General features: G+C 61.8%; 50 protein-coding genes and 1 pseudogene (2 of these 51 cut by a window edge). 22 read left to right on the forward strand and 29 right to left on the reverse strand.

What is annotated here, in order from left to right:
• A protein-coding gene (mrdA, locus tag RHM60_RS00265; RefSeq protein ID WP_209980828.1) for a penicillin-binding protein 2 crosses the window boundary here: on the forward strand, positions 1-1,592 show its 3' portion. It extends 301 nt beyond the left edge of the window; the window shows 1,592 of its 1,893 coding nt (coding positions 302-1,893); its start codon lies beyond the left edge, outside the window; its stop codon occupies positions 1,590-1,592.
• 150 nt (positions 1,593-1,742) lie between these two features.
• Positions 1,743-2,210 (forward strand): SRPBCC family protein, encoded by a 468-nt coding sequence (locus tag RHM60_RS00270; protein WP_209980830.1) that lies wholly within the window; start codon positions 1,743-1,745, stop codon positions 2,208-2,210.
• Positions 2,211-2,251: 41 nt separating this feature from the next.
• On the opposite strand, the gene RHM60_RS00275 is transcribed toward RHM60_RS00270, so the two are convergent.
• Entirely contained in the window at positions 2,252-4,477 is a 2,226-nt protein-coding gene (locus tag RHM60_RS00275; RefSeq protein WP_231421636.1) for a TonB-dependent receptor, read from the reverse strand.
• 217 nt (positions 4,478-4,694) lie between these two features.
• Between RHM60_RS00275 and RHM60_RS00280 the strand changes: the two genes are divergently transcribed.
• The 3 genes and pseudogenes from RHM60_RS00280 (at position 4,695) to RHM60_RS00290 (ending at position 8,439) form a co-directional block, all read left to right on the forward strand.
• On the forward strand, positions 4,695-7,052 hold the full coding sequence (locus RHM60_RS00280; RefSeq protein WP_209980833.1) for a DNA polymerase II: 2,358 nt from the start codon (positions 4,695-4,697) through the stop codon (positions 7,050-7,052).
• A gap of 13 nt (positions 7,053-7,065) precedes the next feature.
• Positions 7,066-7,705: pseudogene (locus RHM60_RS00285) on the forward strand (glutathione S-transferase N-terminal domain-containing protein).
• Between the two features lie 164 nt (positions 7,706-7,869).
• Positions 7,870-8,439 carry a DUF4174 domain-containing protein gene (locus RHM60_RS00290; protein WP_209980837.1) on the forward strand — a complete coding sequence of 190 codons (570 nt, stop codon included), beginning with the start codon at positions 7,870-7,872 and terminating at the stop codon, positions 8,437-8,439.
• Between the two features lie 46 nt (positions 8,440-8,485).
• Here RHM60_RS00290 and RHM60_RS00295 read toward each other — a convergent pair whose 3' ends face one another.
• The 13 genes from RHM60_RS00295 to inhA form a co-directional block, all read right to left on the reverse strand.
• The gene (locus RHM60_RS00295) at positions 8,486-9,523 is read right to left on the reverse strand and encodes an acyltransferase family protein (RefSeq protein WP_209980839.1); all 1,038 of its coding nucleotides are present in this window, start codon (positions 9,521-9,523) and stop codon (positions 8,486-8,488) included.
• Between the two features lie 22 nt (positions 9,524-9,545).
• Positions 9,546-10,955 carry a lipid II flippase MurJ gene (locus RHM60_RS00300; protein ID WP_231421638.1) on the reverse strand — a complete coding sequence of 470 codons (1,410 nt, stop codon included), beginning with the start codon at positions 10,953-10,955 and terminating at the stop codon, positions 9,546-9,548.
• Positions 10,955-12,391, reverse strand: coding sequence for an O-antigen ligase family protein (locus RHM60_RS00305; RefSeq protein WP_209980844.1), 1,437 nt, complete (start codon positions 12,389-12,391; stop codon positions 10,955-10,957). Before RHM60_RS00305 ends, RHM60_RS00300 begins: the two co-directional genes overlap by 1 nt.
• Positions 12,388-13,491, reverse strand: coding sequence for a glycosyltransferase family 4 protein (locus RHM60_RS00310; protein WP_231421640.1), 1,104 nt, complete (start codon positions 13,489-13,491; stop codon positions 12,388-12,390). Before RHM60_RS00310 ends, RHM60_RS00305 begins: the two co-directional genes overlap by 4 nt.
• Entirely contained in the window at positions 13,482-14,699 is a 1,218-nt protein-coding gene (locus RHM60_RS00315) for a glycosyltransferase family 4 protein (protein ID WP_322213232.1), read from the reverse strand. The genes RHM60_RS00310 and RHM60_RS00315 overlap by 10 nt, the downstream gene beginning before the upstream one ends.
• A gap of 8 nt (positions 14,700-14,707) precedes the next feature.
• On the reverse strand, positions 14,708-16,036 hold the full coding sequence (locus RHM60_RS00320; RefSeq protein WP_322213233.1) for a beta-galactosidase: 1,329 nt from the start codon (positions 16,034-16,036) through the stop codon (positions 14,708-14,710).
• Positions 16,026-17,216, reverse strand: coding sequence for a glycosyltransferase (locus RHM60_RS00325; protein WP_322213234.1), 1,191 nt, complete (start codon positions 17,214-17,216; stop codon positions 16,026-16,028). Before RHM60_RS00325 ends, RHM60_RS00320 begins: the two co-directional genes overlap by 11 nt.
• Positions 17,216-19,207, reverse strand: coding sequence for an exopolysaccharide transport family protein (locus RHM60_RS00330; RefSeq protein ID WP_322213235.1), 1,992 nt, complete (start codon positions 19,205-19,207; stop codon positions 17,216-17,218). Before RHM60_RS00330 ends, RHM60_RS00325 begins: the two co-directional genes overlap by 1 nt.
• 14 nt (positions 19,208-19,221) lie before the next feature.
• Positions 19,222-19,998 carry a polysaccharide biosynthesis/export family protein gene (locus RHM60_RS00335; RefSeq protein WP_322214561.1) on the reverse strand — a complete coding sequence of 259 codons (777 nt, stop codon included), beginning with the start codon at positions 19,996-19,998 and terminating at the stop codon, positions 19,222-19,224.
• Between the two features lie 29 nt (positions 19,999-20,027).
• Complete coding sequence (locus RHM60_RS00340; protein ID WP_322213236.1) at positions 20,028-20,939, reverse strand: glycosyltransferase family 2 protein; 912 nt, start codon at positions 20,937-20,939, stop codon at positions 20,028-20,030.
• A gap of 1 nt (position 20,940) precedes the next feature.
• Positions 20,941-22,401, reverse strand: coding sequence for a mannose-1-phosphate guanylyltransferase/mannose-6-phosphate isomerase (locus tag RHM60_RS00345; RefSeq protein ID WP_209980858.1), 1,461 nt, complete (start codon positions 22,399-22,401; stop codon positions 20,941-20,943).
• Complete coding sequence (locus RHM60_RS00350) at positions 22,401-23,840, reverse strand: undecaprenyl-phosphate glucose phosphotransferase (protein WP_322213237.1); 1,440 nt, start codon at positions 23,838-23,840, stop codon at positions 22,401-22,403. Before RHM60_RS00350 ends, RHM60_RS00345 begins: the two co-directional genes overlap by 1 nt.
• 634 nt (positions 23,841-24,474) lie before the next feature.
• Positions 24,475-25,155 (reverse strand): isonitrile hydratase, encoded by a 681-nt coding sequence (gene inhA / locus RHM60_RS00355; protein WP_209980861.1) that lies wholly within the window; start codon positions 25,153-25,155, stop codon positions 24,475-24,477.
• A gap of 92 nt (positions 25,156-25,247) precedes the next feature.
• Here inhA and RHM60_RS00360 point away from each other — a divergent pair, with 92 nt between their 5' ends.
• A complete protein-coding gene (locus tag RHM60_RS00360; protein ID WP_209980863.1) occupies positions 25,248-26,213 on the forward strand; it encodes a GlxA family transcriptional regulator in 966 nt (321 codons plus the stop codon).
• 166 nt (positions 26,214-26,379) lie between these two features.
• Here RHM60_RS00360 and RHM60_RS00365 read toward each other — a convergent pair whose 3' ends face one another.
• From RHM60_RS00365 to RHM60_RS00375, 3 genes are read right to left on the reverse strand one after another with little or no spacing between them, the layout of a single operon-like run.
• Positions 26,380-27,282, reverse strand: a complete 903-nt coding sequence (locus RHM60_RS00365; RefSeq protein WP_322213238.1) for an alpha/beta hydrolase — start codon at positions 27,280-27,282, stop codon at positions 26,380-26,382.
• Positions 27,283-27,322: 40 nt separating this feature from the next.
• Positions 27,323-29,149, reverse strand: a complete 1,827-nt coding sequence (locus tag RHM60_RS00370) for a glycoside hydrolase family 15 protein (RefSeq protein WP_322213239.1) — start codon at positions 29,147-29,149, stop codon at positions 27,323-27,325.
• Positions 29,142-29,942: a glucose 1-dehydrogenase gene (locus tag RHM60_RS00375; RefSeq protein ID WP_209980869.1), complete on the reverse strand. Its 801-nt coding sequence runs from the start codon at positions 29,940-29,942 to the stop codon at positions 29,142-29,144. Before RHM60_RS00375 ends, RHM60_RS00370 begins: the two co-directional genes overlap by 8 nt.
• Before the next feature lie 126 nt (positions 29,943-30,068).
• On the opposite strand from RHM60_RS00375, the gene RHM60_RS00380 reads away from it, so the two are divergent.
• On the forward strand, positions 30,069-31,007 hold the full coding sequence (locus RHM60_RS00380; RefSeq protein ID WP_209980871.1) for a type III secretion effector protein: 939 nt from the start codon (positions 30,069-30,071) through the stop codon (positions 31,005-31,007).
• 231 nt (positions 31,008-31,238) lie between these two features.
• Entirely contained in the window at positions 31,239-32,156 is a 918-nt protein-coding gene (locus tag RHM60_RS00385) for a type III secretion protein (protein ID WP_231421647.1), read from the forward strand.
• Between the two features lie 393 nt (positions 32,157-32,549).
• Here RHM60_RS00385 and RHM60_RS00390 read toward each other — a convergent pair whose 3' ends face one another.
• A complete protein-coding gene (locus RHM60_RS00390; protein ID WP_322213240.1) occupies positions 32,550-33,701 on the reverse strand; it encodes an MFS transporter in 1,152 nt (383 codons plus the stop codon).
• Positions 33,702-34,275: 574 nt separating this feature from the next.
• Here RHM60_RS00390 and RHM60_RS00395 point away from each other — a divergent pair.
• Genes RHM60_RS00395 through RHM60_RS00410 form a run of 4 tightly spaced genes read left to right on the forward strand, consistent with a single transcriptional unit; the run spans position 34,276 to position 40,062 of the window.
• The gene (locus tag RHM60_RS00395; protein ID WP_322213241.1) at positions 34,276-36,294 is read left to right on the forward strand and encodes a type VI secretion system tip protein VgrG; all 2,019 of its coding nucleotides are present in this window, start codon (positions 34,276-34,278) and stop codon (positions 36,292-36,294) included.
• Positions 36,294-37,130, forward strand: a complete 837-nt coding sequence (locus RHM60_RS00400; protein ID WP_322214562.1) for a DUF4123 domain-containing protein — start codon at positions 36,294-36,296, stop codon at positions 37,128-37,130. The genes RHM60_RS00395 and RHM60_RS00400 overlap by 1 nt, the downstream gene beginning before the upstream one ends.
• Complete coding sequence (locus RHM60_RS00405; protein ID WP_322213242.1) at positions 37,123-37,902, forward strand: hypothetical protein; 780 nt, start codon at positions 37,123-37,125, stop codon at positions 37,900-37,902. Before RHM60_RS00400 ends, RHM60_RS00405 begins: the two co-directional genes overlap by 8 nt.
• A 15-nt stretch (positions 37,903-37,917) precedes the next feature.
• On the forward strand, positions 37,918-40,062 hold the full coding sequence (locus tag RHM60_RS00410) for a lipase family protein (RefSeq protein ID WP_322213243.1): 2,145 nt from the start codon (positions 37,918-37,920) through the stop codon (positions 40,060-40,062).
• Here the strand turns inward: RHM60_RS00410 and codA are convergent.
• From codA to RHM60_RS00435, 5 genes are all read right to left on the reverse strand, one after another.
• Positions 40,059-41,306, reverse strand: a complete 1,248-nt coding sequence (gene codA / locus RHM60_RS00415) for a cytosine deaminase (RefSeq protein WP_209980883.1) — start codon at positions 41,304-41,306, stop codon at positions 40,059-40,061. The two genes, RHM60_RS00410 and codA, sit on opposite strands and share 4 nt — an antisense overlap.
• A gap of 65 nt (positions 41,307-41,371) precedes the next feature.
• Positions 41,372-42,640 carry a cytosine permease gene (gene codB, locus RHM60_RS00420; RefSeq protein WP_322213244.1) on the reverse strand — a complete coding sequence of 423 codons (1,269 nt, stop codon included), beginning with the start codon at positions 42,638-42,640 and terminating at the stop codon, positions 41,372-41,374.
• Positions 42,641-42,802: 162 nt separating this feature from the next.
• Positions 42,803-43,243, reverse strand: coding sequence for a GNAT family N-acetyltransferase (locus tag RHM60_RS00425; protein ID WP_322213245.1), 441 nt, complete (start codon positions 43,241-43,243; stop codon positions 42,803-42,805).
• An 84-nt stretch (positions 43,244-43,327) separates the two neighbouring features.
• Positions 43,328-43,684: a 6-carboxytetrahydropterin synthase QueD gene (gene queD / locus RHM60_RS00430; protein WP_003237990.1), complete on the reverse strand. Its 357-nt coding sequence runs from the start codon at positions 43,682-43,684 to the stop codon at positions 43,328-43,330.
• Between the two features lie 89 nt (positions 43,685-43,773).
• Entirely contained in the window at positions 43,774-44,853 is a 1,080-nt protein-coding gene (locus RHM60_RS00435) for a patatin-like phospholipase family protein (RefSeq protein ID WP_322213246.1), read from the reverse strand.
• A 189-nt stretch (positions 44,854-45,042) separates the two neighbouring features.
• Between RHM60_RS00435 and RHM60_RS00440 the strand changes: the two genes are divergently transcribed.
• Genes RHM60_RS00440 through RHM60_RS00455 form a run of 4 tightly spaced genes read left to right on the forward strand, consistent with a single transcriptional unit; the run spans position 45,043 to position 47,640 of the window.
• Positions 45,043-45,345 (forward strand): PepSY domain-containing protein, encoded by a 303-nt coding sequence (locus RHM60_RS00440; RefSeq protein WP_209980894.1) that lies wholly within the window; start codon positions 45,043-45,045, stop codon positions 45,343-45,345.
• Positions 45,345-45,656 (forward strand): PepSY domain-containing protein, encoded by a 312-nt coding sequence (locus RHM60_RS00445; RefSeq protein ID WP_209980896.1) that lies wholly within the window; start codon positions 45,345-45,347, stop codon positions 45,654-45,656. The genes RHM60_RS00440 and RHM60_RS00445 overlap by 1 nt, the downstream gene beginning before the upstream one ends.
• Positions 45,656-46,324, forward strand: a complete 669-nt coding sequence (locus RHM60_RS00450) for a response regulator transcription factor (RefSeq protein WP_057009034.1) — start codon at positions 45,656-45,658, stop codon at positions 46,322-46,324. The genes RHM60_RS00445 and RHM60_RS00450 overlap by 1 nt, the downstream gene beginning before the upstream one ends.
• Positions 46,321-47,640, forward strand: coding sequence for a sensor histidine kinase (locus tag RHM60_RS00455; protein ID WP_209980900.1), 1,320 nt, complete (start codon positions 46,321-46,323; stop codon positions 47,638-47,640). The genes RHM60_RS00450 and RHM60_RS00455 overlap by 4 nt, the downstream gene beginning before the upstream one ends.
• Before the next feature lie 307 nt (positions 47,641-47,947).
• On the opposite strand, the gene RHM60_RS00460 is transcribed toward RHM60_RS00455, so the two are convergent.
• Positions 47,948-50,095 carry a methyl-accepting chemotaxis protein gene (locus tag RHM60_RS00460; protein ID WP_209980902.1) on the reverse strand — a complete coding sequence of 716 codons (2,148 nt, stop codon included), beginning with the start codon at positions 50,093-50,095 and terminating at the stop codon, positions 47,948-47,950.
• Between the two features lie 241 nt (positions 50,096-50,336).
• Between RHM60_RS00460 and RHM60_RS00465 the strand changes: the two genes are divergently transcribed.
• Positions 50,337-51,656, forward strand: coding sequence for a Na+/H+ antiporter family protein (locus RHM60_RS00465; protein ID WP_209990255.1), 1,320 nt, complete (start codon positions 50,337-50,339; stop codon positions 51,654-51,656).
• A 121-nt stretch (positions 51,657-51,777) separates the two neighbouring features.
• On the forward strand, positions 51,778-52,845 hold the full coding sequence (locus RHM60_RS00470; protein WP_057009037.1) for an AI-2E family transporter: 1,068 nt from the start codon (positions 51,778-51,780) through the stop codon (positions 52,843-52,845).
• Here RHM60_RS00470 and RHM60_RS00475 read toward each other — a convergent pair.
• From RHM60_RS00475 to RHM60_RS00485, 3 genes are all read right to left on the reverse strand, one after another.
• Positions 52,842-53,018: a hypothetical protein gene (locus RHM60_RS00475; protein WP_209980904.1), complete on the reverse strand. Its 177-nt coding sequence runs from the start codon at positions 53,016-53,018 to the stop codon at positions 52,842-52,844. The two genes, RHM60_RS00470 and RHM60_RS00475, sit on opposite strands and share 4 nt — an antisense overlap.
• 93 nt (positions 53,019-53,111) lie before the next feature.
• Positions 53,112-53,306, reverse strand: coding sequence for a hypothetical protein (locus RHM60_RS00480; protein WP_231421729.1), 195 nt, complete (start codon positions 53,304-53,306; stop codon positions 53,112-53,114).
• 243 nt (positions 53,307-53,549) lie between these two features.
• Positions 53,550-53,924, reverse strand: coding sequence for a hypothetical protein (locus RHM60_RS00485; RefSeq protein ID WP_169896687.1), 375 nt, complete (start codon positions 53,922-53,924; stop codon positions 53,550-53,552).
• Positions 53,925-54,081: 157 nt separating this feature from the next.
• Between RHM60_RS00485 and RHM60_RS00490 the strand changes: the two genes are divergently transcribed.
• Positions 54,082-54,900: a shikimate 5-dehydrogenase gene (locus RHM60_RS00490; protein WP_231421730.1), complete on the forward strand. Its 819-nt coding sequence runs from the start codon at positions 54,082-54,084 to the stop codon at positions 54,898-54,900.
• A gap of 54 nt (positions 54,901-54,954) precedes the next feature.
• Here the strand turns inward: RHM60_RS00490 and RHM60_RS00495 are convergent, their stop codons facing one another.
• Positions 54,955-55,605, reverse strand: coding sequence for a YceH family protein (locus tag RHM60_RS00495; protein ID WP_322213247.1), 651 nt, complete (start codon positions 55,603-55,605; stop codon positions 54,955-54,957).
• Between the two features lie 115 nt (positions 55,606-55,720).
• Here RHM60_RS00495 and RHM60_RS00500 point away from each other — a divergent pair, with 115 nt between their 5' ends.
• Complete coding sequence (locus RHM60_RS00500; RefSeq protein ID WP_057009041.1) at positions 55,721-56,230, forward strand: DUF1993 domain-containing protein; 510 nt, start codon at positions 55,721-55,723, stop codon at positions 56,228-56,230.
• A gap of 72 nt (positions 56,231-56,302) precedes the next feature.
• On the opposite strand, the gene nhaR is transcribed toward RHM60_RS00500, so the two are convergent.
• Positions 56,303-57,205, reverse strand: a complete 903-nt coding sequence (gene nhaR / locus RHM60_RS00505; RefSeq protein ID WP_209980913.1) for a transcriptional activator NhaR — start codon at positions 57,203-57,205, stop codon at positions 56,303-56,305.
• 134 nt (positions 57,206-57,339) lie between these two features.
• Between nhaR and RHM60_RS00510 the strand changes: the two genes are divergently transcribed.
• Both RHM60_RS00510 and RHM60_RS00515 read left to right on the forward strand, forming a co-directional pair.
• Positions 57,340-57,591: a hypothetical protein gene (locus RHM60_RS00510; protein ID WP_209980915.1), complete on the forward strand. Its 252-nt coding sequence runs from the start codon at positions 57,340-57,342 to the stop codon at positions 57,589-57,591.
• Between the two features lie 28 nt (positions 57,592-57,619).
• Positions 57,620-57,671 carry the start of a TerC family protein gene (locus RHM60_RS00515; protein WP_209980917.1) on the forward strand. It continues 698 nt past the right edge of the window, so the window shows 52 of its 750 coding nt (coding positions 1-52); the start codon lies at positions 57,620-57,622; the stop codon falls past the right edge of the window.

Below are 57,671 nucleotides of genomic sequence, written 5' to 3' on the forward strand. Positions count from 1 at the left end.
AGCTGGACGCCATCGTCAGCCTGCTGCACTTGCCTGCCGAAGACCGTGCGGTATTCGACAAGGCATTGAAGCAGGCACGTCATCCTTTCGTTCCTGTCACATTGTTTTACGAGCTGACGGAAGAACAGATCGCTCTGTTTGCGGTTAACGAATTCCGCCTGCCCGGAGTGGATGTCGAACCGCAGTTCGTTCGGCATTACCCGCTCGGTGCGCATTTCGCACACTCCATCGGCTACGTTGGTCGTATCAACGAGAAAGAATCCAAGGCCCTGGATTCGGTGGAGTACCGTGGCACCCAGTCCATCGGTAAAACCGGTATTGAACGCTTCTACGAATCCGAGTTGCATGGTCATGTCGGCTATGAAGAAGTCGAGACCAATGCCCAGGGCCGTGTATTACGAGTGCTGAAGCACACTGATCCGATCCCCGGTAAAAATATTGTCCTGAGCCTCGACGTTCACCTTCAGGAAGCCGCCGAAGAGGCCCTGGGCGACCGTCGTGGCTCGGTGGTCGCTCTCGATCCGCAAACCGGCGAAGTGCTGGCCATGGTCAGCAAACCCAGTTTCGATCCGAACCTGTTCGTCACCGGTATCAGTTTCAAGGAGTACGCCGCACTGCACGACTCCATTGACCGACCGCTGTTCAACCGCGTCCTCAGAGGCTTGTACGCCCCAGGCTCAACCATCAAGCCGGAAGTGGCCATCGCGGGCCTGGACAGTGGCGTCGTCACCCCGCAAACCCGTGTGTTCGACCCGGGCTACTATCAACTGCCGGATTTCGATCACAAATACCGCAACTGGAACCACAGTGGCGACGGCTGGGTGGACATGGATGCGGCGATCATGCGCTCCAACGACACCTACTTCTACGACCTCGCCCACAAGCTGGGCATCGACCGCCTGCACGACTACCTGGCCGAATTCGGCCTCGGCCAGAAAGTCTCGCTGGACATGTTCGAAGAGTCCGCAGGCCTCATGCCATCTCAGGCCTGGAAGCGCGCGACCAGACGTCAACCCTGGTTCCCCGGCGAAACGGTGATCCTCGGTATCGGCCAGGGCTATATGCAGGTCACGCCGTTGCAGTTGGCCCAGGCCACGGCCTTGATCGCCAACAAGGGCGTGTGGAATCGGCCGCATCTGGCCAAGACCATCAATGGTGTGCCGCCGGTGGACGAAAACCCGATGCCCAATGTCGTTCTCAAGGATCCGCGTGACTGGGAGCAGGTCAATCACGGCATGCAACTGGTGATGCACGACCCGCGCGGCATCGCTCGGGCTGCGGCACAGGGTGCGCAATACCGCATCGCCGGCAAGAGTGGTACGGCGCAGGTGGTGGCGATCAAGCAGGGCGAGCGTTACAACCGCGACAAGACCCTGGAGCGCCATCGTGACAACGCCTTGTTCGTCGGCTTCGCGCCGGCCGAGCACCCTAAAATCGTGATCTCGGTGATGATTGAAAACGGCGAAGCCGGCGGACGCGTGGCCGGCCCTGTGGTCAGGCAGATCATGGACGCCTGGCTGCTCGACCAGGAAGGCCACCTGAAGCCGCAGTACGCGACGCCGAGCAAGGCGCCAGGTGACCCGCGCGTCTAGATCAAGCCGTTAGCGCGCAGATTACAAAAGCAACTTCCCTGCAACGGGTCAGTCATAACCATTGGCTTGGTCAAGGACGGGGGCATCATCGCGCGCAACCCGGGTTGCGCATCTGTCGATGTCACCTAAGGTCAATGGAGGAGGTGACTTATGCACGTATTGGATCGCATCGAGCGGAAAATTCTGCTCAACGCTTCACGTAAAAAGGTGTGGGAAGCACTCACCGATGCCGAGCAATTTGGCGCCTGGTTCGGCGTTGCCCTCAAGGGCAAGCGCTTTGTCGAAGGGGAGACCGTCGAAGCGCCGATCACTTATCCGGGCTACGAACATGTGGTCTGGAAAGCCAGAATCGAACGCATCCTGCCGCAAACCCTGTTCTCTTTCCATTGGCATCCCTTCGCGGTGCTGGAGGGCGTCGACTACGACAACGAAACCCCGACGCTGGTGGAATTTACCATCGAGGACCGTGCACCAGGCATTTTGCTGCGGGTGGTCGAATCCGGTTTCGACAAGGTGCCTGAAGCCCGTCGTCAGAAGGCGTTCAAGATGAACTCCCGTGGCTGGGACGACCAGATGGGCAATATCGAAAGCTACCTGGGCGCCGCTCGCCAGGCGTGACCCAAACGGGCATCGATAGCGATGCCCGATTTCGATGGCGATTAAAAATCAATCGTCGCCGACAACTTGGCAACACGCGGTTCACCCTGACTCAGGTAACCCCCCAACGCCGACTCCCAGTATTTCTCATTGGCGACATTCTCCACATTGGCGCCAAGCGTCACATCGCGCTGATCCACCTTGAAGGTATAACGCGCACCCAGGTCGAAGCGATTCCAGGCCGGCAGACTCAGGTTGTTGGCCGCATCGGCATACTGGCCGCCAGTGCGCAGCATACGACCGCTGAGGGTTGCGCCCTGCAGGCCCGGCACATCCCAATCCACCCCCGCATTGAGCTGGAACGAAGGCACACCGATTGCGCGATTGCCGTCGTTGGCGCCATTGAGCGTGTCCTTGAGCTCGGTCTTCATTACCGTTACGCCACCGAGCAAACGCAAACCACTCACAGGCTCACCGAAGACATTCAGCTCCACCCCCTGGTTGATTTGCTGGCCTTCGCGCACATAGGCGGCGGTGGTCGCGCCAGTCTGGATCGAGTAACCATCACTCGGCTGCTCGATACGGTACACACCCAGCGTTGCGCCGTAGGTGCCCATGTCCAGTTTTACCCCCGCTTCAGTCTGTTTCGAGCGGGCGGGCGCGTAGGCTTGTGCACCATTGGTCACCGTCAGGCCACCGGATGACACGGGAGCCGTCGGCCCCTGGGTCAAGCCTTCGATATGGTTGGCATAAAACGACACATGCTCCCAGGGTTTGAACACGATCCCGTAAACCGGCGTGTTGATTGACGCCGTGTAGTTGGAGCTGCGCGGGCCGGAACCATACGCATAGTTCTGCATGACCATTTCCTGATGGCGCAGCCCTGCGGTGAACAGCAGACGGTCATCCAGGAAACCAAAGGTGTCAGAGATGGCCGCACTGCGCACGAACGTCTTGGCAGTGATGCCGGGGTCACCCAGGTCACCGCCGTTCACCGTGCCGCGCACCGGTTGTGCAATGTCGCTGGAAGGGTGGTAGAGGTTGCTGGCATTGGGCGTAAAGTCGAACTCGTAGGCATTGCGCGCCTGCGTCCAGGTGCCTGTCAGGCCGAGGTTCAGTTGGTGGCTGACCGCACCGGTCTGGAACTTGCCATTGAGACCGGTCATCAGGCTGGTGTTGTCTTCCTGATGGGCGATGCGCGAACCGGTCACCTTGGCCGTGCCGAAGTTATCGGTCAGGGTCACCGACGAATAGCGCCCGCTTTCATTGGTATGTTTGGCGCCGGCGGCAAGGTAGGCGGTCCAGGTGTCGTTGAGGTCGTATTCGCCGCGCAGCATGCCCAGCGTGTCCTCGATGTTGGTCGCGTTCCAGCGTGGCGCGTAGTTGGTATCGGCCGAGGGTGCACTCGGGATGTGGGTGACGCCGGTGCCCAGGAACACCGAGTTACGGCCGCCGTTGACGCGCTGTTTCTGGTAAACGAAATCACCCGATAAACGCAGGGCATCGCCACGATAATCCAGGCCGACGGCGAACAGCTTGGCCCGCTGGTTCTCGTCATCAATGCCGGTATCCCCTTCGCGCTGGGAAATATTCACCCGCGCGCCAAACCGATTGCCCTCGCCAAACCGCTGGCCCACATCCAGATGCTCGCCCACCCGGCCATCACTGCTGATATCGGTGCTGAAGCGGCGCAGCGGCACATCATCGGCGCGTTTGGGTTGCAGGTTCACGCCGCCGCCAATGCCCGAGCCGCCCGGCGTGACGCCGTTGATAAAGGCATTGGGACCCTTGAACACTTCCACGCGCTCCAGCGCGTCGGTGGACATGATCTGACGTGGCAGAATGCCGTACAGGCCGTTGAAGGAAATGTCGTCACCATTAAGTGGCAGGCCGCGAATCACAAAGACCTGCGCCTGGTTCGCATACCCCGAGGCCTGACGCACGGACGAGTCGTTGAGCAGCACATCGGCCACCGTTTCGGCCTGCTGGTCGCGGATCAACTTCTCGGTATAGGCCGCCATGCTGAACGGCACATCCATGATGTCCTGATTGCCCAGCACACCCAATTGGCCACCGCGTGCCACCTGTCCGCCGCTGTACGCCGGTGGCAGCGCGTTCGGCGCGGGTGCGTCGGCGCTGATGTTGGTGGCGCCCAATTCCAGTGTGTTGCCGTCCTGGCGCGTAGTCGGATCGGCCGGGGTAGCAGCCTGTGCGGTAAGGCTCAGGGAGCAGCAAAGGGCGAGCAGGGTAGGGCGAAACGGCACGGCGAGTCGGTTACAGGTGGGCATGGTCGATCCTGACGGAGAACCGTCAATGTGAGGAAAAGGGCAACAGCGTTGCGCGTCCTCACTGCGCGGATACGACTCCGGTGCAAATGATAGTAATTGTTATTAGCGTTTTGCAACAAATTTGTCAGATTAGGCTCCGCGCGAGCGTTAACCTGCCGCGTCTGGCCGGATGCCGGGTAGAATCACCCCCTGAACGCAATGTTTGAGGTGCGGCACGGTGGATTTACAGCAGGGTTTCGTCCTGACCCGGCATTGGCGCGACACCCCGGAGGGCACGCAGGTCAGCTTCTGGCTGGCCACCGACCAGGGGCCCAGGTTTGTCCGCCTGCCCGTACAGACCTCGGTGATGTTCATCCCCGAAGCCCATCGCAAACCGCTCGACTGGCTGCTCAAGGACGAGCGCGACATCCAGCTGCGGCCGTTGCAGTTGTGCGATTTCCATCACCGCCCCGTCCTGGGCCTGTATACGCGCCAGCACCGCCAGGCAATGGACCTGGAAAAGCGCCTGCGCACCGCCGGCGTTGACGTCTACGAGGGCGACGTGCGCCCGCCCGAGCGCTACATGATGGAGCGCTTCATCACCGCCCCGGTGTGGTTCGGTGGCACCCCCGATGCCGACGGCACCTTGCTCGACGCGCAGATGAAACCCGCCCCCGACTACCGTCCGCCGCTCAAGCTGGTGTCCCTGGACATTGAAACCACCGCCCAGGGCGATCTCTATTGCATTGGCCTGCAAGGTTGCGGCGAGCGTCAGGTGTACATGCTCGGCCCGCCGAACAACGCCTGCGCGGTGGACTTCAAGCTCGACTACTGCGACACCCGTGCTCAACTGATCGAGGCCCTCAACCTCTGGCTCGCCACCCATGACCCCGATGCGATCATCGGCTGGAATGTGGTGCAGTTCGACCTGCGCGTGCTCCACGAACATGCCCAGCGCCTCAACGTGCCGCTGATGCTTGGCCGTGGCGACGAGCCGATGGCGTGGCGCGAACATGGCAGCCGCAATCATTACTTCGCCGCCGCCGCCGGGCGCCTGATCATCGACGGCATCGAAGCGCTGCGCTCGGCCACCTGGAGTTTCGAGTCCTTCAGCCTGGAAAACGTCGCGCAAACCCTGCTCGGCGAAGGCAAGGATATTTCCACGCCGTATCAGCGCATGGACGAAATCAACCGCATGTTCGCCGAGGACAAGCCCGCCCTGGCGCGCTACAACCTCAAGGACTGCGAGCTGGTCACGCGGATCTTCGCCAGGACCGAGCTGCTCAAGTTCCTGCTGGAGCGGGCCAGCGTCACCGGGTTGCCGGCCGACCGCAACGGTGGTTCCGTCGCCGCCTTTACCCACCTGTACCTGCCGCTGATGCACCGTCAGGGCTTCGTTGCGCCGAACCTGGGCGACAAACCACCCCAGGCCAGCCCCGGCGGCTTTGTCATGGACTCGCGTCCGGGCCTGTATGAATCGGTGCTGGTGCTGGACTACAAAAGCCTCTACCCGTCGATCATCCGCAGCTTCCTGATCGACCCGGTGGGCCTGATCGAAGGTCTTAAGCACCCCGACGACAGCGACTCGGTGGAAGGTTTTCGCGGCGCGCGTTTTTCCCGCACCCGGCACTGCCTGCCCGCTATCGTCGCGCGGGTTTCCGAAGGCCGCGAGGTGGCCAAGCGTGAGCGCAACGCGCCGCTGTCCCAGGCCCTGAAAATTATCATGAACGCCTTCTACGGCGTCCTCGGTTCCAGCGGTTGCCGGTTCTTCGACACGCGCCTGGCCTCGTCGATCACCCTGCGGGGCCATGAAATCATGCGCCAGACCCGCAAGCTGGTTGAAGCCCAGGGCTATGAAGTGATCTACGGCGACACCGACTCTACCTTCGTCTGGCTCGGCAGCGCCCACGCCCAGGAGGACGCCAGCCGCATCGGCCAGGCGCTGGTCGCCCACGTCAACGAGTGGTGGCGCGCGCACCTGCAGACGGCGTTCGGCCTGCACAGTGCACTGGAGCTGCAGTTCGAGACCCACTTCACGCGCTTTCTGATGCCGACCATCCGTGGCGCGGAGGAGGGCAGCAAGAAACGCTACGCCGGGCTGGTGGTGCGCGCCGACGGCAGCGAAGAGATGGTCTACAAGGGCCTCGAAACCGTACGCAGCGACTGGTCGCCCCTGGCCCGGCGCTTCCAGCAGGAGCTTTACCAGCGCATCTTCCACCGCCAGCCGCATCAGGATTACATTCGCGACTACGTGCGCCGCACCGTGAGCGGCGAGTTCGATGAACTGCTGATCTATCGCAAACGTCTGCGCCGGCGCCTGGACGACTACGAGCGCAACGTGCCGCCCCATGTACGCGCCGCGCGCCTGGCTGATGACTACAACGACCGCCTGGGCCGCCCGCGCCAGTACCAGCGTGGCGGCTGGATCAGCTACGTGATCAGCGTCAACGGACCGGAGCCGCTGGAAGTGCGGCAGGCGCCGATCGACTACGATCACTACGTGACGCGACAATTGCAGCCGGTGGCGGAGGCGATCCTGCCGTTCGTGGATGACGATTTCAGCACCCTGGTCGGCGGACAGATGGGGCTGTTTTAAAGGAGGCAGCACCATGTACACGCTCTACGGCACCGACGAATCCGGCTCGTGCATGATCGAGATTGCCCTGCAACGTTGCGCCGTGCCGTGGCACCGCGTGGACGCCAGTTCCTGGCATGAGGGCGAGGGCAGTGAAGCGCTTGCGCGAATCAATCCGCTCAAACAGATCCCTACCCTGGTCACACCCGATGGGCAGGTCCTCACCGAAAGCGCGGCCATCCTGATCCACCTCGGCCTGGAGTTTCCCGACGCCGGCCTGCTGGCCGGCAATCGCGGGCAAATTCTGCGTGGCCTGCTGTACATCGCTGCCAATTGCTATTCGGCCATTGGCATCATTGACTACCCGCAACGCTGGCTGGGCGACGTCGATCAGGCGCTGCAGGCGCAACTGGTCACCGGCACACGACGCTACCTGCACCAGGCCTGGGTGGTGTTTGCCGATCAGTTTGCCGAACAGTTGTTCGCGCCCAACCATGCGCCGAACGCTTTGGGCATCATGGCGGCGGCGGTGTCGCGCTGGGACGGCGCGCGGCGCGCGGGGAGCGTTGAGCGCATTGGCCCCGGGCTTTGCCCACACCCTGGCGCAGGTGGATGCCGACCCGATAGTGGCCCCGGTATTCGCCCGGCATTGGCCACACTGGAATGGCCTCTGAGGTTCGTGCAATCAGAAGAAACAATCACTGCCCAACCGGCCTGATCCCTTGCGCGGCGCGCGTCCTGACCTACGCTTTCAGAACCCGGCGTAGGAATCATCCTTGAAATTGACGGTCGCACACATGAAACTCAAGAACCTGCACGCAATTCAAAGGAGGTGCGCATGCTCATCCGGTCGCTGACCCTGGCTACCTTGATGGCTTTTACGGGGCCGCTGTTGGCCGCGGATGATATCAACCCGCTCAAGCAGGACATGGGCAAGGCCCGTCCGCTGGTGGTGGTGGAGCTCGATTCCGGTAACGCCACATTGTCCACGCTGCAGAAGCAGCTGGACGAGCCTGCCAACAAGCAGTCGTTCGAAGAGCGCAACATGGTGTTCTACACCGTCAAGTTCGGCAGTATCGGCGCCGAAGGGGAAAAGTTCGCCAAGGAGGCCAAGGACAACAAAAAGCTCACGCCGCCTGAAACCAATGCGCTGATCCGTGCCCTCAAGCTGGGCGCCGGCAGCGGCACCAAGGTGATCCTGATCGGCAAGGACGGCGAGAAGAAGCTCGAGAAGACCGTGCCTCCGGATACCCTCGACCTCAAGGAGTTCTTCAGCACCATCGACCAGATGCCCATGGCCGAGAAAGAGGCCGCCGCCGCCGCAGAAGCTGCGCCAGCCGAACCTGCCCCCGCCAAGGGCAAACCCGGCAAGCCCGGCGCCAAAGCCCCCCAACAACTCGACGACTAACCCACCACCCCCTGTGGGAGCGGGCTTGCCCGCTGCCACAGCCGCCTCAGCGTTGCTTCGCCACCGGAAACGGGAAATAGAAAAACCGCAGAACCGCCACCCGCTTGATCACCTCCCCGATCAGCAATGGCCCCACCACCGCCACCACCAAACCCACACCTGCCGCCAGGAAGGGATGCAGCCCCAGGCGTTGCATCAGGTCGAAGGTCTTGTGCTGAATCTCCCCGTGAAAAATCAGCAGGATCAGCGTTGACTGACCGATGTAGGTCATCGCCCGCGTCACCAGCGCCGAGACCGTCAACACCTTCGCCAACGCCCAGCACGCATACATGCCAATCACCGCCAGCAGGCTGGTCCACAACCAGTGGTCATAACGCCGTTGCGCCAGGTCCATGGTGTCCCAGGTCAAGTCGAACAACACGGCGAACACCACCACCGCGATCAACAGCGTCAGCCAACTGCCAGGGTGCGTGCGCAGCCAGTCGCGCAGCAGGTAGCCGGCGATGAAGCAGGCGCTGCTGATCAGCGTGATATCCAGGCTGAACGGCAGCCCCGGCAGTACCCAGGTGTGCTCGCCGAGCGTCACCGGCCATTGCCAGAACAGCGGCAACATCCAAATCCCGAGCAGCAATTGCACGGCAAGCAGCAGGGCACTGGCCCACGGCGCAAGCTTCAGCCGCAGGATCAGGCGCAGCATCACCCAACTGAACAGGATCGCCACCCACATGTGCGGCAGAAACCACATGGCCTGCCACGGAATGGTGTCCACCGAGGCATAGAACACGCCGCCAATGTCCGGCAGCAAGGGTTGGTCGCGCAGCAGCGCACGCAGGCTGACATACAGCAGCAGGGTGAAAAAAAACGGCTTGAGCAGGCCGTCGGCCTTGCGCACGGCCATCTCCACAAACGGCTGTTCCGGCTTGAAAAATACCCCGGATAAAAAGAAGAACAGCGGTATGACGAACGACGCCAGTATCGGGTACATCAGGTCCCGTGAGTTCGCCACGAACCAGCTGTGAGCGAACACGATCACCAGGATGCCGATGCCTTTGGCGATATCCATTTGAATCCAACGATGTTTCATGGGCGTCTTCCCGATCGATCATTCATGCCTTGCGCCACGGCTTGAGCCACAGCCCCATGCCCAGCAACACCACGGCCCCGGCCAGAGTGCTGAGCCCCAGTTGCAGCCACACGCCGTCAATTCGAAACAGCAGCAAAGCCGCCAGCAGCATCAGTGCTGCGCTCAGCAGCCAGTGTCTGGCCCAGGGCAGGGCGCCAAGCAGCGCCTGACGCTGCATCAACAACAACGCCGTGCAGATCACCCCGGCCAGCGCGGCCAAGGGAATACCGGCCAGGCCGAACATGAAGGGCAGGGCGCCCAGCAGCAGCACATTGACCAGGCTGCCGAGCAGTTCGCAGCGCAGGGGCTGGCGTGTGTCACCGGCCGCATAGGCATAACGCGCCAGCAGTGCGTTCCACGCGCCGAACACCAGTGGCACCGCGAACCATGCCAGCAGCAGCGGTAACGGCGAGTCCGCCGACTGCCTGGGCAACAGCAGCGCCACCAGGCTCGGTGCCGCCGCCACCAGGCCGACCCCGGCGGGCAGGGTCAGCATGCTCGCGGTGTCCAGACCGCGTTTGAGCAGGGCCAGGCGCGCATCGCCCTGGCGGCGGCTCATCATGCCCAGCAGCACCTGATTGAGGCTCATCAGCGCAATCAGCGGCAGGTTCATCAGCTTGCGCGCGAGGTTCACCCAGGTCACCGCGCCTTCGCCCAGCAGCGACGCCACCAGCCGCTCGATCAACGCCAGGCCCTGGCTCGCACCGTTGCTCAGCAACAAGGGGCCGATGCGTTGGCCCAGCTCCCGCAACGGCGCCGCCGACCACTGCCAGCGCCACGGTCGCCAACCCTGGCGCCAGATCGACGGCAACAGCGCCAGCGGCATCAGCAGGCTGCCGGCCAGGCACGCCAGGGCCAGCGTGTGCGGCGCGGTCGCGGTTCCGGCCAGGGCAAGGTAGGTCACCGGCGGCAGGTTGAACAGTAACGAGCCCAGCCCCGCCAACACAAACCGCTCACCGGCCTGCAACGGAATGCTGAACAGTGCGTGCAGCATCAGGCCCGGCACGCACCAGGCGACCACCTGCAGATTGCCGGCGGCGAGTGCCGTGGCGCTGTCCGCCAACCCCGGCCCCAGCAGTTGCACCAGCCACGGCGCCAACAGCGTCAGCAGCAGGCTGGTGACCAATGCAATCGCCATCAGGGCCGGGAACAGCACGGTCAGCCAGCCCAGTCGGTCGGCATCCTTGCGCTGCAGATACAGTGGCAATGCCGCGGCACTCAGCACACCGCCGGCCAACGACATGCGCAGCGCCTCGGGCAAAAACAGCGCGATCAGGAAGGCGTCACTGCGCTCGCCCGCGCCCCAGGCCGCCACCAGCAGCCATTCACGCGCAAACCCCAGGCACAGGCCCAACAGGGTCGCCAGTGTCAGCCAGGCGGCGGAGCCAAGCATCAGGGACGTGCGCCATCAGTTAGCGGTTTGCGATGGGCCACGCGCTTGACCTGCGGCACGCGCGCCGCAAACAGGCGGCGTGCTTCCAGCACATTGAGCCCCACCATCAGCCAGAACAGCGCGACCATTACCACCGCAAAACTGAAGTAGTGGTCGAACAACCCGCTCACCAACGCCGCGAGGATCCCGGCGGTGCTGCCGAGCCACAGCGCATTGTCCTTGGTCAGGCGAATCGGGCCGCGTTCCGGGCGCGCCTCGCGCCACCAGCGCACGGTCACGGCGACGAACAGCAGCATGCCGACAATGCCGGTCTTGTAGATGAAATTCAGCCACAGGTTGGAGATCCCCAGAAACGGCGTGCCCGGTACCGGTGGGTCGACCTTGAAGCCGATGCCGAACGGATAGGCCGCGACCGCCTGGGGAAACATGCGGTACTCGTCGAAACGGATTTCGGTACTGGCGTTGTCCGACGAAAATATCGTCGCCAGCCGCTCCTGCAATGGTGGATACGCCAGCACCAGCGCCACGGTCAGCGCCGCGCCGATCATCAGCAGGCGCCCGGTGTACGGCACGCGGCGCGTGGCCATCCACATAAGCACCAGCGCCAGGCTGACCATCGCACCACGGCTGCTGGCCAGCAGCAGCGCCGCCGCGCCGAGGCACGCCACGCCCAGACCCAGTGCGCGTTTCCAGCCGCGCTCGGTCATGCCGAAGCAGAACGCCAGGGGCAGCAGCAGCGCCATGATCCCGCCGATGGCGTTCGGGTGCATCCACGGCGAGCCCATGCGCGAAGACATCGCTTCCAGGCCGAATTTGAGCATGTCGAAGTTGCCGTAATTGAGCAGCGCCAGGATCGGCGCAATGCCCGCCCCGGAACGCGTGCGTACGAACACTGCAATCGACATCACCAGCATTGCCAGCGTGCCCAGCAGCAGGGCGACCACCAGCGACTCGCGCTGTTTGGGTTCCACCAGCAGTTTGGCGCACAGAAACACCGCCGACAGGCTCAGCAACCAGCGCAGCCAGTTGGCCACGCCGCTGGTTTCGACATTGACGACGATCACCTGGCCGACAATGAACGGGAACACGCTGAACAGCATCAGCCACAGCAGCATCTGGTCGGTGGGCCGGCGCCACAGGCTGGGCGCCGCCGGCAGGCGCGAGAGAAACGTCTGCCACAGCACCGCGCCCCAGGTCAGCGCGAGGATCGCCTCGCTGACCGTGCTGCGAATCCCCAGGTTGATGGTGGAATACGGCATAAACGTCGCGAGCATGGCGAACAGCAACAAGCCCCACAGCGGAAAGCGCAGGATAGTCACCGCCGCCGCCAGCCCAACCACGCCAAGCAACGCCTTGGCCGGTGACAGCGCCAGTGCCATCACGCCGAACAGCAGGCCGAAGAGGATCGCGACAGGGGCGCCCAGGGAGTCTCTCATTGCAATTCCTCGATCAGTTGCGCCAGGCGCAGGCGATAGGCCTGATGGTTGAAGCGCTGCGCCCACTGCCGGCGTTGCTCGGGCGACTCTTCGTCAGGCTGCTCGCCCAGGTTCACCATCAGTTGCACCAGCGCCGGCCCGTCGGTGGGCGAAAAACGCGGCGCCGAGGGTGGGGTGATTTCATCCAGCGACGTACCGCTGGCCACGGCCACCGGCGTGCCGACGCTCAGCGCCTCGATCACCGGCAAACCGAAGCCTTCGGCATACGACGGCTGCCACAGGCGCGCGGCGCGGCGGTACAGCGCGTGCAGCTCGGCATCCGACACGCCGCTCAAGGCGCGAATCCCCGCCACGCTACGCTGGGCTTGCGGCAGATGATCGAGGCTGCCCACCAGCACCAGTTCCGGCACGGCAGGGGACAGCCGACGGGCCTCCTGCCAGGCCTGCACCAGAAACGGCACGTTCTTTCGCAATTCGCGAGTGCCCACCAGCAGCCAGTAGCGCTCGGGCATTTGCCGCGCAGTGAGGTCCGCCGCCAGTTCGACAAAGCTGTCCACCTGGTTGGGCAGTACGCGAACCTTGCCCGCCGCTTTGGGAAACAGGCGCACGGTTTCATCGGCGCTGTACTGCGACGGCGTCCACACGCGGTCGGCGCTGTGCACCGCGTAGGCAATCGACAGGCGATCGCTGGTCTTGTAGATCAACGCCTTCAGGCGGTTGGCGTGGTAATTGTCCAGAGTGATCTGGAACAGGTCATGCAGCAGCACCACCGTGCGCAATCCCTTGGGTTTGGGTGGCAACGGCAGGCCCATGTTGAAGGTGCTGATGTACAAATCGATATGCTGCTCGCGCAACGCCCGTGGCAAAAAACCGGCTTCGAAGCGCAGGCGATTGTGCGGCTGGTGCATCGCGGTTTTCGCGCAGCCCCAGGCCGGGCAGTGCGCCTGCAGCCGCGTTTCGTCCCCCAGCGGCGCCACGGTAAAGCGCTCGAGCGCAACGCCCGGCAAGGTGTGCAAGGCGCTTTCCAGCGCATACACCTGGCGGCTGATGCCCGATTGCGGCGAGGTGCCGACGGTGCGGTAATCAAGGCCTACACGCATGCGGGTTCCTTTTCGGTGAGCGGTGAAAGGCTGGCGTACACGCGCTCCAGCTGGCTGGCGGCGACACTCCAGTCATGGGCGCGGCGCACGTAGGCGCGGCCGGCTTCGCCCATGGGCGTGGCGGCGTCGGGAAACTGCAGCAGGCGCACCACGGCGTCGGCCAGGCCGGTGGCGCTCTGGGCGCCGAGGTAGTCCAGGCCTTCCACCAGGTCCAGGCCGGACACGCCCTGTTCGGTGCTCGCCAGCGGCAGGCCGGCCGCCAGCGCTTCGAGCACCTTGAGCTTGGAGCCGCCCCCGTGGCGCAACGGCGCCAGAAACACCGAGCAGCTCGATTGCAGGCTCAGCAGATCGGGCACGAACCCCTGCCACTCGATACGCGGGTCCGGCCAGCGCGTGCGCCAACTGTCGGGCATGCCGAAGCCGCACACACTCATGCGCGCCTGCGGGCAGCGCTCCCAGACCTTGGGCAGGATCTCATCCAGCGCCCACTCGATGGCGTCCACATTCGGCGCGTATTCGTAGTTGCCCAAAAACAGCACGCGGCGGCTTTTCGGGTCCGGGCGGGCGCCGGCGAAGTGGTCGCAGTCCACCCCGTTGACCACCACCGGCACCGGCTTGCCGGCGATCTTTGCCAACGTTTGCGCATCGCTGTCGGTGACCGCCACCACCTGCGTCGCCTGGCGCATCACCCGGTGTTCCCAGCGGCCGTAGCGCCACTGGTCGTAGCGAATAAACGGCAGCGCCCAGTTCGGCAGGCGATCGTAAGTGGCGGCGCCGAGGGCCGATTCGACGTTGTGTTCGGTCAGCACGAAAGGCTGGGCGGTGCGCGCCAGTGCGTCTTCGTAAGGTTGGAAGCTGTAGGTGTGCTCGATCTGCACCACGTCCCAGTGCTCGTTGAGCAGTTGGTTGAAGCGCGCCTGCAAGGGCGCGGACAGGCCATTCACGCTGGCCAGCAGCGGGTAGGGCGCAAACAGCCCGGCCACCAGGGTCTTCAGGCTGCGCAGTGGACGGCGCGGCAGCACGATCAGGTGGTCGAGAAAGGTCTCCAGCACCTGACGGTCGGCGAGCGACACCGGGTGCTTGTCATGCAGCAACAGGGTGATCCGGTGCCCGCGCGCCGCGAGGCTGCGCAGCAGGTGGAACTGGCGCGTCTTGCCGCCGCTGGTGGCCGGCCAGGGCGAGTAGGGCAGGATCCATAAAATGCGCATGGCTGGCTTCAATCCCATAGCAGAATTTGCAGGTTCGATTTGACCGGCACGGTCAAGCCGCCGGTGCCGCTGACCGGGGTTTGCGTGCCGCGCAGCGGGTCGTACAGCGTCGCGCTGGCAAGGCCCGGCAAATGCGCGTTGCCGCCCTGGGCCGCCCAGAAAAACCACAACTTGCGCCCATCGGCGCGGGTCCAGCCGATACTGAACAGGCCGTCGGGCAATTGGTCGGCGCTGGGTGGGTCGCCGGGGGTGAGGCTCGGCCCGCTTACGTCGAGAAAGTACTTCAAGGCGGTGTAGACAGGTTTGGGGTTGGCGTCGATATCAAGCAGGCCGTAGGACTGGTCGCGCACGCTGGCGCGCTGGTCGAGGTCGCTCAAGGTGAACAGGAACGTGCGGTCGTAATCCAGCGCGCTCATCAGCGCCAGGCGCCGCACCACGTAATCGGCCTGGCCTTGCAGCGAGATGATGTCCTGGGCGTCCTTGGGGCCGGTGTAGGTGGACCAGCCCCACTCGGTGGTCCACAGCGTTTGCACGCCGCCTGCGCGCAAGGCCTGGTTGAGCGCGGTGGTTTTGGCGATGAAGTCCAGGTTGGCCGGGTCGTTGCCCTCGGGCAGTTGGGTGTAGGGGTGGTAGGCAATCACCGTGTTGAGGCTGGCGATACCCAGCGCGCCCAGCGCGTCGAACATGGTTTGGCCGTTGGGCATCTCACTGAAGAACGCCATGCCGGCGGCCACCACCGGTTTGTCCGGGCGCATGGCGCGCAGCGCGGCGGCGGTGGTGGTCAGCAGCGTGGCGTAACCCGCCGGGTCGGCCACCGGGCGCCAGAAGCCGAGCAGGTTCGGCTCGTTCCACACCTGCCAGGCGTCCACGCTGGGGTAACGCTCGGCCAGCAGCGCCATGCGGTTGGCAAACACGTGCGGATCTTTGGGCGGGTATTGGTCCTGATAAGGCGCTCCCACCAGCGCGGTGGTGGCGAAGGGCGCCGAACCGACCAGGTAGAACACTGACTTGAGCTGGTTGTCCTGCAGCTTCTTCACCAATTGGTCGAGGGTTGCGACCTGGTATTGGCCCTGCACCGGCTCCAGCTGATCCCAATGCAGATCCAGGCGCACCCACTCCAGGCCCAGCGCCTTGAGACGGTCGATCTGCTTCTGGTAGCGCTCGGGGCTGAACCACAGGAACTGCGCGTTAACGCCCAGAAAGTCCTTCCACACCAGCACCTTGCTGCCCTTGAGCACATGGCTCTCGGCGTCGGCCTGGCGCCCCCAGAGCACAGCGCCCAGGCCCAGCGCCGCGACCAGCACAAGCGTCAAAAAGTACGTGCCCTTACGCACCATGGGGACCTCCCACAATTGCCTGCTTGAAAAGTTGCCTGAACTGCTGCGCGGTCAACGGCCACAAACGTTCGCGCCCGATTTCCCCGGCGCGCTCGGCCCAGTCCCGCGCCAGCGTCGGTGTACGGGCCAGACGCAGCAGTTGCGCACTCAGGGCGGCCACATCGCCCTGAGGATAGATCGCGCCATTGCCGCTGGCGACTTCTTCGGCGAACGCCCGCGCATCCGAAGTGATCGCCCCACGCCCGCACGCCGCCGCCCATGACAACGCACCGCTGGTGCCACGCTGGCGCCCCAGCAGACCGAGTTTTTTCGACTCGCGGTAGGGCAGCACCATCACATGATGGGCCTGGATCGTCGCGGCAATCTCATCCGCCGGCAGGTTCAGCCGCCAGTCAATGGCGTCGGCCAGGTCGAGGTCGGCGATCTGGCTGTGCAACTGGTCGAGGTAATTGCCCCCCGCGCCGAACGCCATTTCCGCAGCCGTGCCACCGGCCAATGTCAGCCGTACGCGGCCACGCAACTCGGGCGCTTGCCTGAACACGTCGGCCAGGGCCTGCAACAGGTCCTCGATGCCTTTGCCTCGGTAGATAAACCCGAAATACAGCAGGCGTAGCGTGTCCAGCGATGGCAACGGCGTCGGTGCGATCGCCAGGTTGGCGTGGTTGATCACCGCGACTTTGCCGGCCGCCAGGCGCATGCGCTGGCTCAGGCATTCGGCTCCCAGGCGCGTCAGGGTGATCAACCGGGTCAAACCGGCGGCGACCTGGCGCTCTTCGCGCAACGTCAGCGGGTCGGCCAACACCACCGCCGCCTGCGGCAACGGGCTGGGCAATCGCTCCATCAGTTGCAGGGGAAACGGCAGGCGTTCGCGGCGCCACACCATACGCTCCGGGTCGTGCACGGTGGCGGTCAGCGGCAGGGCAGGGTAGGCCTTGTGCAGCTCGCGCAGGGCCAGAAATTCCCCCAGTCGTCCGCCGCCCAGCTCGCCGTGGACCAGGTCCACGCTGTGCCAGTCGAACGTGCCGATGGCCCGCTTGATCGCCGCGCTCGATCCCTCGACGCCGCTCAACGGTGTCAGCACCGTCACACCCAACTGTTCCAGCGCCAGCTTGAAATGGTTCGCGTAATCGGCGATGCCGTTTTTCTCGGGCGGCAAGGGAGCCAGCAGGGCAATGCGCATCAGAACACCCCCCGGTACTTGGCAATGGTCTTGAGCACTTTGGCCGGTACCTCGAACCTTCGTCGGTTGATAATGATGCCGTCCACCTTGCCGAAGGCCGTATTGAGGATCGACAGCGCATGTTCCACCACCGGTACCGTGCTTTTCTGGGCCTCCACCACCAACGCAATCAGATCGGCCCGCCTGAGGCTGACAAAGGCGTCGCGGTTATCCAAAAGCGCTGAGGCATCGAGCAGCACCACTTCTCCCGGCGAGGCCGTCCGCGCACCTCCGACGCGGACCTTGATGCCATTTTCCTGAAGTAGTTGTCGTAGTTGCCCCACCACAAAACTTACCCCTTCGCCGTGGCGCGCCGAGGTCAGGCCGAGGGTCATGCCTTGTTCGGTTATTCGTTCAGGCTCGAGCAAACCGTAGAGTCGATAGATGCTGGCATTGAACGCGTTGGTGCTCTGCGCGGTGCTGGTGTCCAGCTCCGGCAGGGTGGTCCACAGTGGCAGGCCGAACTTGCGTTCCACCAGACCGCCGTCATGGATGCGCTGATCGAGCAGGTAGCACAGGTACACCACCAGCAGGCCGACGACGATGGCGAACGGGATCGCCAGCGTCAGCATCACCAGGGTTTTCGGAAAGATGCGCCCCGGGTTCAGGGTGGCCTCTTCGATCACCGCGATGTTACTGATCTGGCTGTTGTCCAGTTCACGGTCGATGCGCGATTTTTCCAGGTTGTCCACATACAGCGCGTAGTTGCGCTCGGTGGCGCTCAGCTCGCGGGACAGGCGCGTCAACTCCGGTTCGATCTCCAGCGCCTGCTTGCGCTGGGCTTCCAGGTTGACCAGTTGTTTCTGCTGCTGAACCAGTTGGGTGCGCAGCGCCAGGTTGTTGCTGGACTCGTCCAGCAGCACCCGTTGCAGGTGGATTTCCAGGGTGTTCGGCGCGCGGTTTTCCGAGCTCTGCACCGTGTTGCTTTCAGCCGCCACCTGCACCTGCATGGCACGGATCGACGCATCCAGGGCTTTGACCGGCGGCGCGTTATCGGTGTAGGTGCGCATCATGTCGGCGCGTTCCAGCAGCTTCTGGTTGAGCAGGCGGCGCAGATCCTGTTGCTGCGGATTCAGCGCAATCTGGCGCACCGTAGTCACTTCCTTGGGCTGGCTCTTGAGCTGGGTGCGGGTGCTCTCGATGGCGCTGTCGGAGGACGCGATCAGGCGGGCGGTGTTGAAGGTTTCGCCGCGCAGCACGTTGATGCGCTCGGACAGATCTTCCAGGCGATCGGTGATGCTGGCCGCGCCGATTTCGTTCAGGTGCGTGAGGATCTGCTCCTTGTAGCTCTTGATCTCGGTGGCGCTGTTGGACACCTGGCCCTCATAGAACGCGTAGAGGCTTTTGCGCCCCAGCGCCTGGGTGCGCTCGTTGATGTAGATCTCGACCCAGCTTTTGACCACGGCCTGGGCGATCTGCGGGTCGCCCCACTTGAAGCTGATGTCCATCACCGTGGAGCCGGCGGCGTGGCTGACTTCGAAGCTTTGTTCCAGCCCTGCGGCCAGGCGTTCGACCGGGGTGGTTTTTTCAATGACACCCAGGGATTCCAGCACCACGCGCACGCCATCGGAGATCGCCCCGGTCGCATTTTTGACATGGTATTTGCCCAGCTTCCAGACGCCTTCCGGCGGCGGCTGGTTGGCCAGCACTTCCAGGTAACGCTCGGCAACCGCGCGCACAATCGGGCGCCCGGTCAGCAGGCGCTCTTCGTCGACAATCGGGTCGCGCTGGGTGCTGGGCATCACCAGCGCCTGACGGTTGCTGATCTCGATGGGCAGCGTCGAATCACGCCCCGGTTTCACCAGCAGGCGCGCGGTGGATTCGTACTTGGCCGGCAGCAGGAACGCCCCCAGCAGGATAATGACCAGCGCAGCGATGGCCGCCAGCTTGAACTCGTGGCGGAAGATGAAAAACAGGCGCAGAAGATCACGAAAAGAACGGATCTCGATCATGGGATGTCGCTCCTTTAGTTGGTGCCGCCGCTGGTTCGGGAATAGTTGTAGCCAACCCCGATGGACTTGGTGAACGGAATCAGCTGGTTCAAGTAGGTGTCCACTCCCTGGATACGCTCGCCCACGTTGGATTTGGGCACGAACACCACGTCGCCGCGTTGCAGTCGCACCGGTTTGCGGCCGACGGGGCCGGTCTTGAGGTATTGGCTGAAGTCCAGGAAGTAGGCGCGGTAGGTGCCTTCGGCATCTTCGCGCAGCAACGCAACCATGCTTGCGTTACCCGCCGGGTTCACGCCGCCGGCGCCGACAATCGCCTGCTCCAGCGTGTTGGCGATACCGATCTGCACCGACGTCGGGTTATTCACCGCGCCGCCGACGATCACCGAGTTGCTCGGTGCCTGGTTGATATTCACCGTCACCCGCGGTTCGCGGTACACCGGTGCCAGTTTGTTGCTCAACTCGGCCGCCAGCTCCGAGGGCTGGCGCCCGGCGACCTGCAGTGGCCCCAGGAACGGGTAGTTGATCTTGCCGTCGGTTTGCACCGTGTACAGCGTCAGCTCGTAGATGGTGCTGACGTTAAACGCCGACAATGTCGGCATCTCCCCGGCATCGCGCACGATACGCAACTGGTCGCCGACGCGGATGCGTTCCACCGCCGGTGGCAATTGGGCCAAATGGTCGAGGGCGCGCTTGCCTTCCTCCACCGCCTGGTCATCCGGCGCGACAATGCGGGCCGGCGTGTTGCACCCGGCCAGGGCGAGCAACGCTACAACAAGCAAGATTCGTTTCATCATAGGTGACTTCCTGTAGTTAATGATGCTCACTTCCAATAGCCGGGGAACATGCTGATACGGCGCTTGAGCGCGACGGGGAGGCGGCGCTCCAGATGGCCCAGGCGATAGCCGAGCAACTTGAAGGCACTGCGCACCAGCACTTCGGGGACGCGGTGCAGTGCACCGGCCTTGCGCAGTGCCGCCAGCTCCGCCAGCACGTAGCGTTTACCTTCACCGCCGGCATCGCCAAAGGCCTGGCGGATCCACGGTTCGCGACCGTAAAACACGCCAATGTCGAAGTAGCGGTGAAATTCATCCATGACACGGTAATCGTGGGAGTGGTACACCCGCGCCGAGGCGGCGTAGCGCACCTTGTAGCCGTCGAGCAGCATCCGCGCGGCCACGTAGGCGTCTTCGCTGCCGATCACATCGGCGGGGAAGCCACCCACGGCTTGCAGCGCGCTGCGCCGGTACACCGAAAACGAATCGGAACTGAAGCAGGTCTTGATCCCCAGTTGCGGGGCGTCGGCCAGGCTTTTGCTGCGGCTCTGGGCCGGGTAGTTGAAATGCCGCGACTGCGCGCCGAGCACGCCGGCGTCCGGATGCGGCAATTGGCGCCCGTAGGCCACGCCGTTGAGCGGGTCCTGCTGCAGTTCATCGAGCAGGTTGGCGAACGTCTCGGGGTCGGCAGGAATCGCGTCCTGGGTCATCACGATCAGCGCATCGCCGCTCACCTGTTCGCTGGCCCAGCGCCGCGTGCCGCCGTGGTTGAAATCGCGGGCGTCGATCACCTCGACCTGGGCGCCGAACTCGCGAAAGCGGGCCACCGTGTCGTCGCTGGAGGCGCTGTCCACCACCAGCATCTCGTCCGGTTGCCTGGTTTGCATCTGCAGCGCAGGCAACAGCCGCGCCAGGTGGCCGGCGGCGTTGCGGGTCGGGATGATCAGCGAGGTGCGCATGTCACTTCTTCACGTCGGCAGGCGCGCGCCCGTAGATATCGTCAAAGCGCACGATATCGTCCTCGCCCAGGTACTCGCCGCTCTGCACCTCGATCATCACCAGGTCGATGATGCCGGGGTTGGTCAAGCGATGCTTGTGCCCGGCGGGAATATAGGTGGACTCATTGGCGTTGATCAGAAACTCGCGCTCGCCATTGGTGATCTGCGCAGCGCCGCTGACCACCACCCAGTGTTCGCTGCGGTGATGGTGCATCTGCAACGACAACGACGCCTGCGGTTTGACCACGATGCGCTTGATCTTGAACCGGCTGCTTTCCTCCAGCACGGTGTAGGTGCCCCAGGGCCGGGTGACGGTGCGGTGCAGGCTGTACGCCGGATGGTTCTGGCGCTTGAGTTCGGCGACGATATAGCGCACATCCTGGCTGCGGTGGGCGTCGGCAATCAGCAGGGCATCGGGGGTGTCGACAATGATCAGATCGCGCACGCCCACGGCACCGAGCACGCGCTTGGGCGAGTCGATGTAGCAGTTGTGCACATCATGCAAAATCGCTTCGCCGTTGATCTGGTTGCCATGGGCATCGCTCGGCGTGAGCTGGCGCAGGGCTTCCCACGAGCCGATGTCGCTCCAGCCGATATCGCAGGGCACCACGGCCACTTGCGTGGATTTCTCCATCAGCGCCACGTCGATGGAAACGTCCGGCGCGCTGCCGAAGGCCTCTGCATCCAGCTCACGCTGGCGCGAGGTTTTGTTCTGCAGGTGCTGGCTGTGCTCCAAGGCCGCGCGGGCCGCCTGCAATACCTCGGGCGCGTAAGTGGTCAGTTCGTCCACCAGGGTTTTGGCCTTGAAGCAGAACATCCCGGCGTTCCACAGGTGCTTGCCGCCGTCGAGGTAGGCTTGTGCGGTGGCCAGGTCCGGTTTCTCGACAAAGCGCTGCACGCGGTTGCCGGTACTCAGCGCCTCACCTTTCTCGATATAGCCAAAGCCGGTTTCCGGGTGGTCGGGCTGGATGCCGAAGGTCACCAGAAAGCCTGCCTCGGCCAGATCACGGGCCTGGGTCACGGCGGCGGCGAACGCAGTCTCGTTGTGGATCAAATGGTCGGCGGGCATCACCAACAGTTGTGCGTCATCGCCAAAATGTTCCTGCACATGCAGCGCCGCCACGGCGATGGCCGCAGCCGTGTTGCGCCCGAACGGCTCCAGCAGCAGGTCCAGGGGCAGGCGGGACGGGTTGACCAACCGGTAGTCATCGAGTGTACGAAACAGCATCTCGCGGTTGGTCACCGTCAGCACGCTCTCCACACCGGGCAGGCGTGCGGCGCGTTGGAAGGTCTTCTGCAACAGGCTCTGGCCATCGCGCATGCGCATGAACGGCTTGGGCATGTTCTGGCGTGACACCGGCCACAGCCGCGTGCCCGACCCACCGGAAATAATGCAGGGAATTAATCCGTTGAGGGTATTCATCAATAGACTTCCTTGGTGGATAGAACGGCGGGAACCGTCATGAAGACGATGTACAAGTCAAACCACACCGACCACTTGGAGATGTATTCCAGGTCGTACTCGACACGTTTCTGGATCTTGAACAGGGTGTCGGTTTCACCCCGGTAACCGTTGATCTGCGCCCAGCCGGTGATGCCCGGTTTGACCCGGTGCCTGGAGCTGTACTCGCTCACCGCCACTTCGAAGGGCACGCCGGCGGCCTTGGTAGCAGTGGCGTGCGGGCGCGGGCCGACCATCGACATGTTGCCCAGCAGCACATTGAACAGCTGCGGCAGCTCGTCGATGCTGGTCTTGCGGATGATGCGCCCGACGCGGGTGATGCGCGGGTCGTGCCGGGTGGTTTGTTGTTGCGCGGTGAAATCGCTCTGGTCGGTGTACATAGAGCGAAACTTGAACACGCGTATTTCATTGTCGTTATAGCCAAAGCGGTTCTGGCGAAACAACACCGGGCCCCTGGAGTCGAGCTTGATCGCAATGGCCGTGATGATCATCAGCGGCGCCAGCGCCACCAGCGCCAGGCTCGCCAGCAAACAATCTTCAAGGCGCTTGATCACCGGCGACCAGCCACGCAATGGCAATTGCGAGGTGTTGAACATCAGGATGCCGCCCACGTCGGTGATCTTGCTATGGCCGTAGCGCAGCGCGGCCATGTCCGGCACCAGCATCACGTTCACCGACAACTGCCGTAGACGATTGACCAGCCCATGGATGCGCTGCTCCGCAGCCCAGGGCAGACAGATCATCACCTGGTTGACCTGCTCGGCGCGGATCAGCTTTTCCAGGTCGCGGGTGTTACCCAGCAATGGCAGATTGCTTAACTCCTTAGGGATGCGCTCGGTGCGATCATCGATAAAACCGATCAGACCGGAGCGGATATCGCCGTTGCGTTGCAGGTGGTCGGCAACGTGCACGGCGGTGTCGGTAAACCCAAGGATCACCGTGCGCTGCAGGTACTTACCCTTGCGCATCAAACTGCTGTAAAGGCGCAGCATCAACAAACGTTCGAGACAAAACAGCCCAAGGCTGGCGAAGTACCAGGTCAACAGGTTACGTGGCGTCAATTGTGGAAAAAACTGCAATATCTGATACATGAACAGCAGGATGCAGAAGGCGGCTGACCAGGCCTTGATCTTGGTTTTCAGGCGCAGACGGTTGCTGAACAATTCCTCCGAATAAATGCCCAACGCCTGGAACAAAATGATGGTCAGAAACGCAAAAAATACCAGCAGGCCGAGGAAGTGCGAACGCATCTCTGGGTTCATCGGATCGATGAAAAAAACCAGTACCAGCGGGGGTAATATCGCACTTAGACCATGAATAAATTTGACAAAAACAACAAAGAACTCAACAAAACCGGCGCGCGTTAAAAACAAGCTATCGACTGATGACTTTTCTCGCATAAAACATCCCTCATTGCACTCCATGCGCTTTAACCGGTATGCGTTAGTAGTGCATTAAACTCGGCTACGCTGGTGAAATCGCAACTAATCAATCCAAATGCGACACATCCATTTGAAGGGATCTTGCGGAGCAGTGGCTAAAGGAAGTGTTCCTCATGGTTGCTTAGTCAACGAATTGACGGTAGTGCGGATGCAACGTTTTAAAGATGTTAATCAGTGTGTTATGAGGCATTTTATTGACATTCCTTGTCCGTGCAGGTGGTAAGAGGGGTGTGTTTTTGAGTGTAGGAACAAATTTGAAAATTTTCCTGCTTAACAGCGAAGGTTTTTCAAAACGCGGTGGGAAAGGGGGACAGAGAGGAGAGGGAAGTTACGACTAAGTGCCGTGGCTGCGGGGTTTTAGTGGGATTGGAAGTTGTCTTTTTAACTTCAAAAATAAATGAAAAAAAGTTAATCGAAGGACCGATAGCGACCGTTTTTAATGGGAATGCCTGCTACCGAAAGGGGGACGTCATCACTTATTCAAAATGTGGGAGCGGGCTTGCTCGCGAAGGCGGTATGTCAGTGCCGGATTCAGCGAATGACACACCCCCCCCTTCGCGAGCAAGCCCGCTCCCACAGCGATACTGCGTCGTCAGCCTAATCGCGCGGCCGCGCGTGCGGTAATTTCACCTCGCACCCTGCGCGACTCGGCGGTGCGCTTGTGGGCTTCGTCCAACACATGCTGTGGCGCAGTGTCCGGACGTCCGGCGTCGAACGGTGGCGCGGGGGCGTATTCGATCTGCAACTGCACCAACTGCGCCGCCGCTTCGCTGTACAGCTCCGCCGCCAGCACCAGCGCAAAGTCGATCCCTGCCGTAATGCCGCCGCCGGTGAACAGGTTGCCGTCGCGCACCACGCGTTCCTGCACCGGGATTGCGCCGAGCGGGGCGAGCATGTCGTGGTAGGCCCAATGAGTGGTGGCCTTGCGACCGCGCAGCAAACCCGCCGCACCGAGTACCAGCGAGCCGGTGCACACCGAGGTCACGTAGCGTGCAGTGAGCGACTGGGCCTTGAGGAAATCGAGGGTGTCGGCATCTTCCATCAACGCACCGACGCCGGCACCGCCGGGTACGCAGAGCACATCCAGGTTGGGGCAGTCGGTGTAGGTCATGGTCGGCGTGAACACCAGACCGGTGCTGGAGGTGACCGGTGCGAGGTCCTTCCATACCAAATGTAATTTCACCTCCGGCAGCGAGCCCAGCACGTCGTAAGGGCCAGTGAGGTCCAGTTGCTGAATGCCGGGGAACAGCAGGAAGCCGATTTGCAAGGTCATGAATGAAACTCCGTTGAGAAGAAGTAGACGCTTGCACTGTAGAGGCCTAGGCTCTGGCGTATACGCCATTGAGCCCACAAATCGCGCCAATCATGCCCAGAATCATTCACGTACTCGCTTTTGATAATGCCCAGGTGCTCGATGTGACCGGGCCCTTGCAGGTGTTCGCATCGGCCAACGACCTGGCCCGTCAGCGTGGCCAGCCGTTGCCGTACCGCGTCTCGGTGATCGCGGCCCAGGCCGAACCGGTCATGACGTCTGCGGGCCTGGCGCTGCTGGCCGAGCCGTTGCCGGCAGTCGACACGCCGTGCGACACCCTGGTGATCGCTGGCGGCTGGGGCGTCTACGGTGCCGCCGAAGACCCGGCGCTGGTGCAATGGGTGCGCGCAAAAGCCCGGCACACCCGGCGCATGGCCTCGGTGTGCACCGGTGCTTTTCTGCTGGCAGCCAGTGGCCTGCTCGACGGTTGTCGCGTCGCCACCCACTGGACGCGTTGCGAGGAACTGGCGCGCAAGTTTCCCGCCTTGACGGTGGAGCCCAACCCGATCTTCATCCAGCAGGGTGCGGTGTGGACGTCGGCCGGTGTCACCGCCGGTATCGACCTGTGCCTGGCGCTTGTCGAAGAAGATCTTGGCCGCGCCGTGGCCCTGGAAGTGGCGCGGCACCTGGTGGTGTTCCTCAAGCGCCCGGGCGGGCAGTCGCAATTCAGCGTCACGCTGTCGTTGCAGAACGGCGGCAGCCGCTTCGCCGAATTGCACGCCTGGATCGCGGAAAACCTGACGCTGGATCTGAGCATCGCCACCCTGGCTGCACAGGCCGGCATGAGCGAGCGCAGCTTCGTGCGCCACTACCGCGCCGAAACCGGCCAGACTCCCGCTCGCGCCGTCGACCTGATCCGCGTCGAAACCGCCCGCCGGCAACTGGCGGACAGCGCAGCGTCGATCAAGCGCATCGCCGTGCAGTGTGGGTTTGGTTGCGAAGAAACCCTGCGCCGCAGCTTCCTGCGCGCAGTGTCGGTGACACCTCAGGCATACCGGGAGCGTTTTTCACCGGCGTAGCCATGGCGCCAATGGAAACGGCCCTACCCAACAAGTAGCTCCTGTGGCGAGCGCCAATCCCTGTGGGAGCTGTCGAGCTTCAGCGAGGCTGCGATGGGATCGCTGCGGTGTGCCTGCCAGACCGCATCGCCTGCATCGCAAGGCTTATCCGGCGGGGAGGGGGCTTTTATCGGCGCAGCAATTCCAGCAACGCCGCCAGGGTCGCTCGCGGTGCTTCCTGAGGAATATTGTGGCCCACGCCAGGCAATACCTGGCGTCGATAAAACCCGCTGAAATGCGCGAGGTCTTCATCTTCTTCCGGCGCAGGCCCGACGCCGTCGTCGGCCCCGCACAACGAAATACTCGGCACTGAAATCGGTGGCTGTTGCACCAGCGCCTGTTCAATGGATTCCAGCGCAGGATCACCCGGCGCGTACATGAATCGATGGCGATAGGAGTGAATCACCACCGCGACAAAATCGGGGTTATCGAATGAAGGCGCGGTTTGCGCATACTGGCTCGGTCCTTCTGCCCAGGACGGCGACCAAAGCGTCCACAGCAATTGGCAGAGCTCGCGGCGATTGGCCGTCAAGCCCGCCACGCCGCGTGGGGTATGAAAATAGTACTGGTACCACAAACGATGCTCCGTCGCAGGCGCCTGAGGCTCGTGCGAGTGGGCGATGTCCTGAATGTTATAGCCATCGCCGGTGACCAGCCCGCGCACCCGCTCCGGCCACAGCGCCGCGACAATACAGGCAGCGCGCCCGCCCCAGTCGTAACCGGCCAGCGTGGCTTGCGCAATCGACAGTGCATCCATGAAGTCCAGCAAGTCCCTGGCCAGTGCGGCTTGCTGCCCCGAGCGCATCACCTGTGTGTTGATGAACCGCGTCGGCCCGTAGCCGCGCAGGTAGGGCACCAGCACGCGATAGCCCTGCTCGCCCAGGGCCGGCGCAATCCCATCATAGCTGCGCGGGTCATAAGGGAAACCGTGCAACAGAATCACCGGTTCACCGTCGGCCGGACCATGGGCCTCATAGGCCATGTCCAGCATGGAGGTACGCACGTAAAGCAGCGGGGCAGGGCAGTTCATCGTTGGCTCCTATCGACGCGTCAAAAGTGACACCCTATGGTCACGGCTGCCACACCGTCTTCTCCCCACTCAACTTCCTGTCCAGAAACGTCGCCGCGCTGATCAGCGCCAGATGGCTCAACGCCTGAGGCGTGTTGCCCAGGTGCCGTGCCTGGGTGTCGAATTCCTCGGCGTACAGGCCCAGCGGGTTGGCGTAGCGCAGCAGTTGCTCGAATTCCAGATGGGCCTTTTCCACCTGGCCGGCGCGGGCCAGGCATTCGACGTACCAGAACGAGCAGGCCGCGAAAGCGCCTTCGGTGCCCTGCAGGCCGTCGATCTGGCTGTCGTCGTTGCGGTAGCGGTAGACCATGCCGTCGCGTACCAGGCTTTTCTGGATCGCGGCCAGGGTCGATAGCCAGCGCGGGTCGGTGGCGGCGACGAAGCGTACCAGCGGCATCAGCAGCATTGAGCCATCGAGGGCGGTGCTGCCGATGTGCTGCACGAAATGGCCGCGCTCCTCGTTCCAGAAGTTTTCCCAGATATCGGCATAGATCGCCTGGCGCGTCTGGTCCCAGCGGGCGAACGGGGCCGGCAGCGAACGTTTGGAGGCCAGGCGGATTGCGCGGTCCAGGGCCACCCAGCACATTAGCCGCGAATGCAGGAAGTGATGCTGTTCGCCGCGCATCTCCCAGATGCCCACATCCTTGGTGTTCCAGATTTCGCAAACCTGGTTCGCCACGTCCACCGTGTGTTTCCAGCCCTCATGGGAGATGGCTTCACCGTATTTGTTCACCAGGTAAACCGCGTCCATCAGCTCGCCGTAGATATCCAGCTGAACCTGATCGAACGCCTCGTTGCCGATGCGCACCGGCGTAGCGCCGCCATGGCCGCTGAAGTGGTCGAGGGTGGCTTCCGGCAACTGCTGGCGACCGTCGATACCGTAGAGGATGTTGATCTTGATCGACTGGCCGCAGCAGTCGCTGACCCGGCCTTTGAGCCAGCGCATGTAGCTGTTGGCTTCTTCGATAAATCCCAGGCGCATGAACGCGTAGACAGTGAAAGAAGCGTCGCGGATCCAGGTGTAGCGATAATCCCAGTTGCGCTCGCCGCCGGCAGTTTCAGGCAGGCCGAAGGTGGCGGCGGCAATGATTGCGCCGTGTTTGCGCGAGGTCAGCAGTTTCAGTGCCAGGGCCGAGCGGTTGACCATTTCGCGCCAGCGCCCACGGTAATTGGATTGGCTGATCCAGCCGCGCCAGAACTTCAAGGTGCGTTCCAGATAGAGGTCGGTGCATGCGTTGGTGACGCGCGGATCATCCTCACCGCCGAGCACGAATTCGGCGCCTTCGCCCTGGGCCAGACTGAAGCTGGCGACGGCGGCATGGTCTTCGAGGGTCAGCGCATGGCTGCCGCTCAGGCGCAGGCCAGGCTGGTCGGCGGCGCTGAACACCAAGCCTGCATTGGCCATCTCGGCGCGGGTGGTGGCCCGCGCATAGTCATGGCGCACGGCGCAGCGCAGGTGAATGGTCGCCTTGCCGCTGACCACGCGTACGCGACGAATCAACAGCGGCAGGTCATCGACATCCTCACTGACGGTGAGCAGATCGGTGATCTCCACCACGGCTTCGTCACTCAACCAGCGGGTTTGCAGCACATTGGTGTCGGGCAGGTAGATCTGCTCGCGACGGGCGTCGGGCAGGTCGGGGGTGAGCTGGAAAGTGCCGGCGTCAGGGGTGTCGAGCAACGCGCAGAAGATCGACGGGCTGTCGAATTCCGGCCAGCAGAAAAAGTCGATGCTGCCCTTGTCGTTCACCAATGCTGCGCTGCGCATGTCGCCAATGATGCCGTGGGCATCGATCGCGCTCTGGGGTTCGTTCCTGAAATCAACCATTGCCACGAAACTCCGGATAAAGGCTCATGCCGCCGTCAATGAAAAGGGTGCTGCCGACCACATAATCAGATGCGTCACTGGCCAGCCATACCACCGCGTTGGCCACGTCTTCCACGTCGCCAACGCGGCCGTAGGGGATCAGCTTGAGCAGCTCTTTTTCTGCCGCGCCTTCGGTGGCTGCGCGGTTGATCGCCGTGCGAATCGCCCCCGGCGCGATGCCATTGATGCGAATGCGTTGCTCGCTGACCTCCTGGGCCAGGGTGCGCATCAACATCTCCACACCGCCTTTGGACGCTGCGTAATTCACATGGCCGGCCCAGGGAATCAGCTGGTGCACCGAACTCATGTGGATGATCTTGCCGGCCGCGCGGGACACGCCTTCGCGCACACCCTGGCGATTGAAAATGCGCACCGCTGCACGGGCGCAAAGGAACTGGCCGGTGAGGTTGACGCCGATCACCGTGTTCCAGTCGTCGAGGGTCATATCGACCAGCTTGGCGTCTTTTTGCAGGCCGGAGTTGGCGACCAGAATATCCAGGTGACCGAATGCGTCGAGGGTCTGGGCAAACAGGCGCTCCACGTCAGCCTCTTTTGACACATCGCCGCCGATGGCAATGGCGCGGCCGCCGCCGGCATTGATCTGCGCGGCCAGGGCTTCGGCCGGTGCCGCCTGGGAATTGTAATTGAGCACTACGGCAGCGCCCGCTTCGGCCAGGGCCTTGGCGGCGCCTGCGCCGATGCCGGAGCTGGCACCGGTGACCAGCGCTACTTGTTGCTGCAATGTGATCTGCATCGGCCCACCCACTGATTGTTGAGAGTCCCTTGTGCTGACTGGCGGGCGGCGCTGGAAGTTCAGGGCCATGCATGATTGCCCGCCAGGAACCGATTCCGACCGATGCGCCACACAGGAGGTCAGTTGATGCGTTTCGACCGCAGGTCGGATCTCTCGGCTGCAGACCGCCCCCGTTCACTGGAGAAACCCATGTCGGTATCGACGACTGATCCATCCGTATCCACTTCATCCTTCCATAGCCACTCCCAGGCTAACGCCAGGCCTGAGGAAGCGGCCAAACGCTCTTCGCCTGCTGCGCCGTCCGTCAATGGGCAGAAAATGGCCAATGTGAGCTTTCACTTCCATCAAAACCAGGCCGGACCGGTTTTCGGTCAAGCGCAAACGACAGCGCACATTCAGCATCAGCCCGCCGAGCCTCAGCGCCCTGCGCCTTCGATGTGGGGTTTGCTGGCAATGGTCAGTAACTTGATGAGCCTGTTAGGGTTCGCCCGGCCACCCCTGCTTGCGGGCTTGTCGACGCAGAATAACGAACAGCTGGCGCAAATGCTGTTCAATAATTTCGACGCCTTCAGAGACCCGAAGAAGCCGAGTTATGTCAGCTTCGACAGTATTCGAACGATGGCGAAAAAAGCCTGGACCAGCGATCCGGTCATGAACCAGAACATCCTTCTGGCCAGAGAAATGCTCAAGCGCCCGGCGCTCATGAGAGGTCTCGATCAGGATAAATTCACGGGTGCGCAGGATGGCCTGATCAGGTTGCAAGACCTGGCCGCCGTCAGCCGGGGCGATACTTACTTCAAGTACAAAGGCGATAAAGAGCTGGTCGGATCGATATTCCAGCACTTCAACGAATTGAAATCGCCGGGTGCGCAGGACCTCCGTATCAGCGATCTGGCAAGGTGGGCTGCCGAACCTCTGATGGGTAAAGGTCATCAGGATGACCTGATTCAGATGGCCCGTGAAATCCTCAAGCGTTCTCAGTTGTTGGAAAACATCAATGCCTTTCAACTCGGGTCCGGCGGCGACACTCTCATGCTGTCAGCGCTCTACCACTTGTCTCGCTGACTGTTGCCCCGGCGCCACCCACCGTACGTGGCGCCTGGGTAACGGGTTGGCTGCCCGCCAGGGCGCAACGTTTTTTACATGCTGTCATTGGTGTTTTTCGAACGTTCGGAACTGTCCCTCTCATCCAGCCACATATCAGGTGTTTGCCTGACCTGAGTTTACTCGATGACCGGGCTCATCAAGTTGATGCTCACCAGGCAGGCCTATATTTGAAAAAGTTGGAGATAGCTCATGAGTATCGAGGGCGCATTACCTTACGCACGGCCTTCAGCGCTGGATACAACGGCTATGCGGTCAGCCGTGGCAACACCGGCATCGCCCCCCGAGGCCTGGGGTGAAAGCCGGACGCCTTTAACGGCCGAAACGCCTCGTCAGTCTTCACGGTTGCGCGGATCATTATCCGTGCTGCATCACCGAGGTTTGCAGAATCTCCCCAATGTGCGGGCGCGGACTTCTCCCATCGGCTGCGCAACGACGGACAGCCAGTTGGCCTCGGCACTGGAAAAAGACTATTACCTGTTGTGCCCCTTCCTGAAGGAGGGCCGCCTGACCCTGTCATCACTGCACCAGTTCGCGGCAGAGCCCCATGACGATTGCGACGAGCGCAGCCGCCTGAGCCCGACAGTGGGGGAAATCCTCAAGCGCCCGCGACTGACCGATGCGATCTTGACCCGCGATGGCGACATCACCCGCGACAGCCTCAAGATCGCCGCTTCGGCGATGCAGGGCAGCAGTTCACCGCAGGTATTCAGCCAGGATCCGTTTCATGGCAAGGGTAATCACGAGGTGGTGCTGGCTCTTAAGGAATTGTTCGAGCAATTGCGCGAGCCGGCGAAGGATCGAAAGTTTTTCTTTGGCGCTCGCCAGTATGTGGCAATCGCGGCGCTCAAGGAGGTGATGCTGGACCCTTACGAGGTCGATCGGCACGCAGTGCCTGTAGTCGATCCGTTCACAGGCATGCCCAGACCCAAATACAGCGAGCGCTGCGTGTACATGGCGAAGAATCTGTTCACTCGACCGGAATTGATGCCCTCTCTGGAGCGCACCAACGCCGCGCTGCTGTTTGGTCCGATGTGTCCGCAGGGCTATCTCAGCAATACGAGCCTTGATCATTGGCTTGAGCAGGACGCAGAGCGCAAGGCGCGTTGATGGCAGTTGGCGGAGCCCCTTTACAAACGTTTGGAGCGGTCAGGAGGGAACCATTTGCGGCGGTTTGCCACGAATAAGACACCCCATCGGTAGGAGTGTGCCGATGGGTGTCTTCAACTACTGGATCAGGTCTGGATCATGAACTCGACATCCGTTGAATCTCGTCACGCCCAGTACACCGTAGTACCCCTGACTGCTGCATGTGAGGCCAAAAAACAGGACAAGTCTCTGACGCAGGGCCTCAACCTCACGTCCACGCCTAAATTCAGCTTCAAGGCGCCTACTACCGAGGACTTTCATAAAGGTTCGAGAGCGCTCACGGAGAAGTCTGAATCCGGTTTGTCGAGTTCACTGCTCGCCAGCTTACGGAACCTGTTTTCCCGTCGCACGTGATCATGCCCGCAGTATTTTCCCGCTGACCGCTACCCCTGCCAGCAGAGTCCCGATCAGCATGAAGGCGGTGGCCAGACTGCTGCCGTGAGCAATGAACCCGATCACGGCAGGGCCCGCCAGAATCCCTGCATAGCCCAGCGTGGTGATGGCCGGCACGGCAATGTGTTCCGGCATTACGGTCTGCTTGCCGACTGCGGTATAGAGCACCGGGACGATGTTTGAACAGCCGGCGCCCACCAGCGCATAACCGAGCAATGCCATTTCCCAGGCAGGGGAGAGTGTCGCGAGGAATATGCCGGCCGCCGCCAGCGCGCCGCCGACCACGATCACACGCGTTGCGCCCAGACGACGCACGATCACATCACCGGTCAGGCGTCCGGCGGTCATGGTCAAGGCAAAGGCTGCGTAGCCCAGGCCCGCATAGGCTTCATCCAGGCCGCGTTCGGCACTGAGGAACACTGCGCTCCAATCCAGTACCGCGCCTTCGGCCAGGAACACGATAAAACACAGACAGCCGATAAACAGCACCACGCCATGGGGAATGGCAAACGCAGGTCCGGAGCTTTCACTGCCGTAAGGCAACAGATGCGGCCCGGCCTTGAGCAGCGCCAGGACCATGATCACGATCACCACCAGCGTCGCCTGCAATGGCGAGCAGCCGAGCCCCAGCAGGCCCGCGACACCCGCCGCGCCGACGATGCCTCCCAGGCTGAACAACCCATGGAAGCCTGACATCATGGTCTTGCCACTGGCGCGCTCAACGATCACCGCTTGCAGGTTGACCGTAGAGTCCACCGCGCCGAGGCCCGCGCCGAACAGGAATAACCCGGCAATCAGTAGCGGTATAGAACTGACCGTGGCCAGCATCGGCAAGGCCAGGCAGATCATGATCGTACCCGCCGTCAGTACGCGGCGGCAGCCATAGCGTGATGCGAGCACGCCCGCCATTGGCATGGCGAGGATCGACCCCACGCCCAGGCATAACAGCAGCAGGCCCAGCGTGCCTTCGTTGAGGTTCGCGCGCGCCTTGGCATAGGGCACCATAGGGGCCCAGGCCGCGATGCCGAAGCCGGCGATAAAAAAGGCGATGCGTGTCGACATTTGTTCCAGCCGGCCGGGAACCACGGGCGCTGGGGTGGGGATGGCAGTCATGCAGAGTCCTTGGTTTGACGTTCAACTAACGATGTCCTGCGCGACATCCTTGCACATCAGGCCGTCCCGAGCGAGCGTGCTTGCGTCGCCATTCGGGGCTAAAAGCGCCGGTCGCGAATATTATTTTACAAATGCGGGAACGCTCAGCACGTTACTGACCACAGAAAGGCTATCGAGCCTATGGGAGGTGGTCTTGAAGGGGTGTAGTCCCCGGGGGAAAGGCTGAACCCCGGATTTCCCGCAGGGATTACTCTTATCAGTGCACCTCCCACAGGATCGGTTTTTTGTGATAAATCGACACTTGCTTGGCATGTGACTACAGCATGTTAGTTATCTGCCTACGAACTAACGTACGAAATTTCTTATTGATAGCAATCAGTCTGTTGGTCTTTTTTATTATCTTGTAAAAGACACTTCCATCCTCGTCGTACGAAACTTCTTTTTTATTTTTGAAAGGCCGAATTTCCTCTGGAATCGCTAAGCTTCAGGGCGTTCAGGCACTTTTTTTCGCCACCCAGCGGGGACTGACGAGGAAAAGCATTTCAATCAGGAAGTTGATTGGCGGTTACCCAAGATGGCTGATGCGTTTGTTTCTTCACGGTGTAAATTAATCTTTCCAGGGCTGGATACAGACTTTCAGGTATTGGCATTCAAGGGCACTGAGGCCATTGATCAGCCATACTTTATTCAGGTTCAGTTAGTCAGCGAAAACGCCTCTATTGACCTGGAGGCCTTGCTTCATCAACCAGTCTTCCTGTGCCTGGGCGAAGTCGATGAAGGCCTGCATGGGCAGGTCTACAGCGTCGGTCGCGATGACCCGGGTGCACGGCTCACGCGCTACCGCCTCACCCTGGCACCGCGGCTGGCGTGCCTGGCCCACCGCCGCGACCAGAGGATTTTCCAGCTGCGCAGTGTGCCGCAGATCATTGCGGCGGTGCTCGAACACCACGGCATCCTCGCCGACGCCTATGTCTTTGAGCTTGGCCCGGTGGTGTATCCGCCGCGCGAGTTCTGCGTGCAATACGCAGAAACCGACCTGCATTTCATCCAGCGGCTGTGCGAGGAGGAGGGCATCCATTTCCACTTTCGCCACACTGCGGACAATCATCTACTGGTATTCGGCGATGACCAGACGGTGTTTCAGCGCCTGCCCGCGCAGCGTTACAGCGCCTCAGCCGACCCGATGCATCAGGGCGCTCCGGTGGTCCAGCGTTTCGACCGGCGGCTGGCGACACGCAGCCAGCAAACCGTGCGCCGTGATCATGATTTCGAGCACCCTTCGCTGTCCCTGCAGGACACCGCCGGGGATACCGGCGCGCAACCCCATCAGGACTATCGGTACCCCGCAGGCTTTACCGGCCATGCACGGGGTGTGCAATTGGCGCGACGGGGCCTGGAGCGCCATCAAAGCGATCGGCATCGGGTGCTGGGCAGGAGTGATCAACCTGCGCTGCGCAGCGGTCACTTCCTGCCGTTGCAGGACCACCCGGACCCGGACTGCAATGACTTGTGGCTGCTTACGTCGGTGCGCCATGAAGGTTATCAACCGCAGGTGCTGGAGGAAGCAGTCGTCGAGGCTGGCAAGTTCCGTGGTTATCGCAACCGCTTCACCGCGACACCCTGGCGCGCCGTACACCGACCGCCCCTCAAACACCCCAGGCCAACCATCAACGGCAGCCAGACCGCGACAGTGACCGGGCCCGCCGGGGAGGATGTGCATTGCGATGCCTATGGCCGGGTGAAGGTCCGCTTTCATTGGGATCGCCTGGACAAGACCGACGACAAGAGCAGTTGCTGGGTGAGGGTGGCGTCGGGATGGGCAGGTGATGGCTTCGGCGCGATGATGATTCCACGGGTGGGGATGGAAGTGCTGGTGACGTTCCTGGAAGGCGATCCGGACCGGCCGCTTGTCAACGGCTGCCTGCCCAATGCATCACACCTGCCCAGCTACCCGTTGCCACAACACAAGACGCGCAGCGTGTTGCGCAGTTGCAGCTCACCCGGCGGCGATGGCGCCAACGAGTTGCACCTCGAAGACCGGCGCGGCGAGGAACTCATCTTCCTGCGCGCCCAGCGTGACCTGGAACAACAGGTCGGGCATGACAGTCGCCTTGAGGTGGCCGGCGAGCGGCGTGAAGTCATTCGCGGAGTGAATTCGGTGCGCCTGGAAAGCGAGGATCATTGCCATGTCGTGGGTGATCGCAAGGTGGTGCTCGAGGCGCACGATCACCTCGATGTACAGGGCGACAGCCTGACCCGTGTCGGCCAGACCCTGGTGATCGAGGCCGGGCAGCAACTGCATCTCAAGGCCGGTGCCAGCCTGGTGATTGATGCGGGGGCGCAACTGAGTCTGAAGGCCGGAGGCGAACACCTGGTGATCCAGGCCGGCGGTATCTTCAGCAGCCGGCCAATCATCCCGGGCGGTGCGCCGTCCCTCACGCGCTCGATCAGCGCCATGCCGGCGGCGGCTGCGAGTATCTCCACGGCACAGGGCGCCATCATGCGTTTGGCTCGAAAACTGGACGCGGATTTTTGCCCACTCTGTGAACGCTGCCGCGAAGGCCTGTGCGACAGGCTCGGGAGGGCTGCATGATGGAGAACCTGCCCAGCGAATGGATGGTCAGGCAACAACAGGCGGGACGGCGTCTGTGTCTGATACTCGAGGGAAGCAACCGTGCGCGTCAGCCACTGCTGGCCGTGCGTGAGCCGCCTTACTACCGCAGCCTGTACAGCGAGACCGTTGCAGCGCAGCTGGCAGACTCAGGTCCCGTGATCCTGCTGTTGGAGCATCTGAATGAACCCGCTCTGGTTGAGCTGCTGCAACATCCCGAGGGCCATTGGGGCTGGCTGGGGAGCCTGCCCGATGAAGACCTGACCAGCCTGGCGCGACACTGGCGCGAGCGGTTGATCATGGGGCCGGCTGGTAGTCAGGCGCTCTACCGTTTCCACGACAGTCGCACCTTCGCCCGTGCCCTGGCCCATTTACCGAAAGCACACTGGCCGACCTTTCTCGGCCCTATGATCAGCGTGTGCTACTGGCATGAAGGCGCCTGGCAACAAGCCGAGAACCCTGCCCCCGGAGACTACCCGGTGCCTGATCCGGCCCCATGGCTGACCGTCCCCAACCCACAGTCCGAAGCGATCCTGCACGGCAATATCCTGCGCTACCTGTTGGCCGAACACAGCGAAAACCTTGCTGCGCTGTTTGAATTTCAGGACCCCCGAATCTGGTTGACGCAAGTACTGGAACAGGCACGCGCCTGGCAATGGAGTGGGGTGGAGCAACTGGAATTCCTGGTGGTGCGCAGGCTGGAGGAAGCGACGCGAGGCAGCATTGTTCATTGGCAACCGAGAACCGGCGAGACGCCGGGAGAGCATTTTGAACGGGTCGCTGGGCAGTGGCGCAGGGCGGGGTGCGAGGATGAATAGGTGGGTGGGAGCGACGTTATTTGTTTTTGTGATGGCGGGGCTTTATGGGTGTGCGGGGAGGACGGCGGAGCGCTTTACGTTGGAGTTGGATTTGCCGGCCGGATTTGCTGCTCTAGGGGACGCCACCTATACACCTGCACCCGGTGAAACCTGCAAGCTGCCCAAAAGAATGGGTAAACGGCCTGAGTTGAAAATATTCAAGGCCGCCAGCAAGCCGGTAGCTAATAGAGTGAGTTTCGATGTGCCGCTGACGGAGAGCGTGGACGGTTGTGCCTTGGTAGTGCGCGAGCTTGTTTTCGCACTCAATGCCAGATGGGGAACGCGCTGGTCGGATATTGGACGAGATTACGCGATCATTTATTTTCGCGATAACGGTGAGGCCTGGACATCTCCGATGCCTGAGTCGGGAGTACTGGAGCTTCATGGGCAATGCCAGTGGGTATTTCGAACGGTTGGTTATGCACATGCCTTGATCAAGGGGCTGCGTTGCAGATCATTGGATGACGGCGGTCAAATCACAACTGAGCGGCCAGGTGGATATGTAACTCGCGACGGATTAGCTGGCCGGACGTTGAGGATGACATGGGCACTCAGCGAGGAAGAATCACCCGCTGATGGTGATAACTGGGTAAGCGTCCCAGGCGGCTGGAGGCGGTGTATGGGGGAAAGCCAGGATGACGTGTTCGGCTTTTGTCGCGGCAATGTCACTGACTTCAAGAGGTTCAAAATGCCTGATGGACGCTTTTGCAGTATTTATCCGACTTGTTATTAACTAAGGAGAACATTCATGGGACAGGATGCATGGAAGCAGCAATTCTTCAGTAGTCAGATGCCCGCTTGTGCATTAAGCGGAGATTGGTTGACCTTCTGCCTGGTTGATACAGCGGGAAGTGGACAACGTTATGGTGGGTTGGCCTACACCATCAATGACAGTGCTGGCAGGCAATATAAAGGTCGTTTGAATGGGGACGGCTTTGCCAGGGTTGAGGGTTTTTTCTGTGGCCCTGTCGTCCTGATGCTGGGGGATTCTTATTCGGGTAACTTAATGCCCTATCAGTGGCTTGGGACGCGAGCCGATTACGCACTGCCTATCACTGAGCTTCAAGTGCGGGCAGAGCAGACACTGTTTCTTGATCAAGACGATCCCCTTATCGAGCGTAACCCTGCGCAAAAAAAAGCGGATCATTTTTATCAGGTCGAAGTCAGTGATCTGGTACGGCACCGTGCTCACTTGCCGCCAATATCGGCGCGCACTAATCGTCCGATGCGGCATGCGCTCAAAATGATGGCAGAGCTGGGCTTTGGCCCTCCAGAATTGTTCCTCGACGGGTTGGTGCTGTTTCCAAAAAAATTCACGGTGTTGGAGGTTCGGCCTCTGCGAGCGCTGCGGCCTGTCATTTCCACGGGTGATCAATTTTGCGCGTTGAACCTTTACCAGTTAGCTCTAATGGCGACGTTAAGCTATTGCGAGTTCGGCCAAGACCTTACATCCGGTTCAGAAGAAACGGTCAGCTTCCCGCTCAACCCTAGTATCGGAAATATGTTCGTAGAGCATTTGTCCTGCTACCGAGAAGCCTGGAAGTTCGACCCAGCGCAAGTGCAGCGGTTTTATCCACTGTACGAAAACGTGGCTTACTCCAAGCGTTTTGAGATCTTGCCTTTTGATCCGAAACTGTATGAGCGGAATCACTCCGCTGGTGAAAGTCCGCAGCGACTTCACTTTTTCAACGATGCTGAATTCGGCACCGACACTCAGGCTTTTATCTGTCATCACGATGAGGTAGTGCTTGTCGCAGTGCGTGGCACGGCCAGTGGGGCGGATGCTTTGCGCGATGCAGATGCTCATCAAGTGCCCTTTGTCGAAGGGGTTGGAAAAGCTCACCAAGGGTTTTACCAAGCATTTCAAGCCATGCATAACCATGTACTGGACTATCTATTTCGATTTCACAAAGACCAGCGCATTGTCATCTGTGGTCACAGCCTGGGCGGCGCAATTGCCTTGCTATTGGCTGAAGGGCTGCGTCGCGTCCCTGACCGAGATTACAACCCACTCCTCTACACTTACGGCGCCCCCCGCGCAGCCGACTCCGAGTTCGTCGCCGGCGCGTCCAGCTTGGTGCACCATCGCATCGTCAACCACAACGACCCAGTGCCCAGTGTCCCGGCCACATGGATGAACACCACTGCCAAGCTGTGGATTCCCGGTGCTGTCGCATTGTTCAGTGCCCCCGGACCCGGCGGCTTGTTGTTCGCCGCCGGGCTGGTGCGCGTGGGTGGCGACCCCTATCAGCATCATGGCGAACAGCAGCATTTCATGCCGATCAAGCTGCCGGATGGCACGCAGTCTTCGGTGTTGTGGAAACCCGGTTGTGAGTCCATCCAGGAAGCGGCCTGCAATCGCGCGCTGCAGCTGTACGGTGACATGCCCGCGCGTGACAACCTGCTGAAACAGCTATTTCAGGCCAGCCAGCATTTCATGACTGCCAGTTACATACCGGCCGCCTGGGCCACCTTGCGTCGTTGGCAGCAGACCCTGGAGAGCCAGGGTACGTTGGTCACGCCGAGGGAGTTCGAATGGATCGACCGAGCGCTTGAGCATATGGGCCAGCAACTGCGCAACAGGAACCGCGAACTTGATCGTCGTCGGCCGACTAACCAGCGCAGTCACGCGCACCCACTCAGCCAGGCCTTGAGTGCCGAAATCGACCGCTTGCGCACCAGCCGCGAGCGCCTGCAGAGCTTGCGCTGGCGCCGCCTTGATGCGCGCGACGTCTATGGCAGTCATGCCGACGCGCCGCATCTGCAACCCTGCCTTAAACGTTGGTTCAGCCATCGCGAGAACCGCGCATTGTCCCAGGTTGCCAGCATTCCGCCGCCCTCCCTCGATGATCGAGGGAGGGCGCATACGCTGGATATCGACTCGATCGTCTAGCCCGCAGCGTGCAAAAACTCCACCTGCGCGGGCTGGCGTTTCATTAGCACCTTGCCATTGCGGATCGAGTACAGCGGCAGGCCCTGGCTGCGAATTACCTCATAGTCGCTGTCTGCCGAGAGAATCAGCAGGTTGGCCGGCCGCCCGGGCGCCAGGCCGTACCGGTCACCCAGGGCCATGGCCTTGGCGCTGTTGTCGGTGACCAGATCGAGGGCGCTTTGCAGGTTGCGGTAGCCGAGCATATGGCAGATGTGCAAGCCCGCTTCCAATACGCGCAGGATGTTGCCGTTGCCCAGCGGGTACCACGGATCGACGATGGAGTCCTGGCCGAAGCACACGTTCATGCCGGCCTCCAGCAGTTCGTTGACGCGCGTAACGCCACGGCGTTTCGGGAAACTGTCGAAGCGCCCTTGCAGGTGAATGCTTTCGGTGGGGCAGGACACGAAGCTGATGCCCGAATGCCCCAGCAGGCGGAACAGTTTGGCGCAGTAGGCATTGTCGTAGGAGCCCATGGCCGTGGTGTGGCTGGCGGTGACACGGGCACCCATGTCGCGGCTGCGCGCTTCTTCGGCAAGCACTTCGAGGAAGCGCGAGTGGGGGTCGTCGGTTTCGTCGCAATGCACGTCCACCAGGCAGCCGGTGCGCTCGGCCAGGTCCATCAGAAATTTCACCGAGCTTACGCCCTGGTCACGGGTGTACTCGAAGTGCGGAATACCGCCGACCACATCGGCCCCCAGGCGAATGGCTTCTTCCATCAGTTCACGGCCGTTGCGGTAGGACTCGATGCCTTCCTGGGGAAAGGCGACGATTTGCAGGTCGATCAGGTGCGCGCTTTCCTCGCGCACCTGCAGCATGGCCTTGAGCGCGGTGAGGTCCGGGTCGGTGACATCGACGTGGGTGCGCACATGCTGGATACCGTGGGCGGCCAGGGCCTGGATGGTCTTGCGGGCACGCGTGCGGGTGTCTTCCTCAGTGATGGTGGCCTTGCGTTCGCCCCAGCACTCGATGCCTTCGAACAACGTACCGCTCATGTTCCAGCGTGGTTCGCCGGCCGTGAGGGTGGCATCGAGATGGATATGCGGTTCGACAAAGGGCGGTATCACCAGATTGCCGGCGGCGTCCAGGTCGTGGGCTGTTAACCCAGGCACGGCGGTCTGTGCCGTGATGCTGGCAATCCGGCCATTTTCCAGGTGCAGATCATGCAGGCCTTCACGGTTGCGCAGGCGGGCATTGATGATGTGCATGGGCAAGTTCCTCTTGGCTAAAAACAATCAGGCGGCCGACAGATTACCATCGGCAAGGGTAAGGCTCATGCCTGCGCGTCAGCCAGTGGTTCGCGTACGTGCAGTACGGCGGTGAGCAGCATGTAGGTCAGGGACGCGGCGACTATCCCCACCAGTGGCGCCACCCAGGGCGAGCTGAACGCCAGCACGGTGCCGACGGCATATGCCGCCAGTCCCGGCCAGTTGAAGGCGGGCAGGCGGGCGACGGCCAGGCGCGGGTAACGGCCACGATAGCGGTAGAAGAAGTCTGCCATGATCACTCCTCCTATCGGGGGGATCACGGTGCCCAGCAGAATCAGGTACGGGACCAGCATGTCATACATGCCCAGCAAGGCCAGCAAGGTGCCGATCACTGCGCCGGCCAGGGTCACGGTCTTGCGGCGGCGAGTGCGTAACAGGTTGCAACCGGCCACGGCGAAGTTGTAAATGGTGTTGTCCTGAGTGCTCCAGATGTTGAGCAGCAACATGGCCATCGCCGCCATGGCAAAGCCTTGCAGCAGCAACACTTCAACCACGTCAGGTTGCTGATAGACGATGGCGCCATAAGCGCCGATCAACACCATCAAGCCATTGCCGACAAAGAATCCGATCAGACTGGCCAGCACCGCGACTCTGGCCGAGCGGGAAAATCGCGTCCAGTTGGTGGCCTGGGTCGCCCCGCTGACAAAGGTACCAAACACCAGGGTGATCGCCGTGGACAGGTTCAACTCACCCGTCGGCACCACCGCCAGCAGGCCATCCAGCCCGCCGACCTGTACCGTTGCCACCCACATCGACAGGCACAGCAGAATGCCCATCGCCGGCACCGCGATATACGACAGGATCTCAAGGCCGCGATACCCCACGTATGCCGTCGCGCAGAACACCAGCCCAAACAGCACCATCAAACCCAGCACGCTGCCCTGGCTCAATGCGAAATATTTGCCCAGTACCACGGCTGCCGTGGCGGTACCCCAGGCATACCAGCCGATCTGGGTAAAACCGAGAATCAGGTCGCTGAGCTTGCTGCCCACCTCGCCGAAACAGAAGCGGCCCATCAGCACGGAGTTCAAGCCGCTTTTGAACGCGATGTATCCCAGTCCTGCAGCGTAGATGCCCAACAGCAGGTTACCCAACGCCACGACACCGAGCATATCGACGAAGCTGAACGCCACACCCAGCTTGCCGCCGGCAAACATGGTCGCGGTAAAAAAGGTGAACCCCAACAGCACCATCGCGGTGGACGCCAAGCCCTTGCGCGCATGCAGCGGGACCTCGCTGAGAGGGTAATCGTTGCCCGGTTCGTGCTGCGTCATGTGCCTTGCTCCCTGATGGTTGACGCAGGTGTGTTGCACCGCGCGTGCCAAACCGGCAGGCGGTCAATAATCACTGCACCGTACTTTTAGCCATCTGAAAGACCGGTGCTCACCCAGCGCGAAAGCGGTGCAGCAGTGAGACACATTGGATCGTTAGCTGAGTCAGAGTTGTTTGCTCATATACACCCTGCGCAGGCCGTTCTCGACGCAATGATGGGTTTTTACATAGCCTCTGCGAGTGTAGAGCGCGATATTCTCGGTCATGGCTTCATTGGTGTAGAGGACGATGCTCGTAGCGCCCGACTGAACAGCCTGTTGCTCGGCAAAGTCCATCAACTGCCGCCCGAACCCGAGGCCCTGGGCATTCGGGTCGACGGCGAGGTTATCCAGCAAGAGCGCATTACTGGCAACGGCCAGGATGATAAAGCCCTGAACCCGCCCGCCATCGTCCAGCACATGCACCCCGCCGCAGGCAACCCGTTGGTGATAGTCCTGCAGCATCGGGCCGGGTTTACGACCGATGCGCTCTATGTAGGGCGCGTAGGCGGCCTGGACAATGAATTCAATGGCAGTGACATCGTGGGCGGTAGCGGGGCGTATCATTGTTTCGGGCTCCGTCGAAAAATGACTGGTATGTGACCGTGCACAAAAAAGCCACCCGCAGGTGGCTTTCCATTCATCAACCGCTCACTCGCCGCGATAGATGCAACCGCTGGTGCAGGTTTCATGGATGCGGATCGCGCTGAGTTCCGGCAGCAGAGGTTTGAGTTCGGTCCAGATCCACTTTGCCAGCACTTCGCTGGTCGGGTTTTCCAGGCCGGGGATGTCGTTGAGGTAGTTGTGGTCGAGGCGTTCGTAGAGCGGCTTGAAAATTGCCTTGATCTCCGAAAAGTCGCGAATCCAGCCGGTATGGGGATCCAGGTCGCCGCTGAGATGGATCGCCACTTTGAACGAATGCCCATGCAGGCGCCCGCACTTGTGGCCTTCCGGTACATGGGGCAGGCGATGGGCGGATTCGAACGTAAACTCTTTGAAGATTTCCACGGTATTTTCGGCTCGGTCAGGTATCTGGCAGGCGGCGAGTTTAACAGCTTGACCCCGCACTGCGCACACCGTCCCTCGCTCGTGCCGTTTTAGAGGGCCAGCAGCCGCTCGCCCAGCCTGCCGTTATCCGCCAATTGCAGAAACTCATCCCCCAGCCGCTGGCTCTCGCTCATCGCGGTTTGCCAGTATTTGTGGCGACTGGCGTCATCGCCCATGAAGCGCTTGAAATCGCTGCGGTCAGGCAGTTTGCCGTGGGGCAGGCGAGCGAGGTAGTCCTTTGAGGGCGCCAGTAGCAACACATCCTGCAAACCCTGTTGACTGCTGCGGCGCCATGGCAGGCCCTTGTCGAACCAGCCTGGAATGACCCGGTCGGTAAAGTGCGGGTACAGCACGATGTCATCACCGCTGTAGGGCAGGTCGAGGTGGTAATCCAGCAGGCCGCCGTCGCGGTAGGTGCCTGCGCCTGCGCCGGGCAGGTCGCGCACGCCTTGCATCACCATGGGGATCGAGCCGGAGGCGAGCAGCGCCTGGCGCAGGTTGCCCACACCCAGCGCAATGAAGCGCGACGGGAAATCCTTCAAGGGGTGCACCGGCGGCGCCTGGCGCGGGTCGTGGATGATCAGCCGCTCGAAATGCCGCGACAGCCGTGCGCGAGCGCGCAGGTTGTCGGCAATCACCGACGACAGGCCCAGCCCCAGCCGTCCGCGGTGGTCATCGGCGAGCAGGCCGTGGCTTTTGACCACCATGATGTTCAGCCGATAGTCGGGATTGTCCAGCACCTGTGCATCGCGGCCGGCCAGTAGATCGTCGAGCATGCGCTGGCAACTGCGGGTGACCTCGGACAGGGTCACGCCTTTGGCAAACCGTTGCTCGTTATACAGACGCCCGAGATCAAGCAGGCCTTGCACCGGGTCGGGCAGGCACGCGCTGGCAAACCGCCAGGAACCGATGGACGCGCCGATCAGTGCGCGCTCACGCGGTGTACGGCGCAGCCAGTCGCCAAACAGCGCCAGGTCCAGACCCTGGATTCCCAAAGCCTTGGGGCCGCCAGCTGCGCCCGGCAGGATGCCGACCTCGGCAGGCCCAAGGCCTTGCTCACGGATACGGGTGAATGCGCGTTTACCCGCCTTGAGGGTCAGGGCGGAAAACTTGACATGAATAGCGGCCATACACATCTCGAACTGAAGGAGCGAGTTCGCTCGCGAAAAACGCCAACCATAACGCGTGTGTCCGGAATAAACAGAGTGACGTTGAGATTTTTCTTATGGAAAATTGCCATGGTGGCAATTCAGTTTGAGTTAAGTTGCAGCGCGTACCGTCGCAGATGTAGGAAATACATCCTGAAACGGAGACTCATCATGAAGCGCCCCACAGCGCTGGTCGCCGCCGGTATCATCGCTGCGTTTGCGGTGCAGGCGTGGGCAGTGAACCCCGACAAACCACCGAATGTGCCCGGCGCTGTTACCATTGTCGCCTTCGATCAGCTTGAAGCCACGGCGCTGGCTTTGCATCCGGGTTCGACCCTGTTGGACACCGACCTGGACGAGCACTATGGCCGGTACATCTATGAGGTCGAGATCGAGGATGCCCATGGCGTCGAATGGGACGTTGAACTGGACGCGCTCTCCGGGCACGTTCTCAAGAATCATCAGGATACGTAATGACGGTATATCGACGCGTCGCGAGTCTGGCAGTGCTGGTGCTCCTGGCCTTCTGCTCAAGCCTGGCCGCCCGCGACCTCAACCAGGACGAAGCGCTGGCGCTGCGCCAGCAGGGAGTGATCCTGCCGCTGGAGCAACTGCTGCAGCAGGCGATGGCGCGGCATCCCGGGTCCAGACTGTTGGAAGCGGAGCTTGAGAAAAAGCACGGCGAGTATGCTTATGAAGTCGAACTGGTGACGACTGACGGCGTGGTGCGCGAAATCAAACTCGACGCCACCACCGGTGTGCTGATCAAAGATAAGGAAGACTGATGCGCCTGCTACTGGTGGAAGACAACGTACCGCTGGCCGATGAACTGCTGGCTGGCCTGCAGCGTCAGGGTTACGCGGTCGACTGGCTGGCCGATGGGCGCGACGCCGTGTATCAGGGCCGCAGCGAACCCTATGACCTGATCATCCTCGACCTTGGCCTGCCGGGCCTGCCCGGGCTCGACGTACTGGCGCAGTGGCGTGCAGCGGCATTGGCCACGCCGGTACTGATTCTGACCGCCCGCGACTCCTGGGCCGAACGCATCGAAGGGCTCAAGGCCGGCGCCGACGATTACCTGAGCAAGCCCTTTCACCCTGAAGAACTGCACCTGCGCATCCAGGCGCTGTTGCGTCGCTCCCATGGGCACGCGAACCAGCCGACCTTGCAAGCGGCCGGTCTGCATCTGGATGAAGGCCGCCAGTGCGTGCTGCGCGACGGTGAGGAAATCCAGCTGACCGCCGCGGAATTCCGCCTGCTGCGCTATTTCATGCTGCACCCCGAACAGATCCTGTCGAAAAGCCATCTGGCCGAGCACCTGTATGACGGTGAGACGGAGCGCGACTCCAATGTGCTGGAAGTGCACGTCAATCACCTGCGTCGCAAGTTGGGTCGCAGCGTGATCGAAACCCGGCGCGGCCAGGGTTACCGGTTTGGCGCCAGCCCTGCATGAGGTCGATCCAGCGGCGCCTGAGCCTGGGGTTGATCAGCGTGATGGTGATCGTCGGCGTGGTGCTGGCGCAAACCAGCCTATGGTTGTTCGAGGCCGGATTGCAGCGCTACCTGGAAGCCGGTCTGCGTAACGACAGCGAGAACCTGCTGGTGGCGCTGGTGCGCGGGCCGGGCGGCGTGCAGCTGGATGAGCAACGCCTGTCGCCGGCCTATCAGCGGCCCTTTTCGGGGCATTATTTCCGTATCGATTTTGCCGAAACACACTGGCGTTCCCGTTCACTGTGGGACCAGGAACTGCCCAGGCTGCCCGAGACCGGTCTGAAGGGTAACCTGCAGTTGGGGCCGGAAGGCCAGCAACTGCTGGTATTGCGTTCGGATTACAAACGCTTTGGCCAGTCGATTTCCATCAGCGTGGCCCAGGACTACACGCCGGTGCGCGAAAGCTTTCGGCTGATGCGTCAGATCGGTCTGGTGATGGGGCTGGCGGCCTTGTTGTTGGTGCTGGTGCTGCAACGGGTCACTGTGCGCCGAGCCTTGCGCCCGCTGGAAACCGCGCGTAACCAGATCGCCCAACTGCAACAAGGCCAGCGCTCGCAACTGGACACCCAGGTGCCGCTGGAGCTGGAGCCGTTGGTGGCGCAGATCAACCACCTGCTGGCCCACACCGAAGACAGCCTCAAGCGTTCACGCAATGCTTTGGGCAACCTTGGCCACGCGCTGAAAACGCCGTTGGCCGTGATGCTGAGTGCGGCGTCGAGCGAGGCGCTCAGGGAGCACCCGCAGTTAAGCAAACTGCTGCGTGATCAGCTTGAGCAGGTGCAACAACGCCTTAACCGTGAGCTCAACCGCGCGCGCCTGGCCGGCGAAACCCTGCCGGGTGCATTGTTTGACTGTGAACAGGAGCTGCCGGGCCTGCTCGCCACCTTGAACATGATCCACGGCGAACACCTGGGCCTGAGCTACCAGGTTGCTCCCGGACTGCAACTGCCGTGGGACCGCGAAGATTTGCTGGAGCTGCTCGGCAACCTGCTGGACAACGCCTGCAAATGGGCGGATGCCGACGTACGGCTGACGATCAGCGAAACCGAAAAGAGTTACCTGCTGGCCGTGGAAGATGACGGCCCGGGTATTCCCGAGGCCCAGCGGCAGCAAGTGCTGAGCCGTGGTACCCGCCTGGACGAACAGATCGACGGCCACGGCCTGGGCCTGGGCATCGTGCGTGATATCGCCGAGGTGTGGGGAGGGGTGTTGCAGTTGCAGGAATCCGAATTGGGTGGCCTGAAGGTACTGATCGAGCTACCCAAACGCCATTCCTGAGTTGCCAAAAACCAAGGTGCGGGGGAAGCGCTCAAGCTGAAGTAATGACTGCGTACGCGCTATTTCAGGCAGCCACATCCCAGTGGTGAGCAGGCTTGTTGTGGCGAGCGGGCTTGCCCCGCGTTGGGGTGCGAAGCGCCCCCCATCGAGCAAAACGCGGTGTACCTGATACGGCTCAGCGCCTGGGGCTGCTGCGCAGCCCAACGCAGGACAAGCCTGCTCGCCACAGGGAATCTGCGCTTAACTGAACGGCATTAGGGCAAGCCCGCTCGCCACGGAGGCTGCTGGTGCCGTTGCCTCCTGAGGCTTACACCCTGAACTGATCCATCAACCCCTGTTGCTGATTGGCCAGGCTGTTCAATGCCTGGCTCACCCGCGCCGACTCATTGGCCTGCTCCGACAAGGATTCGGTGACATCCCGGATCGTCGCCACGTTGCTGTTGATCTCCTCGGCCACCGCGCTTTGTTCTTCTGCGGCGCTGGCGATCTGCAGGTTCATGTCGCTGATCACCGTGACCGCCTCGCCAATCTGACGCAGTGCGGTCACCGCCTGGCCGACCTGTTCGACGCTGCCCTGGGCCTGGCGATAGCTGTTGCCCATGGCGCCCACCACGGTTTCAGTGCCGCCTTGCAACTGCTCGATCACCCGCCGGGTTTCTTCCACCGACTCCTGAGTGCGTCGCGCCAGGTTGCGCACTTCGTCGGCCACCACCGCAAAGCCGCGACCGGCCTCACCGGCGCGGGCGGCCTCAATGGCAGCGTTCAGCGCCAGCAGGTTGGTCTGCTCGGCAATGGCGCGAATCACTTCCAGCACCGAGCCGATTTTCTCGCTGTTGACGGCCAGGCCTTCGACCTGAGCCATGGCGGTGCTCATATCAGCGGCAAGCTCACCGATATTACGCGTGGTGCGGTCGATCACCGTCAGGCCTTCGCGGGTCGCCTGGTCGGCATCGCGTGCGGCCTGGGCGGCCTGAGCGGCACTGCGGGCCACGTCCTGCGCGGTGGCGCTCATCTCATGGGAGGCGGTGGCCACCTGATCGACCTGGCGATACTGCTGTTCCATGCCGGCGCTGGTCTGAGTGGCAATCGCGGCGGATTGGTCAGCGGTGCCGCGGGCGTCCTGCACCGAGCGTTTGACCTCGGCAATAATCGGTTGCAGCTTGTCGAGGAAACGGTTGAACCAGCCGGCCAGTTGCCCCAGCTCATCCTGTTTGGCGTAGGCCAGGCGGCGGGTCAGGTCGCCTTCGCCGCTGGCGATATCTTCCAGCATGCGCGCCACACCGAGGATCGGCCGCGTCACGCTGCGGGCCATCAGCCACACCAGGATCAGGCCGAGCACGGCGGCCAGCAGGCCCAGGCTTAACTCCAGCCAGGTGCCGCGGGCGTTGTCGGCATCCAGTTGCGCCTTCAGCGCTTCGGCCGGGCCCATCAGGACTTTTTCCGGCACATCCAGCAACACGCCCCAGGGTTTGCCGTCTGGAATGGGGGTGAACGGCGCGAGCACTTTCAATTGATGATCGGCGCGCAGGCTGCGTACCTGGGTGCTTCCGGCGAGTGCGCTGATCAGTTGCGCGCCGCTGGTGCGGTCGACCTGGTCCAGGCGTTGGCTGAGCTTGCTCGCATCCGGGCTGTAGCCGGCGAGCACACCGGTGGGGCTGAGGATACTGACCTGGGTCTGGCCGTCATACAGTTTCTGGCTGGCCTGCTGGCTCACCGCCTGCAGGCTGTTGAGGTTGATGTCCACCGACAGTGAAGCGACGACCTTGCCATCGACCATCAGCGGAAACACGATGCTGGTCATCAGCACGTTTTGCCCGTCGATCACATAAAAATACGGTTCGATCACGCAAGGTTTGAGGGTGGTGCGCGGGCACGTGAACCAGGCGTTGGCCTTCTCGCCACTGGGGCCGACGGAAACATCGGCCATGTCGCTTTCCGGCAGCGCCATGGAGGTGATCTTGCCCGGTGTCGGTTGCGACCAGTACAGCGCGAAACGTCCCTTTTCATTGCTGCCCAGTTCGGCCTGATTGGCGAACAGCTCATCCTTGCCGTCCAGTGCATTGCTTTCGAACACCAGGGACAGGCCGAGCAGATCGGGGTTGGCCTGCAATGCGGCCTTGACCTGCCGGGTCAGGTCTTCGCGCGTGTCGAAGGCGTCGAGAAAACGTTTTTCGGCCTGTTCGCGCAGGAACAGTACCTGACGGGAAAAACCGTGGCCGTACTGGTAGGCGTCCATGAACTGCCGGCGAATGTTCAGTGCCTGTCCCTCACCCTGTGCCTCGATGCGAGCCTGCGCCGCCTCATCCAGCATTTGCATGCTGGCCGCCTTGACCTGTGCCGAACTGTGTTCCATGCGATACAGCGACAGGCCCACGAGCAGGGTGACGATGCCCAGCAGGCACAAACCGGCGAGCAGGGTGATTTTCCATTGAATGGACAGTTGTCTAAGGGACATCAAAAAGCATCCTTAACCTGAAGGCACAGAGAACTACTGTGTCGGCTGCGGCGAAAGATTCTTTATTCAACTGATCCATCGAGCCTGAAAACGGCGCCGTTTTTTGACATGCGGCCCTGCCTGCTGCAAAGTGCGCGCCCTCTAACAAGACCTCCTTGACGCCTGTTCTCCGGCCGCCCTATTCATTGGCTGCGCGCGCGGGCATGCCTGTCTTTTTATGTTTCTGCTTGAGGTAACCATGATTAACGCAGTCATCGCCGCGGTCGGCACCATGCTGGTGCTCAGCCTGTCCCGCGTGCATGTGGTCATCGCCATCATTATTGGCGCGCTGGTGGGCGGCTTGACCGGTGGCCTGGGCATCGAGGCCACGCTTCAGGCGTTCAACGGCGGCTTGGGTGGCGGTGCGACCGTGGCCCTGTCCTACGCATTGCTCGGTGCTTTCGCGGTGGCGATTGCCAAATCCGGCTTGGCCCATGCGCTGGCGGACAAAGCGCTGATGCTGGTCGATCGCCAGGAAGCCACTGGTGGCAGCCACGTCAAATGGCTGTTGATCGGACTGCTGTGGGTGGTGGCGATTGCCTCGCAGAACATCCTGCCGATCCATATCGCGTTCATCCCGTTGCTGGTGCCTCCGTTGCTGTATGTGCTGACCAAGCTGCAACTGGACCGCCGCCTGATCGCCTGCGTGATGACTTTCGGCCTGATCACGCCGTACATGTTCTTGCCAGTGGGCTTCGGCAATATCTTTCTCAACCAGATCCTGCTGGCCAACGTGGCCAAGAGCGGGGTGGACGTAAGCCAGGTCAACGTCACCCACGCCATGGGCCTGCCGGCACTGGGCATGGTGGTCGGCCTGCTGGTGGCCGTGTTTGTCAGCTACCGCAAAAAGCGCGTGTATGACCTCGAGAAAATCGAGCGTGTCGAGCAGGTGGCCGTGCAATACAACCCGCTGACCCTGCTGGTGGCCGGCCTGGCGATTGCCTCGGCGTTCATCATTCAGTTGTGGCTGGATTCGATGATCATCGGCGCTTTGGCCGGGTTCCTGATCTTCTCGGTATCGGGCATCGTGCGCTGGCGCGAAACCGATGATCTGTTCACCGAAGGTATGAAAATGATGGCGATGATCGGCTTCATCATGATCGCCTCGTCGGGCTTTGCCGAAGTGCTCAAGGCCACCGGTGACGTGCGCTCGCTGGTGGAAACCTCGGCGGCCTTCATCGGCCACAGCCGTGGGGTGGGGGCGTTGTTGATGCTGCTGGTGGGCCTGCTGGTGACCATGGGCATTGGCTCGTCGTTTTCCACGGTGCCGATTCTCGCAGCGATCTTCGTGCCGCTGTGCGTGCAACTGGGCTTCAGTCCGCTGGCCATCGTGTGCATCGTCGGCACGGCCGGCGCGCTGGGCGACGCCGGTTCGCCTGCCTCCGACTCCACCCTCGGCCCGACCTCCGGCCTGAACATCGACGGCCAGCATCACCATATCTGGGACACCGTGGTGCCGACCTTTCTGCACTACAACATCCCGTTGCTGGCCTTCGGCTGGATCGCCGCGATGACCCTCTGAGGCGAACGCCGCCATCGACCGATGTACGGCGGCTACGCTCAGTGCAACAAAGATGGCACTCGCAGGATTCGCTGCGGACTAAGCAGCAGGATGCACCCCGCTTTTTTCACACGGACCGGACATGAACGCGACCAACCTTCAATTCAAAACCCTGCTGCTGATGCTGGTCCTGGTGACCGTGGCGTTCATCTGGATATTGCTGCCGTTCTACGGCGCGGTGTTCTGGGCAGTGATCCTCGGCATCATCTTTGCGCCCATGCAGCGCCGCGTGCAGACGAAATTCGGCTGGAACCGCAACCTTACGTCCCTGACCACGTTGACGGCGTGTCTGGTGATCGCGATCCTGCCGGTGATCATCACCAGCGCCCTGCTCGTGCAGGAGGGCGCCACGCTGTACAAGAACATCGAAAGCGGCAAGCTGGATGTGGCCGGTTATATCGAGCAGTTCAAGAACTTCCTGCCGCCTTACTTCCAGCACCTGCTGGACCGGTTTGGCATGGGCAATCTGGAGGGGCTGCGCGAAAAGATCGTCAAGGGCGCGATGCAGGGCAGCCAGTTTTTTGCGTCCCAGGCGTTCAGCTTTGGCCAGGGTACGTTTGATTTCCTGGTGAGCTTTTTCATCATGCTGTATCTGCTGTTTTTCCTGCTGCGCGATGGCCCGGAGCTGGTGCGCAAGGTGCGTACCGCGGTGCCGCTGGCCGAGCCGCAGAAGCGTCGCCTGCAATTGAAGTTCAACCGGGTGGTGCGGGCGACGGTCAAGGGCAACGTATTGGTGGCGGTGACTCAGGGCGCGCTGGGCGGCTTGATTTTCTGGTTTCTCGACATTCCCAGCGCGCTGCTCTGGGCCGTGCTGATGGCGTTTCTATCTTTGTTGCCGGCGGTCGGCGCGGGGATTGTCTGGGCGCCAGTGGCGGTTTACTTCCTGCTCAGCGGGGCGATCTGGCAGGGTGTGGTGCTGGGGCTGTTCGGCGTGTTCGTAATCGGCCTGGTCGACAACGTGTTGCGCCCGATTCTGGTCGGCAAGGACACCAAGATGCCGGACTACCTGATCCTGATCTCGACCCTGGGCGGTCTGTCGGTGTTTGGCCTCAACGGCTTCGTGATCGGTCCGCTGGTGGCAGCGCTGTTCATGTCCAGCTGGGCGCTGTTTGTGGAGACCAAGCCGCGGGTCAAGTTGCCGTTGCCTTAAGCGCGAAGCGACGTTTGTTGCAGCTGCTGTTTTGCGTCAGACAGTGACAGGAGCGGGCCACTGATGGGCTCGCCGTTGCTTACCAGGTACCAGCAGGCCAGCAGACCCCTGTTGCGCAGGGAGGCGGGAACGGCGGTGCCGACGACGGACATGATGTGAACGGTGGTGGGCATACAGACCTCCAAACGTGATGATGGGGCTACCTTAAGCGGCATGAAGGCACGGGAAAAATCATCTGTCTCGATAGTCGTCATCAACGCCAGGCGTTACTCCACCACCTGATCAAGCATGTGCACCACTTCCGCTTCACTGAGCACGCCTTTGCGCACCAGATTTTCCGCCAGCAACGCCATGAACTTCGCGTTGCGGTGGCCTTCCAGGTGCTTGAGTTCGGTCAATGCGTTGTAGACCTTGCTGGATGTGCACAGGCCTGCGGTGCGGTGTGGGTTTTGCGTGGGCATGGTCAGTCGTCCTTTGTTGTTATTGGGTGGACAGGCGCGGTGATGAGCGTGTGAGTGGCTCCAACATGCCAGCGCCGGCCCCGGTCAAGCAAGCAGACTTTGACATCAATGATGTGGGATTACGCGTTGGTCGCTGTCCTCAAAACGACCCCCACGCGGCTGAGTCGGACGTAGCCCCCATGAATTGCGCGCAAAAAAAGGCCCCGCGTGTGGGCGGGGCCTGTTCATACAAGGTGATGACGCTTACCAGCCGCGGCCGTAGTAGCCATGGGGAGGACCGTAGTAGTGGGCAGGTCCGTAATAGCCGCGCGGTGGGCCGTAATAGACCGGCGCCGGGCGATAATAGACCTCGCGCTGCACATACACCGGTGGCGGCGGGGCGTAGTAGACCGGTGGCGGCGCCGCATAGACCGGCTGCGGTTGCACATACACCGGTTGCTGTTGCACATAGACCTCACGGGGCTGGTTGGCCACCACGGAGCCCACTACGGCGGCGCCCACCAGTGCACCCAAGACGGCAGGGCCACCCCATCCACCACCGTGGGCGGAGGCTTGGCCGGCCATTGCGAGTGCGCCGATAAGCAAGGCGATCCTGGGGAGTTTACGCATCATGGTCATTCCTCGGTTAGCCCCTGCGCTTGTGGTCTGCAATCAATAGACTCAAGTAATGTCGCGGGGATACTTTTAAGACAACGTATTTCTGAAAAACAGCACAGCCGCCAGGTAAAGGTTGTGTAAGGTCTGTACCGATTTGCTTACTTTCAAGGAGCTACCCATGCAGATGCACCCCAACAAGGACACCCAGCTGTGCATGTCACTGTCGGCGCGTCCCGGAAATTTTGGCCTGCGTTTCCATAACCATCTGTACGAGCAGTTGGGCTTGAATTTCTACTATAAGGCCTTCAGCAGCCGCGATCTGCGCGGCGCGATCGGCGGCATCCGAGCGCTGGGAGTACGCGGTTGCGGGGTGTCCATGCCGTTCAAGGAGGCTGCCATTGCCTTGGTGGACGAACTTGACGAGTCGGTTCAAGCCATTGATTCCCTGAACACCATCGTCAACACCGATGGCCATCTCAAGGCGTACAACACCGACTATATCGCCATCGAACAACTGCTGAAAAAACATACGGTGCCCAAGGATTCCACGTTTGCCCTGCGCGGCAGCGGCGGCATGGCCAAAGCTGTGGCCAGTGCACTGCGCGATGGCGGCTATGCCAACGGCGTGATCGTGGCGCGCAACGAAGCGGCGGGCCGGGCGCTGGCGCAGAACCTGGGCTATGAATGGCAGGCGCACCTGGGCGAACTGCGCCCGCAGATGCTGATCAACGTGACCCCGATCGGCATGACCGGCGGATCGGAAGCGGATCAGTTGGCGTTTGACGCCGATGCGGTGGATAGCGCGGACACGGTGTTCGATGTGGTGGCGATTCCTGCCGAAACGCCGTTCATCCTGCGAGGCAGGGCCAAAGGCAAACGAGTGATTACCGGGCTGGAGGTGATCGCGATTCAGGCACTGGAGCAGTTTGTGCTTTACACCGGCGTACGGCCGACGAATGAGCAATTCGAGGCGGCAGTCGCCTTCGCCCGGGGTTGAAGCCCTGTGCCGATCCAAATGTGGGAGGGGCTTGCTCCCACCTGGATCACCGCGTTACGCCCGTTCCAACTGTGCCAGGCGCTCTTCAAGGGCCGCAATGCGCGCTTCCAGTTCTTCAATGCGCTCGACCGGGACGCCCTGTGCCCCACGTTCCACCGGACTTCCGCGCGCCGCGATGATCACTTCGATATCCGCCGGGTCGCCCAGTGCATGGGTGTAGCGGTCTTCGCGCTGCCCCGCCTGGCGCGGTACCAACAGCGCCAGGCCTCGCGCAATCAGGCGTTCGAGTTGGTGCATCACCTGCTCGGCGTCTTCGAAGTCATGCATGCGCCCGCTGCGGGTCAGCAACTCGTTGACCGTCTGCGGCCCGCGCAGAAACAGCAGGCCGATAAGAATCACCTGGGCCGGCACTAGTTCCAGGGCTTTTTCCACACGGTGTTCCCAGCGGTCGGCGCGGCTGCCCATCACCAGCCGGGTAAAGCCCTGACCTTCGAGTACGCGCAGGCTTTGGCCGACCTGACCCGGGCTCAGGTTCATCACCGGCTCGCGGCTGGTCTTCTGGTTGCAGGCCAGCACCAGCGCGTTGAGGGTCAGGGGGTAGGTTTCCGGGTTGGTCGCCTGTTTTTCGATCAGGCAGCCCAGGATGCGGATTTCCGTGCTGTTCAGGCGCGGCTCAGGGGTGTCGGTGTCGTGCTCGGCGGTCATCGCGCTTTCCCTATGCAGTGAGAGCACTAGCCTATGCCGGAAAAAATAAAAGACAAGCGGCTGGCATGCCTATAATCGACGCTGGTTCAAACCCTGCCATAACCGTGAGACTGTCATGACTATTTCCCTGTACGCCGCCTCAATCCCGGTCTTCAAGCAAATGCTCAGCGCCCTGAGCGATGTGCTGAACAAAGCCGAAGCCCACGCCACCGCCAAAAACATCGAGCCGAACGCGCTGCTGCAGGCGCGCCTGTTCCCGGACATGTTCGCACTGGTGCGCCAGGTGCAGATCGCCGTCGACTTCGCCAAGGGTGTCTCGGCACGCCTGGCCGAGATCGACGTGCCCAAGTACGAGGACAACGAAGTCACCTTCGCCGACCTGCAAGCGCTGATCGCCAAGGTGCTGGCCTTCATCGACACCCTCAAGCCCGAGCAGATCGACGGCAAGGAAGGCATCGAGATCGTCACCCGCCCAGGCACACCGAAAGAGAAGCGCTTCACTGGCCAGTCCTACCTGTTGACCTACGGCCTGCCGCAGTTCTTCTTCCATGTCACTACGGCCTATGCACTGCTGCGTCATAACGGTGTGGAAGTGGGCAAGCGTGATTACATGGGCGCGTTCTAAGCAGCCATTTACAAAAAAACCGGGGTGGATCTTCAATGAGCCACTCCGGTTTTTTTGTGTCTGCGTTGGCGGTCAGGGCAGGGCGGTAAACAACTCGCGTCGTGCGCCTTCGGTAATCGCCACGATGCCGGGGTGCTTGACCTTGCGCTCCACCGAGATGGCGTAGAACGACTCGGTCACCGCATCGGTCTGGCCAATTAAAGCCACGCCGTACTGGCGCACCACCTCGTCGGCAATCACGCTGGGGGCGATGAATATGCCGCTGCCGGATTGGCCGAAGGCCTGCATCAAAGCGCTGTCGTCGAACTCGCCGATGATCTTCGGCTGGATCTGCTGCTCGGCAAACCAGCGCTGCAAACGGCTGCGCACCACCGTCTCCGCGCCCGGAATCAACAATGGCGCGCCCTGCAAGCAGTGTGGGAAAGCGCCGGGATGCCGGTCGGCCAAGGCCTGGGTGGCGAAAAAACTGATGCCGCATTCGCCCAGTTTCTGGCTGTAGCCCTTGATGTCGAGGTGCGTCGGCATCGGGCTGTCAGAGATCACCAGGTCCAGGCGCTGGATCGCCAGGTCTGCCAATAACCGTTCGAGCTTGTCTTCGCGGCAGGTGATGCGCAGCGGCTCGCTCAACTCCATGGTGGGCGCGATCAGCCGGTAAACAATGGACTTGGGCACCACATCCGCCACCCCGACCCGGAACAGGATCTGCTGTTCATCCGGTTGCGCACGCAACATCGCCTCCAGTTCATTGCCGGTCTGGAACATCTGTTCGGCGTAGGGCAGGGCCTTGCGCCCGGCCTCGGTGAGTTCCAGCTGGCGTCCTACCCGCTGAAACAATGCGATGCCATAGGTATGTTCGAGCAGGCTGATCTGCCCGCTGATGGTCTGCGGCGTGAGGTTCAGTTGCTCGCAGGCGCGCACGATGCTGCCTGTCTTGGCCACCACCCAGAAGTAGTGCAGTTGTCGGTAATTGAGCATGGCGACCTACACTTCGTGAAAATCGAAGTATACGTGAGAAAAATACGAATTTTACTGAACTGTCCGCCTGCATAGAATGCCTCGCTATCACGGGGCCACTCTCTGGACCCATTGGTTCTAACGAGGAATGCATCATGAAACTCAATTCCCTGGGCGCGGCGTCCTTGCTTGCGCTTTCATTGGTGATGATCAGCGGGTGTGATCAGGTCGAAAAAAGTGCACAGCAGGTGTTGGGCAAAGCCACCGAATCGGCCAAGCAGGCCATCGATGACACCCACAAGGCCGCCGAACAGGCGTTGAGCGAAGCGACACAAGGCCTGATCAGCCCGCAAAAAAAGGATGATCAGGAAAAAAACGAGTCAGACTCCAATACCCAAGACACCTAACTTCCCGGCACAACCTCAGGACTGACCTATGGACTACCTTTTACAACTGGCCGCCAGCCCCACCGCCTGGATCGCCCTGG

The sequence above is a fragment of the Pseudomonas sp. MH9.3 genome, from assembly GCF_034354675.1.
GTDB lineage: Bacteria > Pseudomonadota > Gammaproteobacteria > Pseudomonadales > Pseudomonadaceae > Aquipseudomonas.

Bases quoted from the DNA above. Each gene is read 5' to 3' on its own strand.
- RHM60_RS00270 (WP_209980830.1), top strand. From the start codon at position 1,743: ATGCACGTATTGGATCGCATCGAGCGGAAAATTCTGCTCAACGCTTCA.
- RHM60_RS00275 (WP_231421636.1), bottom strand. From the start codon at position 4,477: ATGCCCACCTGTAACCGACTCGCCGTGCCGTTTCGCCCTACCCTGCTC.
- RHM60_RS00290 (WP_209980837.1), top strand. From the start codon at position 7,870: ATGCTCATCCGGTCGCTGACCCTGGCTACCTTGATGGCTTTTACGGGG.
- RHM60_RS00295 (WP_209980839.1), bottom strand. From the start codon at position 9,523: ATGAAACATCGTTGGATTCAAATGGATATCGCCAAAGGCATCGGCATC.
- RHM60_RS00300 (WP_231421638.1), bottom strand. From the start codon at position 10,955: ATGCTTGGCTCCGCCGCCTGGCTGACACTGGCGACCCTGTTGGGCCTG.
- RHM60_RS00305 (WP_209980844.1), bottom strand. From the start codon at position 12,391: ATGAGAGACTCCCTGGGCGCCCCTGTCGCGATCCTCTTCGGCCTGCTG.
- RHM60_RS00310 (WP_231421640.1), bottom strand. From the start codon at position 13,491: ATGCGTGTAGGCCTTGATTACCGCACCGTCGGCACCTCGCCGCAATCG.
- RHM60_RS00315 (WP_322213232.1), bottom strand. From the start codon at position 14,699: ATGCGCATTTTATGGATCCTGCCCTACTCGCCCTGGCCGGCCACCAGC.
- RHM60_RS00320 (WP_322213233.1), bottom strand. From the start codon at position 16,036: ATGGTGCGTAAGGGCACGTACTTTTTGACGCTTGTGCTGGTCGCGGCG.
- RHM60_RS00325 (WP_322213234.1), bottom strand. From the start codon at position 17,216: ATGCGCATTGCCCTGCTGGCTCCCTTGCCGCCCGAGAAAAACGGCATC.
- RHM60_RS00330 (WP_322213235.1), bottom strand. From the start codon at position 19,207: ATGATCGAGATCCGTTCTTTTCGTGATCTTCTGCGCCTGTTTTTCATC.
- RHM60_RS00335 (WP_322214561.1), bottom strand. From the start codon at position 19,998: ATGAAACGAATCTTGCTTGTTGTAGCGTTGCTCGCCCTGGCCGGGTGC.
- RHM60_RS00340 (WP_322213236.1), bottom strand. From the start codon at position 20,939: ATGCGCACCTCGCTGATCATCCCGACCCGCAACGCCGCCGGCCACCTG.
- RHM60_RS00345 (WP_209980858.1), bottom strand. From the start codon at position 22,401: ATGAATACCCTCAACGGATTAATTCCCTGCATTATTTCCGGTGGGTCG.
- RHM60_RS00350 (WP_322213237.1), bottom strand. From the start codon at position 23,840: ATGCGAGAAAAGTCATCAGTCGATAGCTTGTTTTTAACGCGCGCCGGT.
- inhA (WP_209980861.1), bottom strand. From the start codon at position 25,155: ATGACCTTGCAAATCGGCTTCCTGCTGTTCCCCGGCATTCAGCAACTG.
- RHM60_RS00360 (WP_209980863.1), top strand. From the start codon at position 25,248: ATGCCCAGAATCATTCACGTACTCGCTTTTGATAATGCCCAGGTGCTC.
- RHM60_RS00365 (WP_322213238.1), bottom strand. From the start codon at position 27,282: ATGAACTGCCCTGCCCCGCTGCTTTACGTGCGTACCTCCATGCTGGAC.
- RHM60_RS00370 (WP_322213239.1), bottom strand. From the start codon at position 29,149: ATGGTTGATTTCAGGAACGAACCCCAGAGCGCGATCGATGCCCACGGC.
- RHM60_RS00375 (WP_209980869.1), bottom strand. From the start codon at position 29,942: ATGCAGATCACATTGCAGCAACAAGTAGCGCTGGTCACCGGTGCCAGC.
- RHM60_RS00380 (WP_209980871.1), top strand. From the start codon at position 30,069: ATGCGTTTCGACCGCAGGTCGGATCTCTCGGCTGCAGACCGCCCCCGT.
- RHM60_RS00385 (WP_231421647.1), top strand. From the start codon at position 31,239: ATGAGTATCGAGGGCGCATTACCTTACGCACGGCCTTCAGCGCTGGAT.
- RHM60_RS00390 (WP_322213240.1), bottom strand. From the start codon at position 33,701: ATGACTGCCATCCCCACCCCAGCGCCCGTGGTTCCCGGCCGGCTGGAA.
- RHM60_RS00395 (WP_322213241.1), top strand. From the start codon at position 34,276: ATGGCTGATGCGTTTGTTTCTTCACGGTGTAAATTAATCTTTCCAGGG.
- RHM60_RS00400 (WP_322214562.1), top strand. From the start codon at position 36,294: ATGGAGAACCTGCCCAGCGAATGGATGGTCAGGCAACAACAGGCGGGA.
- RHM60_RS00405 (WP_322213242.1), top strand. From the start codon at position 37,123: ATGAATAGGTGGGTGGGAGCGACGTTATTTGTTTTTGTGATGGCGGGG.
- RHM60_RS00410 (WP_322213243.1), top strand. From the start codon at position 37,918: ATGGGACAGGATGCATGGAAGCAGCAATTCTTCAGTAGTCAGATGCCC.
- codA (WP_209980883.1), bottom strand. From the start codon at position 41,306: ATGCACATCATCAATGCCCGCCTGCGCAACCGTGAAGGCCTGCATGAT.
- codB (WP_322213244.1), bottom strand. From the start codon at position 42,640: ATGACGCAGCACGAACCGGGCAACGATTACCCTCTCAGCGAGGTCCCG.
- RHM60_RS00425 (WP_322213245.1), bottom strand. From the start codon at position 43,243: ATGATACGCCCCGCTACCGCCCACGATGTCACTGCCATTGAATTCATT.
- RHM60_RS00435 (WP_322213246.1), bottom strand. From the start codon at position 44,853: ATGGCCGCTATTCATGTCAAGTTTTCCGCCCTGACCCTCAAGGCGGGT.
- RHM60_RS00440 (WP_209980894.1), top strand. From the start codon at position 45,043: ATGAAGCGCCCCACAGCGCTGGTCGCCGCCGGTATCATCGCTGCGTTT.
- RHM60_RS00445 (WP_209980896.1), top strand. From the start codon at position 45,345: ATGACGGTATATCGACGCGTCGCGAGTCTGGCAGTGCTGGTGCTCCTG.
- RHM60_RS00450 (WP_057009034.1), top strand. From the start codon at position 45,656: ATGCGCCTGCTACTGGTGGAAGACAACGTACCGCTGGCCGATGAACTG.
- RHM60_RS00455 (WP_209980900.1), top strand. From the start codon at position 46,321: ATGAGGTCGATCCAGCGGCGCCTGAGCCTGGGGTTGATCAGCGTGATG.
- RHM60_RS00460 (WP_209980902.1), bottom strand. From the start codon at position 50,095: ATGTCCCTTAGACAACTGTCCATTCAATGGAAAATCACCCTGCTCGCC.
- RHM60_RS00470 (WP_057009037.1), top strand. From the start codon at position 51,778: ATGAACGCGACCAACCTTCAATTCAAAACCCTGCTGCTGATGCTGGTC.
- RHM60_RS00475 (WP_209980904.1), bottom strand. From the start codon at position 53,018: ATGCCCACCACCGTTCACATCATGTCCGTCGTCGGCACCGCCGTTCCC.
- RHM60_RS00480 (WP_231421729.1), bottom strand. From the start codon at position 53,306: ATGCCCACGCAAAACCCACACCGCACCGCAGGCCTGTGCACATCCAGC.
- RHM60_RS00485 (WP_169896687.1), bottom strand. From the start codon at position 53,924: ATGACCATGATGCGTAAACTCCCCAGGATCGCCTTGCTTATCGGCGCA.
- RHM60_RS00490 (WP_231421730.1), top strand. From the start codon at position 54,082: ATGCAGATGCACCCCAACAAGGACACCCAGCTGTGCATGTCACTGTCG.
- RHM60_RS00495 (WP_322213247.1), bottom strand. From the start codon at position 55,605: ATGACCGCCGAGCACGACACCGACACCCCTGAGCCGCGCCTGAACAGC.
- RHM60_RS00500 (WP_057009041.1), top strand. From the start codon at position 55,721: ATGACTATTTCCCTGTACGCCGCCTCAATCCCGGTCTTCAAGCAAATG.
- nhaR (WP_209980913.1), bottom strand. From the start codon at position 57,205: ATGCTCAATTACCGACAACTGCACTACTTCTGGGTGGTGGCCAAGACA.
- RHM60_RS00510 (WP_209980915.1), top strand. From the start codon at position 57,340: ATGAAACTCAATTCCCTGGGCGCGGCGTCCTTGCTTGCGCTTTCATTG.